The organism is Aestuariispira insulae (assembly GCF_003385955.1).
Lineage (GTDB): Bacteria > Pseudomonadota > Alphaproteobacteria > UBA8366 > Aestuariispiraceae > Aestuariispira > Aestuariispira insulae.
Genome location: NZ_QRDW01000007.1, coordinates 1 through 57,671, shown reverse-complemented (window position 1 = coordinate 57,671; position 57,671 = coordinate 1). Strand labels below are relative to the sequence as shown.

The window sequence follows — 57,671 nt, the reverse complement described above, 5'->3', positions numbered from 1 at the left end:
TCCTGACGGCCTGTGCATTGTCGCAATGGGTCAGAATGCACCGATTTGGTGGCAGCGTCCGTAACGCGTTCAAAAAATGGGTTTTTTGCGCCGGGTTGGCAAGATACTGCTTTTGCCAGCGAATCTTAAAGAGATCAGCCTCCAGCAGGCTGAGGTCGAGCATCTCCAACAAGGCCGGCTGGAGATTTTCCACCAGGATTTTCAATCCCCGGCGGCGCAGGAAGGGGATGATTGTTTGAAAATCCGGTAAATGGTCCAACACATCCATGAAATCCAGCTCAACCACCAGGCTTTTATCCGTGTTGGGCAGAACCTGGTCGAGAAAGAGCAGGAAGTCATCGGACTGCAGGCTGGCCATGTTGAGATTAAAGCTGACCGGCCCTTTGATATACTGGGCATGTTCTTTCTTCAGCAGGGCGAGGAAACGTTTGTCCAGCGCCCGGGTCAGTTCCCTGAACAGACCGGGGTTGGAGGTTACGGATACGCCTGGCGCAATCGTGCGCGATAAAGAGGCCATGGACACAAAATACTCGACGAACAAGGTGCGGGCCTGCTGGCCATCCATGAGCGCGCAGATATTCTGACGGCGCACCATCGGTGATATGTCGCAGGAATTCAGCGAGACCAGCAGTTGATCCAACAGCCGTCCGGTCATCGGGACAACCTTGGTGGAGGTGTTGTGTCTCGACAGTTCCAAACGCTCTTCTTCAGCTTCTTTGGCATCGGCATATAACTCCTCGCAGCATCGCAGGAAGAGCTTTGGCGTGGTGGAGATGTCGTATGGCTCTATTGGCTGGTCCATCAGTCCGGCCCGGCCGCCCGGGAGGGTGTTTTCCAGTTCCAGGATGAATTTGTTGGCCGAAACCCGCTGTTCTGAGCCCGTTACCAGCATGATCCGATCATTTTGCAGGGTATAGATCTGGGCACCGTGGGAGCGGGCGAAGTTGGCGATCGTGAATCTCAGGATGCCTGTCAAAGCGGGCGAGCAGGCGCTTTCCGCCATTTTGCCAAGATCGAAAAGAACCGCGTAATAGGATGAGGCGTTGCGCGCCACGCGCTCCGCAAAATCCAGGAGATTTCTCTCCTGTGTTGAAAGATACATGCTCGGCCTGCCCCCGAAAGTGATGCCCGGCCAACCGGCTTAACTGAAGGAAGCCGGATCGCCGGAATAGGCCCAAAATTCAACGGGCCCATACCCCAAATACCACTAAAGAGGGAAGTGTAGCGGAGAATTTACTGAAGTGTGTGGTAATAAAGTACCGTTGAAATGCAACCTATTCTTCGTCATCGCCACCGCGCCGTTCGGCGCGCGGAGTACGGCCAAACATATCGCGATAGCATTTGGAAAAATGCGATGCAGAGGTGAAGCCACTGGCGAAGGCCACTTCCGTTACCGGCATGGTGGTCTGGGTGAGCAGGGTGCGTGCTCTGTTAAGACGCAACTTCAGATAGTATCTGGCCGGGCTGGTCGAGAGATACCGTCGGAACAGACGTTCCAGCTGCCGGCGGCTCAGCCCCACCCGCTGGGCGATTTCATCACGGCTGAGCGCTTCTTCCGTATGTTTTTCCATTTCCGCGATGGCGCGGATCAGTTTGGGATGGGAAACCCGGAGGCGTGCCTGTAGCGGCAGGCGCTGATCGTCGTGGCCTTCCCGGATGCGCTCATGCATGAATTGTTCGGAAACCGCGGCGGCCAGCTCGGGGCCGTGTTTCTTCGTCATCTCGCTGAGCATCATGTCCAATGCGGCAATGCCCCCGGCGCAGGTAAAGCGGTCGCGGTCGGTTTCATAGAGCTCTGCCCGGACATCGATATCGGGAAACTCTTCAACAAAACTGTCCAGATTGGCCCAGTGGATGGTGCAACGGTAACCATTCAACAGCCCGGCATGGGCCAGGATATGCGCGCCGGTGCAGATGGCTCCCACATGGCTGCCCTCACGGGCCCAACGGCGCAGCCAGCCAAAGGTCAGCGCATCCTGATAAATATGGGCGTCGATGCCAGAGCAGACCACGATATTGGATGGTCGCTCCAGTTCCGGCGCGGACAGTTCCGGGCTGACCTCGATGCCGGCGGATGATGGGACGGGCAGCCCGTCCCGGCTGATGATGCGCCATCGATAAAGTGTTTTGTTGGCGATCATATTGGCCAGCCGCATGGGTTCCACCAGGCTGGTAAAGGCGATCATGGAGAAATTCGGAACCAGGAACAGATTGACGATATCAACCGATTCGTCACCATCCTGCTTAAGCATGAAATCCGCCATTTATATTTTAATCCTTGTCCCTGAGCCTCCCCTGAGGCGTCAATTCAACCGGTCTTAATGCCCACCTTCCACAGCCATTGATCCCGCATGCGGGGTGGCTGTCTTTTTATTCCGACCGCCCCTTAAGGCTGACCGGGTATGCTTGTCAATTGCTATTAGTCTATCAACGACAATTCAGTCTAGCGACAGCTATCATTATGACGCAATTATTGTTTCTATTGCCGCAATTTTGCAAATGGATTGATGATTTCACTTTGTCTTGGCACGTTTGGCGGCGCAATCCTGCTTGGCATGAGCGACACCGAAATACTCGAGAATCCTGTAATAAACATCGTGGTTGATCATCTGTTGGGGCAGCCTGGGCAGAGAGGTATAGAGCGCGCCTTCGGGGATATGGGCGCCGGTCCGTTCGGCCAGCAGCTCGATTAGGCTGGCAAAAGGCAGGCGGGTCTTCCCGCATTCGATCTGGCAGTTTTCGGCAACTGGCTCACGCAGTTCGATCTGATAAAAGATTTGCAAAGGCCGGTCGGGTTGCTGCTCAACATGGAACAGAGGCTGGCCATCAACCGTTATGCAGCGAAGCGTATCGACCGCGGATCTTGCTTCCCCTGCATGATCAAAAAACACGTGGCAGTCGTTGGTCATGCAGGGCTCGACACGGGCAAAAGGGATAGAAAAAGCGCGCAACAATCCGGCGGGGTCCCGCTGCCGATAGATGCAATAATGCTCGCCATCCACATTTTGCTGGGTCAGTGCGTTCAGGATCATGATCTCTTCACCCGGACGGCGTGCCTGCCGGATCTGGCCCAACAGCCTGTCGGTGGTCTTAAGGGCCTGGCGCATGATCGGATGCCAGCCGTCCCGTTGCCAGAAATGATGCTGGCAATGGGCAAGAAGATTAAGGAAGATCACGGCCAACTGCGGTTGGTGACGTTTTTTATGGGCGAGAAACAGCCGGGTCGAAAGGATGTCATGAATAATCGCGAGGCTATGTGCGTTCACCCCGCCGCTCAGGATGACGGGCAGGCCTGCCAGGCCGCTTCTGACGGTGGCGGGCAGGTTTGACGGCCGGATGAGATATCCGAGTGTGGTCAGGCCGGATCGGATGGTCTCAGACCGGCTGGGCTGAAGATAGTTTTTGGCGAAATACCGCGGCAGCGCCAAAAATCGTGACAGGTCTTCCGGATAACCTTCTTCCTCATAAGTCCAGGGATCAGGAAGAAAAAACCGACACTGATCCGCCTGGCCTCGGGCCGCATTCATCAATCCCCACAGGCCGGAGCTGATGCCCTGTGCGGACAGGATTTCCCAATATTGCGGCAAGGTCAGGTTTGAAACGTCCCCATGACGCAAAATGCCATGATGCTCAGATGTGGTCCCGGTATGGATGGACACCCATTGCACCCAGGGATCCAGCCCATGATGCTCTTCCTGATCTGGGGAATATGTGGTGGAGCGGTTGAGTTTTGTCAGCCATTCCAGATGCGGCAGGGTCATGTCCTGTGTGGCGCGGTTGATCAAAGTTTCGCTGAATTCGTTCAGTTCAACGATGGTCAGGCTTCTTGCCACCATGGGACTCTCTCACGCTGTCGTAAAATGATGTAACGGCAACCATCATGTCGTGCCATGATCAAGGCTGCAATCCCTCCGGAGGATTCATCCCCAGTCTTTGGGATGGTTTTCTGGAAGGTTGATCCGCGTTATCATTCAATCGGTTGGGGGGATTGCACTGGCGCGCAAGGCTGGGGCCGGGGGATCTTCTTAACATTTTGTCGCGCGTTTGCAGTTTGCTGTCGCTAGTTTGAGTCTCAATTTGCACCTTTTGCCGTAAACAAGACGCTAGGGAAAAATGGGAGCGATCAGCGTAAGACAGAGAGGCCTGGAAAGTGCCTTTCTATGCAAGACTGCCCATTGATCCGAAATCCACAAGGCGCCTTTGCCGACCCAACGGGGAAGCAAAAGCGTAATCTGAGTTTCTTGGACCGGATATCATAATTGAACGGCCGGACGGGGATGATCATGAAGAAATACTCGATTTTCAGTCTCTTGCGTAACTCCATGAGCTACCATGAGAACTGGCAGAAAAACTGGCGCAGCCCGGACCCGAAGTCCGAATATGACGTGATTATCGTCGGCGGCGGCGGCCATGGCCTGGCAACGGCCTATTATCTCGCTAAAGAATGCGGCATCACCAATGTGGCCGTGATCGAAAAAGGCTGGATCGGCGGCGGTAACACCGGCCGAAACACCACCATCGTTCGTTCCAACTATCTGTGGGATGAATCGGCGGCGATCTATGAACATGCGATGAAGCTCTGGGAAGGCCTTTCCCAGGAGCTGAACTATAACGTCATGTTCTCGCAGCGCGGTCTGCTGCATCTGGCGCATAACGTTCATGATCTGCAGGAAATCGGCCGTCGCGGCAACGCGATCCATTTCAATGGCATTGATAGCGAGTTTCTGACCCCGGCCCAGGTCAAGGAAATGGTCCCGCTGATCAATCTCAACTGCCGTTACCCGGTTCTGGGCGCCCTCTTGCAGCGCCGCGGCGGCAATGCCCGCCATGATGCGGTGGCTTGGGGTTATGCCCGTGCAGCTGACGCCATGGGTGTTGATATCATCCAGAATTGCGAAGTCACCGGCTTCAACATCGAAAACGGTGTTGTCAAAGGGGTTGAAACCACACGTGGTTCGATCAAAGGCAAGAAGGTCGGTGTCGTCACCGCCGGTCACTCCGGTGTGATGGCTGAAATGGCGGGCTTCCGTCTGCCGATCGAAAGCTTCCCGCTGCAGGCGATGGTGTCCGAGCCGCTGAAGCCCTGCATCAACACGGTCATCATGTCCGGTGCGGTCCATGTTTACATCAGTCAGTCCGACAAGGGCGAGCTGGTGGTGGGGGCCGGCTCTGATAACTTTGTCAGCTATTCCCAGCGCGGCAGCTTCGATATGATCGATCATATCATCAGCCCGATGGTGGAACTGTTCCCCTTCACTTCGCGACTGCGCATGATGCGCCAGTGGGGCGGCATTGTTGATGTGACCATCGACCGTTCGCCGATCGTCTCCAAGACCCCGGTTGAAAATCTCTATTTCAACTGCGGCTGGGGCACAGGCGGCTTCAAATGCACACCGGGCTCGGGCCATGTGTTCGCCCATAGCCTGGCCAATGGCGAGATGCACCCGATTGCACAGCCCTTCTCCATGAACCGGTTCAACACCGGTGCGTTGATTGACGAGGGCGCGGCTGCGGCCGTTGCCCACTAAGGATAAGAGGGAGACAAACCGATGCTTCTTATCGAATGCCCATGGTGCGGCGAGCGTGACCAGACGGAATTCACCTGTCATGGTGAAGCGCATATCGTACGCCCGAAAAACCCGGACGAGCTGACCGACGAACAGTGGGGGGATTATGTATTCTTCCGCTCCAACCCGAAAGGCCTGCACAAGGAACGCTGGGTTCATGATCATGGTTGTCGCCGGTGGTTCAATGTGGTTCGCCATACCCACACCGATATCGTCTATGGAAGTTACAAGCCGGGTGAGCCGGCTCCCGAAGTGTCCGAAGAGGCGCTGAAAGGGGGTAAAAAATGACCCAGACCAACCGTCTGTCTTCCGGTGGCCGCGTCAATCGCGCCAAGACCGTGAAATTCACCTTCGATGGCAAGACCTATGAAGGCTTTGAAGGGGATACCCTTTCCTCTGCGCTGTTGGCCAATAACGTTCATCTGGTCGGCCGCAGCTTCAAATATCATCGACCGCGTGGTGTTCTGACCGCCGGTTCCGAAGAGCCCAATGCCATTGTGCAGCTGGGTGAAGGCAACCGGACCGAGCCCAACTGCCGGACCCCGATGGTCGAGCTGTATGACGGCCTGAAGGCGACCGCGCAAAACTGCTGGCCGTCGGTCAATTTCGACATTGGTGGCATCAATAACAAGCTGTCCCGATTCTTCCCGGCTGGTTTTTACTATAAAACCTTCATGTGGCCGAAAGGCATGTGGGAAAAGTACGAGCATGTCATCCGTGCCAGCGCCGGCATGGGGAACGCGCCCAGCGAAAACGACCCCGATACTTATGCCACCAAACATGTCCATTGTGACGTGCTGGTTGCGGGCGGCGGTGTTTCCGGCCTGGCGGCGGCCCTGACGGCAGGTCGCACCGGTGCGCGTGTTATCCTGGCGGAAGAACATGCCGAATTTGGTGGACAGTTGCTCAGCGATGCTGATGCGACCATCGATGGCAAGCCGGCCATGGAATGGGTGGAAGCCACACTGGCTGAGCTGCGCTCCATGGAAGAAGTGACCATCCTGCCGCGCACGACGGTCACTGCCTATTACGACCATAACTTCCTGAGCGCGTTGGAGCGTGTCACCGATCATCTCGGCCATGGCAATGGCGGTGATCTGCCGCGCCAGCGTTTTTGGCAGATCCGTGCTAAACAGGTGGTCCTGGCCCAGGGCGCGATTGAGCGCCCGATGCTGTTTGGCGACAATGACCGTCCCGGTGTGATGCTGGCCAGCGCTGTGCGCACCTACATCAACCGTTTCGGCGTGCTGCCGGGCAAGAATGTCGTGGTCTTCACCAACAATGACAGTGCCTATGCCACGGCGATTGACGCCCATAAGGCGGGCGCCAAGGTCACGATCGTTGATATCCGTGAAAATCCGGCTGGTGCCTGGGTTGAGAAGGCAAAGGCGCTTTCGATCCAGATCCATACCAACATGGCGGTCATCGGCACCACCGGCTATCGCAAGGTCACGGGTGTGGACATCATGCCTTTGACAGCGGATGGCAAAGGGGTGACCGGCCAGTCCCAGCGGATTGACGCGGATATTGTTGCCATGTCTTCCGGCTGGAACCCGATGATCAGCCTCTTCTCCCAGGGGCGCGGCAAGCTGCGCTATGATGAGAAGCTGACATCTTTCGTGCCCGACCACTGCCAGTGGGCTAACATTTCTGTTGGTGCCGGCAATGGCGAATTCACCTTGGAAGGCTGCCTGTCTCAGGGCTTGGCCGCTGGTTCGAAGGCGGCGCAGGATGCCGGTTTCGGCGACGGTGTGGTGCCGCCAACACCGGCTGCACCAGAAGATGCCCAGGGCGACATGCGCATCCTTTGGTATATCCCGTCGGATCGTCCATTGGGCCGTGGCCGCAAGCATTTCCACGAGTTCCAAAATGATTCCACCGTGGCCGATATTCATCTGGCCGAACGGGAAGGCTTTGTTTCCGTTGAACATCTGAAACGCTACACCACCACGGGCATGGGCACCGACCAGGGCAAGACATCCAACGTCAATGCCATTGCGATCATGTCCCAGATCCGGGATGTGAAGATTCCGATGGTCGGCACCACCACCTTCCGCCCGCCCTACACCCCGCTGACCTTTGGTGCGGCGGCCGGTCATGCGGTGGGTGAATTGTTCCTGCAAAAGCGTAAAACCGCGATGCACCCGACTCATGAGGAAATGGGTGCGGTCTATGAGGATGTTGGCGACTGGAAACGGCCGCGTTACTTCCCCAAAGACGGCGAGGATATGCATGCCGCTGTTCAGCGCGAATGCAAGCAGGTGCGCGAGACGGTCGGCATGATGGATGCCTCCACGCTTGGCAAGATCGACATTCAGGGGCCGGATGCGGCTGAATTCCTGAATATGATCTATACCAACGCCTGGCTGAAACTGGGTGTCGGCAAGGCACGCTATGGCCTGATGTGTAACGAGCATGGCATGGTGTTCGATGATGGCGTGACCACCCGTCTGGGTGAAAACCATTTCCACATGACCACCACCACCGGCGGTGCGGGGCGTGTCGCCAACTGGCTGGAGGAATGGCTTCAGACCGAATGGCCGGAAATGAAGGTCTATTGCACCTCCGTTACCGAACAATGGGCGGTTTCCTCGCTCAACGGGCCGAAATCCCGTGAGCTTCTGGCAGAACTGACCGACATCGATCTGGATCCGGAAAACTTCAAGTTTATGGAAATGCGCGAAGGCCATGTGGCTGGTGTCCCAGCCCGCGTTTACCGTATTTCCTTCACCGGTGAGATTGCCTATGAGATCAACGTGCCCCATCGTTACGGCAAGCATGTCTGGGATGCGCTGATTGAGGCCGGCAAGAAATATGATCTGGTCTTGTATGGAACCGAATCCATGCACGTTCTTCGTGCGGAGAAAGGCTTCATCATCGCCGGACAGGATACGGATGGTTCCGTGACACCCATGGATCTGGACATGTCCTGGATCGTCGGCAAGAACAAGCCTGACTTCCTGGGCCGCCGTTCCTTTGCCCGTTCCGACACGTCCCGTCCGGGCCGCAAACAACTGGTCGGCATCCTGACGGAAGATCCCAATGTGGTTCTGCCCGAAGGGGCCCATGTTGTGGAAACCGTCAAGGACAGGCCGCCGATGGATATGCTGGGCCATATCTCATCCAGTTACATGAGCCCGAATGTGGGCAGGTCCATTGCCATGGGCCTGATCAAGGACGGCTTCAACCGCAAGGGTCAGACCCTGTCCGTTCCGCTGATGGACGGCTCGGTCCACAAGGTGACCATCACCGACCCGATTTTCTTCGACAAAGAAGGGGAACGGACCCGTGGCTAACCATATTGTCAAAGTAAGCCCGCTCGACGGGCTGGCCAAGCCGGCCGGCAGCAATGTTTCCCTGGAGGAACGCCGTTTCCTGGGCAAGGTAACCCTGCGCGGCAACCCGGAGAATAAGGATTTCCTGAGCAAGGTTAAGGATGTCCTTGGTGTTGATCTGCCGCTTACCCCGCTGACCTATGTGGCGGGCGGTGCTTACACCGTTCACTGGGTCGGCCCCGATGAATGGATGATCCATACCCAGGAAGATGGCGAGCATGCGCTTGTGCTGGCGCTTCGCGAGGCTCTGGAAGGCATCCATTCGCAGGTGGTGGATGTGTCCGACTATTATGTTGTGATGCGCCTCTCCGGTCCGGCGGCCCGCGAGGTTCTGGCCAAGGGCTCACCGCTGGATTTCCACCCGCGCGCCTTCAGGGCGGGCATGGTTTCCGGTACCCGATATGCCAATGCCACTATTCAGATCAGCCAGTTGGATGATCAGCCCAGCTACGATGTGCAAGTGCGCTGGTCCTTCGCGGAATATCTGTGGAACTATTTCGTCGAAGCGGCCCGGGAATTCGGTTAATTCCGCATCCTGATCGGGCTCAAAAAACAGGGGAGTGCAGTAAAAAATGCTGCACTCCCTTCTCTTTTAATATAAGCATGCTAATTAAATTGCCTTTTTTTAGTAACCTCTTATTAACGAATTCGAGGGCAGAATCGAATTGAGTCAATTGCTTAGCCGTAGTAACGGTGATTGGGTAACTTGGTGTTGTCACCGGAGGGTTCTGGACATGGCTGCGACAATGCGGCGCAAAATGCGCGCAGCTTCAATCATAGCGCTGGTTTCCGGTTCGCTAACCAGCGGATGCATGGGCATCGATCCGGTAACCTATACGGCGGTTAAACTGTCAATTGACGGCCTTTCCTACATCGGCACGGGCAAGAGCAGCACCGATCACGCGCTTTCAGCTGTGACCGGCTATGATTGCAATATGCTCAATATCTTCAGCCGGGAGCGGGCAATCTGTGAAGGCTGGGAAGAGGGCGAACCGGATTCTGCAAAATCCTATGGCCCGCTGCGCCAGCCCGAATTGGCCGCGGCGCCCTACATGATGATGGATGCTTCGCTGGAAGGCAGCGGCACCGGCAACGACGGTGTGCCCTATTATTCCCTCTGGGCACCGCAACATTAATTTTCTGATGTTAAACCGGACTTGCCTGAATTTGGGAATCCTGTTCCCCTGTCCTCATGACTCGTTTTACCGCCATTGATTTTGAAACCGCCGATTATGGCCGCGACAGTGCCTGTGCCGTTGCATTGGTGGTGGTGGTTGACGGTGAGATCCTCTACAGCATCGATCAGCTGATCCGGCCGCCCCGGCCGGATTTCCGTTTCACCCATATCCATGGCCTGACTTGGGATCATGTGGCGCAAAGCCCGACCTTTGCTGAAATCTGGCCGAGCCTGGCCCGGATGATTGAAGGGTCGGAATTCCTGGTCGCCCATAACGCGGCCTTTGATAAGGGCGTTTTGAGCAAATGTTGCGCGGCGGCCGGCCTTGAGCTGCCGGAACAGCGTTTCGCCTGCACGGTCAAGGCGGCCAGGCGCACCTGGAAACTGCCATCCTACAAGCTGAATATTTTAGCGGACCATCTGGGCATTCCACTCAAGCATCATGATGCGCGCTCTGATGCAGAGGCCTGCGCCAAGATAGCGGTGGAGGCGATGCGGTTGGGGACAGCGCTTTAGAAACAGCGCCTTGGCTCGGGCAGCCTTTTAGTAATTTCTTATGATTTGGTGACGTATAACGGTTTTAATGACTTCCCGAGGCATAGTCGGAGGCAGTTGACCGGTTCATGAGTGATAAGAAATTCAGGTTGATCACCCGTACGGATTTCGATGGCATAATCTGCGGCACCTTGTTTCAGGAACGCGATATGGTGGATGAGGTGATATTTGCCGAACCCAATGACATGCAGCGCGGTTTGGTCGCGGTGACTTCCGATGATATCACGGCGAACCTGCCTTACCGGGAAGAAGTGCATCTCTGTTTTGACCATCATCGCAGTGAGCTGGAGCGGGTCGGCAGCCGGGACAATCTGATCAACGACCCGGATGCCCCTTCGGCCGCGCGGGTGATCTATAACCATTATGGCGGAAAATCAGGTTTCCCGGACATTTCGGAAGAAATGATGGCGGCGGTCGATCAGGCGGATTCCGCCCAATATGAAATGGAAGACATATTGGCCCCGGCCGGGTGGACCATGTTGAATTTCATCCTGGATCCGCGCACGGGGCTGGAGGATTTTGGGAAATTTGCCCTGGATCATGACAGCTTCATGACCGACATGATGACCTATTGCCGCCACAGCCCGATTGATGTGATCCTGGAACTGCCGGATGTGGCGGAACGGGTACAGTCTCTCACCTATCATGCCGAGCTGGCGGAGATGCAGATCAAACGCTGCACGGCTGAACATGGCAGCCTGGTGGTGACGGATCTGCGCAAGGAATTGGATATTTTCCCGGTCAATCGGTTCATGATCTATGCTCTCTATCCTGAGAGCAGCATTTCCATGACGGTGCAGAAAAGCCGCCGTGAGGGGATTACCGCCATCGGCATGGGTAAATCGATCCTCAATCGCACCGCTAAAACTGATATCGGCAAGCTGTTGCTCACTCATGGCGGCGGTGGCCATGCCCAGGCGGGCGGCGTCAAGCTGCCGGATGGCGAGGCGGATCAGGCGATTGAAGCCATCATAGCGTCGGTGGCATCCCAGGAAAGCTAGGTCGGACCTTCGACTGCAGTTTCTATATGCCGGTCCTTTTCCATCAAATGATCAATGACAACGCAGGCGGTCATATCGCCAAAGACATTCACCATGGTCCGGCACATGTCTAGAATGCGGTCCACGCCTAAAATGATGGCAACGCCGGCGGGCGGTATGCCGACGCTGGTCAGGATGGTTGCCAGGATCACGATACCGACCCCCGGTGTCCCGGGGGACCCGATGGAGGCGCCGGTTGCCATCACCACTACCAACAACAAGCTTGCGAAACCGAGTTCAACTCCGAAAACCTGGGCGAGGAAGAGAGTGGCGACCCCCTGGTAGAGGGCGGTGCCGCCCATATTGATTGTGGTGCCAAGCGGGATGATGAAGCGGGCGTTGGCCGGGCTTACTAATAATCCCTGTTCAACCGTATTCAGGGTGACCGGCATGACGGACGCGGAACTGGAGGTGGAGAAGGCTAGCAGCATCACCTCACGTCCTTCGCGCAGAAATCGGCCCATTGGCTTGCCCGCGATCAGTTTGGCCAACAACAGATAGGCCATTAACAACAGGCACAGCCCGGCTATGACGGTGAGCGCATATACCCCGGTACCGACCAGTGCACTCAGGCCCGAACGGGCGGTCAGGTTTGCCAATAGGCCGAAGACTGCCAGCGGCGCGAAGCGCATGACCCAACCGACAATGACCATGCAGGCGGCCTGAACCGAGCCGAGCAAATCGACCAGGGGTTTGCGTTGTTCGCCCGGTGTCATCAACAGCGCAATTCCAAAAATTGCGGCCGCAATAACGATCTGGAGCATGTTGCCACTGACAAAAGTGCTGAGCGGATCCTTTGGAAAGATATTCAGGATCAAGCCGGGAATATCGGAAGCGCTGGGTTTGGACAATGTTTCGACAGCGACTGTGGTTGAACCAACAGAGGCGGGTGACTGAGCCAGGCCATCCGCGTAATGGCCCGGTTGGATCACAGCAGCGGCGGCGAGGCCGATCACCACGGCCAGTAGGGTGGTGGTCAGGAAAAACAACACCGTGCGGCTGCCGAGGCGGCCAAGGTCCTTGTTGCCCTCACCGGCGGTGATACCACGAATGACCGAGGCCACCACCAGGGGCACAACGACAAACTGGATTGCGACCAGGAATAACTGCCCGGGAAGGGAGATCCAGTTTCCAAGCAGGGAGGCGGTCTCCTTATCAAGCCAGCCACCCGCAGGACCGATCAGCATCCCGAAACCGACGCCGGCAAACAGGGCGATCAGAACCTGGAGCCAGAGGCGCTGCCGGACCAGCCCCGCCAGATGGTGAGTGAGCCGGGTAAGCGATCGGGATTGCGGGTTTGCGGGCGCTATTGTCATGGAACGGATCTGCGGGGCTGATTGAGAGGGAGGTCCAGCATAATCCTGTCGCTTCCCCGATCACAAGGGGGGAAAGGCGATGGTTGTCAGGTCGCCAGGAATTTCTCAAACATCTCCTGCACAGGCTCCCGGCTGATGCCCCGGGTGATCATCACGATCCGGGAGCGGTGATCATCATCGGGCCAGGCTTCCAGGGCGGTCGGCGGGTGAAAGACATGCTGGACACCGTGGATTACGACCGGGCCGGGGGCTTCTTTCACATCCAGGATCCCCTTAATCCGTAGTAAATCATTGCCGTGAACGGCGATCAGGCTCTCGATCCAGTCGGCGAATTTATCCCATTCAATCTCGCCTTCATGAATTAGGCAGAATGCCTTGATATTGTCGCCATGGCGGTTAACGTCATGATGATGTTGGCCGTGATGGTCATGGGCGTGGTCGTGATCATGGGGATGATCTTCAGCAAATGCCTCTTCACGTAGCCAGCGGGCCACATCCGGCACTTTCTTCTCCGGATCGAACAGGCCGAGGCCGAAAAGATCCGCCGGATCGGCTTCACCATTGAGAACGGTCAGGACCGGCGCGGCCGGGTTATTCTCCCGCAGCCGTGTGGTCAGGGCGGACACTGAGGCTTGATCGGCGAGATCGGTTTTGGTGAGCAGGATCCGGTCGGCAACCGCCACCTGCTTGACCGATTCCGGCTGGCCATCCAACTGGCCCATTCCGTTGACTGCATCCACACAGACCAGGACGCCATCCAGCCGGTATCGGTTGGACAAGACCGGGTCGGTCATCAGAGTATGCAGGATCGGGGCCGGGTCGGCGAGGCCGGTGGTTTCGATCATCAGCCGGTCAAAAGCGGGGATCTCGCCCTTGTAGCGTTGCTTGATCAGGCGGCGCAGGGTTTCGATCATGTCGCCCCGGATGGTGCAGCAAAGACAGCCGCTATCCATGACAATCATATCCTCATCCGCACTTTCCACCAGCATATGATCCAGGCCGACTTCGCCAAATTCATTGATCACCACGGCGGTATTGGCCATTTCGGGCTTGTCCAGCAAGCCACGCAACAGCGTCGTTTTTCCAGCCCCCAAAAAGCCGGTCAGGATGGTGACAGGGAATTGTGGCGGTATTTCTTGCGCGGTGGTGTCAGACATGGGGATACCTCAATTGGCCTTGGTGTTTCCAAGCCGGTTTAGCGCAGTTGGCCGCCCGGTGCCACCGGGGAATTTTGTAATTCGCTTGCGTACGAAATTTATTAACCCTAGGCTGCCATAATTGTGCAACGCAGCGTGGTTATGCTGCATTGCTTCAAAACACTAACCGGGAAAAAGCCATGAACAAAGAGACCGGCGCGGGCATTGCCCATCTGGATCATCGGGAAGACATTAACGGCTATTATTTGGAAGAATTAACGGTCGGCATGTCGGCGGTTTTTGCTAAAACCATCACGGAATCCGATATCGTGCTTTTTTCCGGCGTCACCGGGGATATGAACCCGGTCCATGTGAATGAGGAATATGCCAGGGGCACCATGTTCAAGGGCCGCATTGCCCACGGTATGCTGACCGGCAGCCTGATATCCACCGTCTTGGGTATGAAGATGCCGGGGCCGGGCTGTATTTATGTCAGCCAGGAATTGAAATTCCTGGCACCGGTCAGGATTGGCGATACCGCAACGGCCCGCGCGACCATTGTTGAGATCATCCCGGAAAAGAAACGGGTGGTCATGGAAACCACAGTTCATGTAGGCGACAAAATGGTTCTGACCGGCGTGGGCAAGATGATGGTGCGTTCCAAGGCCGACCAGATGGCTGCCGAATAACGACGGACCGAGGGTCAGCCTGCGGCGCGGCGCAGTTCGCGATGGGTATGGACACTGTTGATTTTGAGCGGTTTGGGTTTCTTGGCGTTCCGATATACGGAATCAACAAAAAAGCCCTGGAACAGGCCGAAACCCAGTTTCCGGCCAAGCGCGATATGATTTTGCTTCTCGCAGCGCGCCAAGATGAATTCGCAGCCATCCATCTGCGCCATCAGCGTTTGTATGATCGGAGCGTTTTGCTCGATATCCGCCGTGGATGTGCAGTTGATCTTGAGATAGCTTGCCTGCAGCTGCATATGAAACAGCATGGGGATGAATTCCGGTGATACGCCATCAATGACGATGCGAAAGCCGCTTTCTTCCAACAGGTTGATGGCTTGCTGGGCGGCCTGGAGATTGACCATGATATCGGTCAGCTGCAATTCAATCAGGTAGCGCGCGGCCAGGCCGGAACGCAGGGTATCCCTGAAATGCTGGAATTCCGGTGTCAGAATGGTGGCGACATTCAGGTTGATCGATCGGGTGAAATCAAACTGCTGCTCTTCCAGGCTGCCATAGAGCTTCAGCATTTTTTGGTCCAGGATCTGGGTGAAATGCATGAAGAGATACCGGCTTTGCAGGAAATCCGCATCTGGCGAGACCGTGGTGACCAGATCGCGCACGGAGACAAATGATTCCGTGAAAACCGGTCTTGGCGCGTTTCCGGAGAGGGCTGCATAAACAGACTGATTGCGCACCAGCCCGCTGGGAGAGGATTTGTCGAGCATCTCCACCAAAGCGGCGCATTCCTTCACCGTAATGGGGCGTTTCGATGGGGTTTCATCCTCTATCCGCCGCTCGATCCGCCGTTCCAGCTTCCTGGTCAATTGCTGCAGGTAGGCCAGAATCTCGCGGCGATCGTCACGGAAGCTGTAGGATGAGAGTAACGTGCTGCTGATCTGATCCGGGGATAGTTCGAAAAATGAGGTCAGTTTATCGAGGATCATCGAAGCGAAGCTATCGCATTCGGTATCGTGGATCAGGATGATCGTTTTTTGATCGATCGGATAAACCTTGGCGTTCAGAACGCTCTTGAATTCCTGAAGGGTGTAATGCGCCATCCGCAGATAACGGTCCCGACGGCAATGATGCGGCAGCTTGGTCAAATCCACCCGGACAAAGGCCATATTGACCGAACCGCTCAAAAGCTGGCCGATGTCCCGCAGGAACAGTTTGAGATTTGTTTCACCCATTCATCTGGCTACCTGTACGGCTCAGGAGGCCCGCTATAAATGCAAACCACTCTTTCGGTGCCCGACTCATCTGCGCAGGCTCCTTACATCACCGGAAAAGTTCCGTCAGTTTGTCTGAAAACAACTGCGCGAAAACACCCGAACCCAGTTATTCTGCCTCACCCGATTGGCAGGATAGTATGTTTTCTGTAAAAACCCAAGTGTCACATCTGCCATATTAATGATTTTTTAACATTTTCACCTGTCACGGTGCTGTGGTGGCGTCGGAATAAGCGCTGACATTCCCCATCGGCTTGGTTATACAGGGGGGAGATAACAAAAAGCAGTGGGGACCGGATGAAAATCGTCCGTGCGAATGAAACATTGCCCGAGCATATGCGCGGTGGTGTTGTGGTGATCGGGAATTTCGACGGTGTGCATCGTGGCCATCAGGCGGTGATTGGCCAGGCCTGGGATCTTGCCCGGGAGATGGATGTCCCTCTGGTGGTTTTGACCTTCGAGCCCCATCCCCGTAGCTATTTCCGCCCCGATGATGCGCCCTTCCGCCTGACCCCGTTTGAAAATAAGGCCCATCATATCGAGGCCCTGGGCGTGGATTGCCTGCTGGCGCTGGATTTCGGCCCGACATTGGCGGAAATGTCGGCAGAGGATTTTGTCCAGGTGATCTTGGTGGAACAGTTGAATGCCGCCCATGTCGTGGTCGGCTATGATTTTTGTTTCGGCAAGGGGCGGACCGGCAACCCGGACATGATGCGCGAATGGGGCGGGTTCCCGGTCACCGCGATCGAGCCGGTCGCCAGTGTCGATGAAGAGATTTTTTCCTCCACGAGGATCCGTGATTACCTAAGAAACGGCATGCCGGGTCAGGCGGCAGCACTGCTGGGCCGACCGTTTGAGTTTGAAGGTAGCGTGCAAAAAGGCGATCAGGTCGGCCGGACCATCGGTTTCCCGACCGCCAATGTGAAACTGTCCGATTATCTGCGCCCGCTTTATGGGGTTTATGCGGTGCGGCTGGGCCTGGAATGGAACCATAAGGTCAGCTGGTATGATGCGATCGCTAATTTCGGCAAGCGGCCAACCGTTGACGGGCTGCGCGAACTGCTGGAGGTTCATATCTTTGATTTTGACGAGGATCTCTATGACCGGGTGGTCCGGGTGGCGCTTATTGAATTCATCCGGCCGGAAATGAAATTTGAAGGCCTGGATGCCTTGAAAGCCCAGATCGAAGAAGACTGCCATGTGGCCAGACGGATATTGCAAACCCGTGCCGCCGGTGCTTGATGATGCAAATCGCGTCAGCATGAAGGCTGCTGCGTTACATTTTGATCAAATATTCGCCGGGGATGATGTTGCGTCCATCTGTGAGGCGATCCTGCAGGCTGCCGGTTTGATGAAAGATTGGGAATGGGTCTTCGTCAGGGTGCAGAGCATGTTGGAACGGCCTGATCCCGGAATTCGTATCGGTGCCATGAAAGGGTTGGGCCATTTGGTGCGGGAAAACGAGAAACTAGATCTTGATGCCGCAGAAGAGATGGTGGGAATGTGGCTGGAGAGTGAAGACCTGGCCCTCCGGGAGCAGTGCGAACAAGTGAAGGGCTATATCTTGGAAGCCCGCTTGCATCATCGGAAACTCGGATTTTAATTCTCCTGTTTACAGGATGGCTGTAATTTGCTTTTGCGCCTGCGAGAAGCCCTTGCTTTTGAGCGTCTGCCCGCATAAATTCGCGCTGTTATGCAAAAGATGCTGATCATAATTCCCTTCATCGGTCGAATTATCGGCCCGGCCTCACGCGTTTAATTGCGCGGTGGGCGTCGGGATATGGGCTTGCATGTGATCAAAGCCCCAGCGGCAGACACAGTCGCCGCGTCAGATCCAAACCAGACAATTTGTAAGATTTTTCCTGCCCAAGGACTAATGGCATGACCATCGATTATAAAGACACCATCGCGCTGCCCAAGACCGACTTCCCGATGAAGGCCGGTTTGCCGAAGAAAGAGCCGGAGCTGCTGGCGCGCTGGGATGAACAGGACCTCTATGGCCGCATGCGCGCGCAAGCCAAAGGCAAGCCCACTTTCATGCTGCATGATGGCCCGCCCTATGCCAACGGGCATCTGCATATCGGCCATGCGCTCAATAAAATCCTCAAGGATATCATCAACCGGTCCCAGACCATGATGGGTAAGGATGCGGCTTATGTGCCGGGCTGGGATTGCCACGGTCTGCCGATCGAATGGAAGATTGAGGAACAATATCGCGCCGCCGGCAAAGATAAGGACGAGGTGCCGATTGATGAATTCCGCAAGGAATGCCGCGAGTTTGCCGACAAATGGATCGATATCCAGCGCGAGGAATTCAAGCGTTTGGGCGTCCTGGGCGACTGGGAAAACCCTTATCTGACCATGAATTATGGCGCGGAAGCCCAAATCGCGCGCGAGATTGGCAAATTCCTGATGAATGGTGGCCTGTTCAAGGGCGCGAAACCGGTTCTCTGGTCTGTGGTGGAAAAAACCGCCCTGGCCGAGGCCGAGGTGGAATATCAGGAAAAGAAATCCCCGACCATCTGGGTCCGCTTCCCAGTTGTGACTGCCAAAGACCCGGTGATTGAGGGCGCATCTGTTGTGATCTGGACCACCACGCCCTGGACTATGCCGGGCAACCGGGCGGTCTGCGGTCATGACGATTTCAACTATGCCCTGGTGGAAGTGACCGAGCTGGCGGAAGGATCGCTTGCCAAGGTGGGTGAAAAGCTGGTGATTGCCGAGGCGCTCATTGGTGAGGTTCTGGAAGCGGCCAAGGTTTCCGGTCATACCGTTGTGGCCAGCTTCCCCGGTTCCAAAATCATGGGTTCGATCCTGGCCCATCCCTGGCGTGGCCAGGGCTATGATCATGATGTGCCGCTGTTGCATGCGGATTATGTGACCGATGACGCGGGCACGGGCTTTGTCCACACTGCGCCGGGCCATGGGGCGGATGACTATGTGACCGGCCAGAAATATGGCCTCGAGATGCCGCGCACAGTGGCCGAGGATGGCACCTTCTACCCGGGTGTGCCGATGTTTGAAGAGGCCTGCGTGCTGACGCCCGAAGGCAAGGATGGCAATGCCAACGGTATCTCCATCAAGGCGCTGATCGAGGCGGGTGCGTTGCTGGCCAAAGGCTCGCTGCGCCACTCCTATCCGCATAGCTGGCGCTCGAAAGCCCCGCTCATCTTCCGCAACACAGCGCAGTGGTTCATATCCATGGAGACCAATGATCTGCGCAAGGTGGCCTTGAATGCGATCGATGAGACCAAATTCTATCCGGCTGCGGGACGCAACCGCCTCTATTCCATGATCGAAAACCGCCCGGATTGGTGTATCTCACGCCAGCGCGCCTGGGGCGTGCCGATCCCGGTTTTCGTCAATAAGGAAACCGGTGAGCCGCTGCGCGACCAGAATGTGGTCGACCGCGTTGCCGCCGCTTTCGAACAGGAGGGCGCGGACGCCTGGTTCACCCGTAACCCGCAGGAATTCCTTGGCAAGGACTATAAGGCCGAGGATTTCGAACAGGTCAAAGACGTGGTCGATGTCTGGTTTGATTCCGGTTCCACCCACACATTTGTGCTGGAAGGTCGCGAGGACCTGACCTGGCCGGCGGATCTTTATCTGGAAGGCTCTGACCAGCATCGCGGCTGGTTCCATTCTTCGCTGCTGGAAAGCTGCGGTACCCGTGGTCGTGCCCCTTATAAAGGTGTTTTGACCCATGGGTTCGTGATGGCGGAAGACGGCCGCAAAATGTCGAAATCCTTGGGCAATGTGGTGGTGCCGCAGGAAGTCAACGATCAGTTCGGCGCCGAAGCGCTGCGCATCTGGGTGGTGGCATCCAACTATTCGGAAGATCTGCGCATCGGGCCGGAAATCATCAAGAAACAGGTGGACAGCTATCGCCGTCTGCGCAACACCCTGCGCTGGCTGCTGGGCAATCTAGCCTCTTATGACGCATCCAAGCGGGTGGCGATTTTCGATATGCCGGAACTGGACCGCTGGGTGCTGCATCGTCTGGCACAGCTGGACAAAGTGGTGCGCGAGGCTTGCGACGCCTATGATTTCCATCGCCTGTTCCGCGAGCTGCATGATTTCTGCGCGTTGGACCTGTCGGCCTTCTATTTCGATATCCGTAAAGACGCGCTTTATTGCGACGCGCCCAGCGACATCAAGCGCCTGTCGGCGCTGACCGTCCTGGATGAGCTGTTCAACTGCTTGACCGCGTGGCTGGCGCCGATCCTGTGTTTCACCGCGGAGGAAGCCTGGCTGACCCGTACCGGTGATGCGTTGGATAACAGCGTGCATCTGCGCGAGTTCCCGGAGATTGATCCGGCCTGGTTGAATGACAGTCTGGCGAAGAAATGGGCCTCGATCCGCAATGTGCGTCGTGTGGTCACGGGCGCTCTGGAGGTTGAACGTGCGGAAAAACGCATCGGTTCTTCCCTGCAGGCAGCACCGAAGGTCTATGTGCCGGAAGAAATCCAGGCCCTGCTCGAAGATGTCGACATGGCGGAAGTCTCCATCACCTCGGCCATCACCTTGAGCACCGATAGCCCTGTTGACGGGGCGTTCACCCTGCCAGATGTGCCGGGTGTCGCAGTTGAGCCGATGGCATCGAGCGGTGAAAAATGCGAACGCTGCTGGAAGGTTCTGCCGGATGTGGGCGCGAAGGCCGACTATCCGGGTGTTTGCGTGCGCTGTGCCGATGCGGTTTCCGAAAGCCAGGCGACCGCTGAATGAGTGACACGAAGGCTGAGGGGCAACAAGGCCGTTTCGGGCGGGTCTTCTGGATCGGGATTGGGGTGGCATTTGTTGCCCTGATCCTGGACCAGGCGTCCAAATGGGCGGTGATGGAGATCCTGTTCGGATACGATTTCTGGACTCCGGCAGACAGCTATCCGGCCGCCTTCGGGCGCGAAGTGACATCCTTCTTCAATCTGGTGGCGGTCTGGAACCGGGGGGTGAGCTTTGGCCTGTTTGCCAATGGCAGCCCTTGGGGCATTCTGTTCCTGTGTGCCATGGCGTTGGGGATTGTTGCGGTTCTGCTCTTCATGCTGACCCGGGAAAACCGGGCCTATATGGCCATCACCATCGGCCTGATCATCGGCGGCGCGATCGGCAATGTTCTGGACCGGGTGCGCTTTGGCGCGGTCTTTGATTTCCTGGATTTCCATGGCTGGATTTTCAATATCGGTTTCCTGAACGGCCATTGGCCCTCCTTCAACATATCCGACAGCCTGATATTCATCGGGGTGGGATTATGGCTGCTGGAAGGCCTGTTCCAAAAAGGTGATAAAAAGCCGGAGGCATAACCTCCGGCTTTTTTTGTTAATGATGATCCACTTCGCAGGCGGTCTGAACCGCTTGGACGGTTGCCGGCGCATCCAGGTCGAAATAGGGCGAGAGACCACGATCGATCCTGGAGGTCCGGATCGCCCTTTTCAGCGCAAAGAAAACCGTGTTGGCCAGCACCAGTGGCGGTTCGCCCACTTCTTTTGACGAAAACAGCGTGTTGGGGTTTTCCGGCACATGGGCCGCCAGTTCGCGCGGGAAAAGATGCACATTCATCTCCAGCGGGATGGTGGTGATGGCGGGCGGTTTGTAACGCCAGGTATTGACCGTATTCAGCCTACCCGCATTCTCGCCCTCCGGCTGGAAGACCAGATCTTCGGTCAGCACATAGCCGATGCCCTGGACAAAGGCCCCTTCAATCTGGCCGACATCAATGGCGGGATTGAGGCTTTTGCCCATGTCATAATAGATGTCCGAGCGTAATATCTTGGTCTCCCCGGTCAGGATATCCACCTCAACCTCCGAACAGGCGGCATTATAGGTGAAGCCGACATATTGATTGACCGTTTCCGAAAAAGCCCCGTTCGGATCAATGGTAATCCCTGTGCCGGTTGGCTGGTCCTGTTTCGGCTTGAAGGCAATATTGGGAACCGGGCCGATACCGCCCGGCATCTGCGCATTCACCTGAGCCTGCAGATTGACCCGCATCTGATAGGCAAGGGAGACCAGTTTCTGCCAGATGGTCACCGGTCGGTTGCCGTCGCCCACAGGGGTCTTCCAGCCCTCAATGCCATAGTCCCAGAAATTGATCTGTTTTTCTTTGCACCAGTCCGGGCCGTTTTCTTTGAGCATCTGATAACCAAAGGCCTGCAGCCTCGCCTGCAAAACGCGGCAGGCCTGGCGCACGGCCTCACCATTATATTGTGTGCCGGTGGAGGCCCCGGTGCTTTGCGGATTGGGGATGACATCGGTATCGGAACTGTCGATCCGGATGATCTCAAGCGGCACATTCAGCTCATAAGCCGCAATCTGGACAACCTTGGTCATCATGCCCTGGCCCATATCCACCCCGCCCTGACGGATCAGGACCGTGCCGTCGCCGGAAAAGACATTCACCATGGCGCTGGTCTGTTCCAGCATCACCAGGTTATAGCCGGAACCGTATTTCAATGGCATCAGGCAGATACCGCGCTTGCGCCATTTATTTTCCGCATTGAAATCATCCACGATCGCCTTGCGTTCGGCAAAATCGGATTTCTGTTTGGCATAGTCCCAGACCTCGCGCTGGTAACAATAGAGCAAGCCCTGGCCACCGGGCGTGGTCTGGCCGATCTGGTAGAGGTTTTTCTCGCGAATGTCCTCCGGCTCCATCTCCAGGGCGACCGCCGCATCCTCAATGGCGTTTTCCAAAATCAACGTGCCCTGGATATCGCCAAAAGCGCGATAGGCTGTATTGGGCGCCTTGTTGGTGCGGCAGACATCAATCTGGGTTTCGTAATTGGGCACATAATAGGCGTTGTCGACACGCAGCTGGATGCAGTCCGATACCACGAAGGAGCAGTCATACATGGCCCCGCCGTCCCCCCAGAGCTTGGCATGGGTTCCCCGGATCAGCCCTTTGTCGGCGGGATCCTTATGCCCGGTATCCAGGGCGAATTGATATTGCCCGTAATAGGGATGGCGTCGCCCGATAAAGGCGCTGTCGCTTTCCCGGCTGAGTGCCAGTTTGACCGGCCGCCCGGTTTTCAATGCGCCGACAGCTGCCTGGGCCGGGACAAAACGGGATTGATCGGTTTTGCCGCCATAGCCGCCGCCCAGCTGGCGAACCTTGATGCCGACCATATTCCGGCTGTAATCGATGGCGCTGCAGACGGTGTCATGGACCGTGGTTGGGCTTTGTGTTGAGGAGGTGATTTCGATGGTGCCGTCATCACGCGGGCGGGCGATTGCGCTCTGGGTTTCCATATAAAAGTGCAACTGTGCCCCGGTTTTCTGTGTGCCTTCAACCACGAGGCAGTCGGCACCGTCCAGCGAGGCCTCCCGGACTTCGATCTCCTTATCCAGCGGGGATTTCTCCCGGACCCAGGAAAAATCACTGTTGGGTCGGGTTACTTTCCAGATATGAGCCAGGAAGGGGGCGGATTGCGGGCAATCCGGGAAGATGGATTCACGGCTGATGGCCTCCTCAATTGTCAGGATGGGAAGCTGCTCTTCCTCGTAGCGTAGGCAGCATTCCTCGATAAAGGCGGCAATCGCCTGTGCCTGGATTTCCTCTGTGGCCAGAACCATAGCAAGCGGCTGGCCTTCAAAGGTTACGTGCTCCGTTGCAAACAGGGCTTCATCCGCACCGGAACCCTGCATATTGGCGCCGCCTGGCGGAATATCGGTTGCCGTGATCAGCGCGTTGAACCCTTCAAACCGGCGGGCGAGCTCCTGTTCCAAATCGTGCAGGTTTGGGCAGGGGGTGCCGTTTGGCAGGGTGTATTCAAAGCTGGAAAGCGCCCGGGCGCTCTGGACCAGCGCGCCAAACAGGGCCGTTGGCGGCAGGGCCATTTCATGGGTGTATTTCACTTCCCCCTGTGCCTGGTACATCGCCATCAGCTTGATATAGGGTTCCGACAAGGGGGCCGGATAAAGGTCGGTTTGATAGCTCTGTCGACCATCGCTGACCGGCCAGCGCCCCCAGAGATTAATCCCACTGGACGCGATATCGGCCGGCACTTGGTCCGGGTCGGTGATCAGCAGGGCATTTACCAGGGATTTATAGAGATAACTGCATGCGAGCCGGGTTCGATAGCTGTTGGAAAATCCCTCATCGGGCAGGCCCTGCATCCGGTCGGCCCAATGATCCAGGCATTCTCGCACTTCGCCGTCGAGGATCCTGCAGGCCTCGCCAATGATATCCATGCTCAGGGGCTGGCCGTTGAGCCAGTCTTCGGTGCGATTTGCCCGCCAGGCATAAGGTGCAATACCGCCCAGGACCAATCGGCAATCGGTTATGGCGGGTGTTCCGGCTTCCGTCAGGGGAAACGAGGTCATGGCGTTGACGATGGAATGTGAATTCACTTCGCGGAGCGCCACTTTATGCGCCATGCCCAATTCCCGGTCGCCGGGGGTGGGGACATGATACCGGATCAGGAGGATCTTCCCGGCCAGATCCGGATTTTCCCGGCAATTGATCATCAGATCGGACAGGGGGAGGCGCTCCCTTTCTCCGGTCTCAAGCTGGAGAATTTCTATGTCGGCGCCGGCGCCACAAAGGGCGGTTGCCATATCGGAAGGAAAGGGCTCGCCTTCGTGGATATGTTTCAGGACCAGCATGCTGTTCCCGGCAATGGTTGCGGCGTTACGTACCAGATGTCCGGCGGTCCGTTTGGCCATATAGGATAGTCCGGCCCAGATACTGTTGCCGGGCTGGATGCTGGTACCGTTTTCCCCGGCCAATTCGGTGAGCGTGGGGATCAGATCGGAATAGAGCGTGGCCGCGCCAAAGGACAGACCATCCGGGCCATGGTCAATGCCGTGCAGTTCCTGCAATGGGCGGATGTCGGCCAGGATATCGGCTGCGAGCATCTCCTGCTTGTAGATCCCGAAAGAAGTGTTGCCATGGACAAGGCGGATAACGGCGCCGGGATTTTCAAGATACAGGGCTTGCAGATCATCGATGCTGGTTACGCTGATCCATTGTTTTGATCCTTTGTCCACCCGGGCCGGTTCTACCGGCGACTTGGCCTCCTCGGGGAAAGGGATAGATACGGTCTTTCCAACGGATTTCGGGTCAAACGCCTGATCAATCTTGCATTTCATTGCAGCTTTTTCATCTTCTTCGCTCCAATCGGTGGCGAAGCTTTTCATCCCGGTCAGAATGGCCCGGTAGCCGGTACAGCGGCAGAGATTGCCGTCGAACAATCCTTCAATTTCCTTCTTTGTGCCGCTTTCCGGATGACTGGCCAGGAAAGCCGTCATATTCATCACCCAGCCATTGGTGCAATAGCCGCATTGGGTGCCGTTATTCACAGCCAGGCGATAGGCGACCGGGTTCATAACGCCCCCTACAGACCCGGTGCCTTCGATGGTGGTAATGCTGAGCCCGTTGAGGGCGCAAACCGGCCGCAGGCAGGCATTGATGGCCTCATGCCGGGGTTTGGCGAGATCCTCATCCCAATGGGACAGGATCACGGTGCAGGAACCGCACCCGCCCTGGCCGCAGGGTTTCTTTGGTCCCGTCAGGTTGACATCCGGCTGTCTGAGATAATCAATCAGCATCAGATCCGGTGAGGGATCCTTGATGGTGACTTCCTTCATGTTCAGATAAAAACGGATGCTGTTGTCCTGTTGGGCCATGATCCAATCCTTCCCCATTATGATCATTGGTAGAAATTGAGAAAAGAATACACCCTATAGAGGCAACGCAACAACCAAAAGTAATTTAATATGTAAATTTATCCCGTTTTCGGGTGTTTTGTTGCGGGTGAGAATTCTGTTTGCCGGTGCAGCAGGTGTTTGCATGGCCGGATAAGAACGGATAAACTGCGCGCGGAATTGAATAGAAAGTGACATGGCAGTTATGCGCAAACGCATCATTTTGAGCCTCCTTGCCGCGGCAGGGCTATTGTCCGCTTGTGGCGGTGATGCCGGCTCGATCCTTGGCCTTGAGAAAAAGGCGCCTGATGAATTCACTGTGGTCAGCCGCGCGCCGCTGTCGCTGCCGCCTGATTTTGGCCTCCGGCCGCCTGACCCGAATGCCAAACGCGCCAATGAGACATCGGTGCGGGAAGAGGCGCGTGCCCTGTTGATCGACCAAAAACAGATCAAGCGGCGCGAGGAGCAAGCCCGTAAAGAGTTCGGCGGTGGTGAGTTGGCGTTGCTGACCCGGGCGGATGCTCTGGCGGCGGATGGTGCCATTCGTCGGATTGTGGATGACGAAAATACCCGGTTGGCGATTGAAAGTGATACTTTCGTCAACGATCTGCTGTTCTGGAAAGACAAGGGCGAGCCGGGCACGATCATTGATGCCAGTGCAGAATCCCAGCGCATTCAGGAAAATTCGGGGTTGGGTAAGCCGGTAACCGAAGGCGATACCCCGATGATCCGGCGCGAGCGGGATGACACGATTTTTAACGGCTTTGAATGGCCGTTTTAACGGGTTTTTGTTGGCAAAATCTAACAACAGCAGGTTGTTGCCGGATAATTGCCACATATATGGATTAAGAGAAGAATGTCGGCGGAGATGCTTCGCCGGCATTTTTTTCTCTCCAAAACATCGGAAACGGAGTTTGGCCTGTTGAGATTTCTGCTTTTCACAATGATGGTTTTGTTGGCGCCCGGCCTTGCGCTGGCGGATCTGTTTAATCCCAAAACACATGTGCTGGACAATGGCCTGCAGATTGTCGTGGTGGAAAACAATCGCGCGCCAGTGGTTACCCATATGGTCTGGTATAAGGTGGGGGCGATGGATGAACCGCCGGGTAAATCGGGCCTGGCCCATTTCCTGGAACATCTGATGTTCAAGAAGACCAAGAATCTGGCGGCAGGTGAATTCTCCGATATCGTGGCGCGCAATGGCGGACGGGAAAATGCCTTCACCGCCCAGGACTATACCGGCTATTTTCAGACTGTGGCCGCCAGCCGACTGCCGCTGATGATGGAGTTGGAGGCGGAACGGATGGTCAATCTTCAACTGCTTCCGGAAGATGTTGAGCCGGAGCGTGAAGTCATTCTCGAAGAGCGCCGCAGCAGGGTTGATAATAATCCCGGGGCAAGGCTGGAGGAAGCTGCCAGTGCCGCCCTCTTTGCCAATCATCCTTATCGGATCCCGATCATTGGATGGGAGCATGAGATCCGCGCGTTGAACATTGAGGATCTGACCCAATTTTACCAAAGTTATTATGCGCCCAATAATGCCATTGTCGTGGTTTCCGGCGATGTGAAGGCCGAGGCGGTTTTTGCGATGGCGGAGAAATATTACGGTGATCTAGAACCGCGTAAAATACCGGAGCCTGTGGCATGGCAGGAGCCACCGGTCGAAGCGGAATATACCGTGATGCTGCGCGATGGGCGTGTAACCCAGCCAAGCTGGTCGCGCCGAAAGGTCGCCCCAAGTCGCAATAGCCAGGACGCCTCGGAGATTTACGCGCTGGAGGTCCTGGCCGATATTCTTGGTGGCGGCGCAACTGGTCGACTCTATCGCGCGCTGGTGATCGATCAGGGAATTGCGACTTCCGCGGGAGCCTGGTTTGATCCGGATAGTCGGGGGCCGGCACATTTTGCAGTCTACGGCGCTCCGCGGGAAGGCCATAGTCTTGAGGATGTAAGAACCGCAGTGGATGCAGAGATCGCAAAGCTGCTGGATGAAGGTGTCACGCAAGATGAAGTGGAGCGGGCTATTCGACGGGTGCAGGATTCATCCATCCTGGCGCTTGATTCTTCGTCACGGCCGGCGCGGGTGCTGGGGGCGGCCCTGGTCATTGGTATGGATATTTCCGATGTGGAGGAATGGCCTGACCGGATTGCGAAGGTCACCGCGGATGAGGTGACCCTCGCCGCCCGTCGGGTTCTGGCGGGTCCCGGTGGGGTGGAACTGCGTTTGCTGCCCGAGGAGGATGCGGAATGATACAGCGATTGATCCTGGTGATGGCCTCTTTCGCAGGCCTCTCGGCCTGCGTGGCAACACCGAAATTCCAAGCACCAATCAGTGAACCCGCGATTGGGCTGGAGATAGAAGAAGTCGTAAGCCCTTCCGGCATTAGGGCCTGGCTTGTCCGGGATAAAAGCCTGCCGATCACGGCCATGCAATTCCAATTCAGGGATGCCGGTGCCATCTCCGATCCCGATGGGCTGGAAGGGCTGGCGGATATGGCATCAAGCCTGATTGATGAAGGGGCGGGTTCGCTCGACAGCCGGGCATTCCAGGGGCGTCTGAACGATCTGTCCATCACCCTGCGTTTTTCGGCGGGCCGGGAAGGCTTTGGCGGCACTTTTTATAGTCTGAACCGCTATCGGGGCGAGGCGGTGGAGATGTTGCGCCTGGCGCTTAACGAACCGCGCTTTGATGCGGAACCAGTCGAGAGGATCCGCAGCCAGATCATCACGGGCCTGCGGGCAGAAGCGCAAAACCCCCGTACGATTGCCGGTCGTCGCCTGATGCAGGATCTTTTTCCGGATCATCGCTACAGCCGTCCGGTGGGCGGCACGGAACAGAGTATATCCACGATCCGGACCGAGGATTTGTCTGGCTTTGTCTCCAAGGAGTTGACGCGTGACCGTCTGACGGTCGGGGTGGTCGGTGATATCACCGCTGATGAATTGTCGGATCTGTTGGAAACGGCCTTCGGCGGTTTGCCGGAAAGAGGCCCGGTACCGGAGGTGCAGGACGTGACGCCACATTCGGCCGGTGGCCTGGATGTGATTGAGATGGATGTGCCGCAAAGCGCGATCGTGTTTATGCAACCGGGATTGAAACGGGATGATCCTGATTTCTATTCAGCGACTGTGTTGAACCATATTCTTGGCGGGGGCAGTTTTTCTTCCCGCCTGACGGATGAGATCCGTGAAAATCGCGGACTGGCTTATTCCGTTTACAGTTATCTTTACCCCATGGACCGCGCCGGGCTTTGGGGCGGTGCGGCGGCCACGCAAAATAGCCGGGTTTCCGAAACGATCGAGATTTTGCGCCACGAATGGCGGCGCATTGCTGAAAAAGGAGTAACGGAGCAGGAATTGCGCGATGCGATCACTTACCTGACCGGTGCTTATCCCCTTCGTTTCACCAGCAGCTTGCGCGTTGCCGGTATCCTGGTGGGGGTCCAGCGTGAAGGATTGGGCATGGACTATATTGCCCGTCGAAATGATCTGATCCATGCGGTCACACTTGAAAATGTGAACCGGTTGGCTGCCCGCATTCTTGATCCTGAGCAACTGGCCATTGTTGTGGTTGGCAAACCCAAGGGACTTGCCGCAGAATGATCCCAAAACCGGGCCGTTTTTATCGGCCCAGCCCCCCTATCGTTTCAAAGAGGTTAAAATGATTGCTTCAACCGTCGCTAGACCTTGCTTCGGCAGGGGCTAAGTCGTTAATATCGCCGCCATGAAAAATCAGGATACTTATTATCACCAGTCGATCGACAACTGCCTTAAAGGGACCATTGGCGATGGCGGGCTGGACGAGAATGCGCTGGCGGGCCTTTTGGCAGGTCTGCGGCTTGGTTTGGAAGGGATTGCCGAAGCCTATGAGGCTGGCAGTCTTCCCATGTTGCAGCTGCCGGAGCGGCGTCAGGACCTTAAGCTTCTGGAGCCTGTTGCCGAGCATTACCGGGAAAATTTCACCGATGTCCTGATTCTAGGGACCGGCGGGTCCAGCCTTGGGTCCAAAGCGCTGCATGACATGGCGCGTCCCAAAGGCGGTGCCAACCGAAAAGGGCCGAACCTGCATATTGTAACCAATGTGGATCCATTCAGTTTTGATGCCCTGATCCATCGCCTGGATTGCAAGAATACCGGTGTGGTGGTGATCTCGAAATCCGGCAGCACCACCGAAACCATGATGCAGTTCATCGCCATCCTGCCGCATTTCCGCGAGGCCTTGGGCGAGGCGGCATTGGCCAAACATTTCACCCTGATCACGGAACCGACAGATAATCCGCTGCGCCGCTTGGGCGCGCGGTTTGGCTTGCCGGTTCTGGATCATGATCCAAAAGTGGGCGGGCGGTATTCCGTGCTCAGCCTGGTTGGCATGCTGCCCACTATGATTGCGGGGCTTAATCCGGAAGGCGTGCGTGAAGGGGCGGAAGCCGTGCTGCGCCGGACCTTGTCCGCGGTCAATCCGGAAGACAGCGCGCCGGCACTGGGAGCTGCGGTCAATGTGGGTTTGAATCGGCATAACGATGTTTCGGCCTCAGTAATGCTGGCCTATTCGGACCGTTTGGGCTCGCTCGCCCGCTGGTATCGCCAGCTTTGGGCGGAAAGCCTGGGCAAAGAGGGCCATGGCACCACCCCGGTTTATGCGATGGGGCCGGTTGATCAGCACAGTCAGCTGCAGCTCTGGCTCGATGGGCCGAAAGATAAGATCTTTACCGTTCTGGGCGGGCCGGTGGCCAAAGGCTCTGACCCGATCGACGTGGATCTGGCCAGCGATCCCAAGCTTGATTTCATGGTTGGGCGGACCATGGGGGACCTGATGGATGCCTCAAGGCGCGCGACCGCTGAAACCCTGGCCAAGAACGGACGTCCGGTCCGTCTGATCACCCTGGATGAAATTTCCGAAGTGAGCATGGGGGCCTTGATGATGCATTTCATGCTGGAAACCATCTTGGCGGCGAATCTCTTGAATGTGGATCCGTTTGATCAGCCGGCGGTGGAACAGGGCAAAGTCCTGATCCGGCAATATATGCGCGAGATGGGCTGAGGCCGCCTGGCATGAAAGGTCGGTCATGAGTGTGATCCGCAGGCTTCCCGATCAGGTCATCAACCGCATTGCGGCGGGTGAAGTGGTCGAACGCCCCGCATCCGCGGTCAAAGAATTGGTGGAAAATGCCATTGATGCCGGGTCCGACCGGATCGATATCTCTGTGCGCGACGGTGGTAAATCCCTGATCCGGATTACGGATAATGGCTGTGGCATGTCGCCGGAGGATCTGACCATCGCGGTGGAGCGGCATGCGACCTCCAAGCTGCCCGACGATGATCTGTTTTTCATCTCGACCCTGGGCTTCCGGGGCGAAGCACTGCCCTCTATCGGATCGGTCAGCCGCATGCGCATCACCAGCCGGGTTCCCGGCGCTGACAGTGCCTGGATGACTTTCATCGAAGGTGGCAGAATCGCGCCGCCGGAACCGGCAGCGGCAGCCCCCGGCACCACGGTGGAAGTGAAGGATCTGTTCTATGCCACCCCGGCCAGGCTAAAATTCATGCGCTCCGACCGGGCGGAGACCAGCGCCATCGTGGATGTGATCCAGCGCCTTTCCATGGCCCATCCGGGCATCTCCTTCACGCTTAATGATGGCAATCGTGACCGGGTCCGGGTGATTGGCGCCCAGGGTGAGCTGTTGGACCAGCGGTTGAAGCGCCTGGGTGAAATCATGGGCCGGGAATTTGCTGAAAACGCGCTGGCGATTGAGGCGGAGCGTGATGGGGTGCGCCTGACCGGCTATGCGGGCCTGCCGACCTTGAACCGCGGCAATGCCATGATGCAGTTCCTGTTTGTGAATGGCCGCCCGGTCAAGGACAAGCAGCTGACCGGGGCGGTCCGTGCTGCCTATCAGGATTTCCTGGCCAGGGACCGCCATCCCATGCTGGCTTTATTTCTGGATGTGGAACCGCGCGCGGTGGATGTGAATGTGCATCCCGCCAAGACCGAGGTCCGTTTCCGCGATCCGGCGACTGTGCGCGGCCTCATCGTCGGGGCCTTGAAACATGCGCTGGCCGAAGCCGGGCATCGGGCCTCGACCACGGTCAGCCAGTCGGCACTGGGCGCGGTCAAACCATCGACCCTGCCGCTGGGCGGTTTCACCCGGAACCCCAGCTATGGCGGCGGTTCTGCTTACCGCCCGCAAAATTACAGTTATCAGCCAAACCATCCGAGCCCGGAACTGGCGGAGCAAGCCGCCGCCTATCAAAGCCCGACCATGGAAGCGCCGGCCTTCGCGCCAGCGGCCTCTGCCAGTGGCAGCGGGGCGGAGCTGGATTATGCGCCGGAAAATTATGCTGAGGCCCTTGTTGAGGGGCAGCCGCAGCCGGTTCCCGAGGAAAGTGACGGCTTCCCGCTGGGGGCGGCGCGCGCGCAACTGCATGAAACCTATGTGGTGGCCCAGACCAGGGACGGCATTGTCATCGTTGACCAGCATGCGGCCCACGAACGCCTGGTCTATGAACGCATGAAGCAGGCGATTGCCGAAGAAGGGCTGGCCCGCCAGGGATTGTTGATCCCCGAAGTGGTCGAGCTGGACGAGGATATCGTTGAGGCGCTGACCAAACGGGGGGAGGATCTCGAAAAGCTGGGCCTGGTGATTGAGGCCTTCGGCCCCGGTGCCGTGGCGGTGCGCGAGACACCCGCGCTTCTGGGCGAGGTGGATGTCCAGGCTCTGGTCAAGGATCTGGGCGACGAAATGATGGAGCTGGGCGACACTTTCAGCCTGAAGGAAAAACTGGAAGATGTCTGCGGCACCATGGCCTGCCACGGCTCTGTCCGTTCCGGACGCCGATTGCGTCTGGACGAGATGAATGCCCTTTTGCGCCAGATGGAGGAAACGCCCCATTCCGGCCAATGCAACCATGGCCGCCCTACCTATGTGGAGCTGAAGCTTGCCGATATCGAGCGGCTGTTCGGGCGGCGTTGATATCATTCCGTTGACTGCCGTCGTGCCGGCTACAAGATGTGGTTACGAAGAATTGAGGGGTGATCGGCACCCTGCGACCCCATGACCATTGGACATTCCCATGCTGGGCCTTTATACGGTTCGGATTGTGCCGAATGATTGAGACCGGGCTGGAAGTGATATGAGTGAAGTCAAACGTCTGCTGCCGCTGGCCGGAGCGACCTGTGTTGCGATGATCGGCCTGGGCGTGATCATTCCTTTCCTGCCGTTTAATGCCAAGGATTACGGTGCGGATGATTTCTGGGCGCCGGTGATCTTTTCCACCTTCTCGCTGGCGGCCTTCATCTCCACGCCGATTTGGGGCGCGCTGTCGGACCGGTTCGGGCGGAAACCGATCATGATGGTTTCCATGTTCTTTTCCATCCTGTCCTATCTATGGCTGGCCAATGCGGATGCGCTTTGGGAGCTTTATGCGAGCCGTGCCATGGCTGGTTTCACCGCCGGATGGATGGCGACCAGCCAGGCCTATATCGCTGATATCACGGGCCCGGAAAACCGGGCTAAGGGCATGGGGCTGCTGGGGGCCAGCTTCGGCATCGGCTTCCTGGTCGGGCCGTTGATTGCGGTGATGATCGGTTTTGACGGGGTGGATTATTCGCTGCCCTATTTCATTGCTGCCGGCTTTGCCGCCGCCTCCCTGATTGTCACCATTGCCTTCGTGCCGGAACCGGAACGCCATCGCCAGGTCAGCGGGCGCAAACGCCTGGAATTGCTGCGCGATCCGGTCTTGGCGCGCATGGTCGGTTTTTACTTCCTGATTTCCCTGATGTTCACCGCGGTGGAAGGGGTCTTTGCCATCTGGGCCATGGCGAAGTTTAATCTCGGGCCGCAGGATGTGGGTGTCTTCCTGGTTTATTCCGGGGTGATCATGGTGCTGGTTCAGGGCGGGATTGGCCGGATTGTGCGCAAAAGGGGCGAGAGCAAGGTTTCGATCCTGGCGGTGGCGATCCTGTTGGCAGCTTTTGTTTCGGTGCCTTTCATCAGCGGGCCTAATGGCATTTATATACCCATGGGCCTGTTTGCGCTGGCCATGGGCCTGTTCAACCCGGCCATGCAGGGGCTTTTATCCCGTTGTGCGCCGGAAGGCCGACAGGGCGGTGTCATGGGGATCGCGCAAAGCGGTGCCTCGCTGGCGCGTGTTGGCGGTCCGGCCTGGGCCGGCTTTGCCTTCCGGGAGATGGGCGCCGACTGGCCGTTTCTGATCGGGGCCGTGCTTCTGGTGCCGATCATCCTTTTTGGTGTTTTTGCCACAAGACGCGCCCAGGGCCATGCGGAAAGCCTGAAGGCGGCCGAGGGGGAAGTCTCAGCCTGATCGGAGCGTTGCTGTTGCTTCCATGGCCAGTCCGCCTTCGGGTGTGATCGCCCATAACTGCGCCTGATCCCCATCCAATTTGCCTGCAACCTGAAAAGGGGCGTTATCGAAAAGCGGTGCGGTCGCCCGGAAGGTGAATGCCTCGACGTTCCGGTCCGGGTGGGCTTTGTGCAATGCCTCCAGCAGGCAGGTCGCCGTCAGCGGCCCGTGGAAGACCAGACCGGAATAACCTTCCTCATCCCGGCAGAAATCCCGGTCGTAATGGATCCGGTGCCCGTTGAAGGTGAGCGCGGAATAGCGGAACAGCATCACCGGATCCGGTGTGATTTCCTCTGACCATTCGGCACCATCCGGCAGGGCGATTGGGGCCGGGGTCGGTTCGCCCTGTCGGGGGGCTTCGCGATAGACAATGTCATGCTCATCGGTGATATGACCACCTTGGTCGCCGGTGATCTCATGGGCCAGTGTGATGAAGGCCATTCGACCGCTGCGTCCTTGCTTATGCCGGACATCCTTGACCACGGTTTTCCGGGCGGCCTGTTCGCCGAAGCGGAGCGGTTGGTGAAAGCGCATCCGGCTGCCGGCCCACATACGCCGGGGCAGGTCGGTTTCCGGGATGAAGCCACCCAGCTTTTCATGGCCATCGACGCTCAAGGCACGGGCGGGCGTTTGGTCCAAAAAATAAAGCCAATGCCAGCAGGGCGGCAGATCCGATCCAGGTTTCAGGTCACGGTGGTCGAGATCCAGTGTCGCCGCCAGGCCTTTTGCAGGTTCAATCCGGATGTGATCTTGCTGTGATTGTTCCATAAATTTTTGCCTCGCCTGTTCATTCAGGAAAATTCTTTTCGGATGGCACTGCCCTGTTGATCCAGGCGCGGCACAGTGCCCAGATCCTCGCCATGCCAGTCGGTGTGCGCGGGCGGTGCCGGCAGGTCGGCTGTTTTATTGCCGGGCAGGGTGACCTGTGCCCGTCGCAGGGCCGGATGGTCAAGCACGGCTTCCACCGGGTTGACCGCGCCATAGGCGATTTTGGCCTCCTTCAGGCGTTGGGTGAGCGGGCCATAGTCAATGCCGGTGGTGAACTCGGTAATGACGCCTTCGATGAATTCCCGGTTGGTGGTGCGGGATTTATTATCCCGGCTTCTGGGATCGGTCACCAGGTCGGACCGCTCCAGGATTTCTTCGCAAAGGCGCTGCCATTCCCGCTCATTCTGGATCGCGATCACCACATCCGGGCCGGATCGGGTCGGATAGCTGCCATAGGGAACGATGGAGGGATGGCGCATGCCGCCATATTGCGGTGCCAGGCCGGAATATTCCGTTTGCAGCAGGGGGATCGCCATCAGATCCGCCATGGAATCGAACAGCGAGACTGCAATATGACTGCCCCTTTCGGTTTTTGCCCGCTGATGCAAGGCTTCCAATATCGCGCCATTGGCATTGATGCCGGTCAGGATATCGGCAATGGATACGCCGATCCGCCCGCCGCCGCTGATGGATGAGAGGCCGCTCTCGGCCTGGACCAGCATGTCATAGGCGCGCATTTCCGCATAATCCCCGTGGTCGCCATAGCCGGAGATGGAAACCGTGATCAGGCGCGGGTTGATTGCCTGCAGACTTTCCGGTCCCAGCCCCAGCCGTTCTGCGGCCCCCTGGGCCAGGTTCTCAACAAAAACATCGGCCCGGGCCAGCATGGCCAACATCACGGCCCGGTCATCGTCTTCCTTTAAATCCAAACAGATGGATTCTTTGCCCCGGTTGGCCCAGACGAAATAGGTGCATTCCCCTTTCACATGGGAATCATAATAGCGGGCAAAATCACCGCCCTTGCGCTCAACCTTGATCACACGCGCGCCCGCCGCTGCCAGCCTGGCGGTGCAGACCGGGGCGGCGACCGCCTGTTCCAGGGAGACGACCAGGATGTCGTCGAGAGGTTTAGTCTCTTCACTCATAGATGCAGCCTTTAAACCAAAGGAGGCAGGGTAAGGCAAAAGCCCACGCCGCCAAAAAACCGCCGTCAGATTGCCGGATGGAAATAATCAAGTAAAATGATATAAACAGTGCAAACGAATGAGAAAAAATACATAAAATGCGTCGACTGCCTCCCCTGAACGCTCTGACCGCCTTTGAGGCGACCGCTCAGCTTGGTACTGTGCGGGCCGCCGCGGACCAGCTTTGCGTGACCGCCTCGGCCGTTTCCCATCAAATCGCCCATCTGGAAGAACGCTTGGGGGTGAAGCTGTTCTTGCGACAGCACCGGCGTTTGGTCCTGACCGAGGCGGGGCGCAATTACCTGGCCCAGGTGGAACAGGCTTTTGACCGGTTGGAGGAGGCGACCGCCGATGTGATTGAGGATCGCAGCCGAGACAGTTTGAAAATCGCCCTGCCGCCCAGCTTCACCGCCCTTTGGATGATGCCCCGGCTGTCGGGGCTCCGGGCGGCGCTGCCGGATCTGGATTTGCAGTTTCATGATCATCTGACCATGGATGCTTGCGAGGATCAGGTGGATTGCGGGGTGGAATACCGGCTGGCCCCGCCCAAAGACCGGTTTTCGGAAATCCTGTTTGCTGATGAGCTGGTGCCGCTGGCCAGTCCGGACCTGCTGTCCGGCAACCGGCTGGTGGGTCTCTCGGATCTGGCGGGTCAGACATTGATCGTGACGGAACAGCGGCTGACCTCATGGGCGGCGTTGGCGGGCGGGGCGGATTGGTATCGCGCCTGTCCTACCATTAGCGTTCGCTATTCATTCCAGGCTTTCAATGCCGCCATGTTCGGCCAGGGGATTGCCTTGGGTAACCGCCAAAATGCGGCGCATTTCATCGAAAGCGGGAAACTGGTGGTGCCGTTCGAGATCGACCGGGCCGGCCTGCCCTCCAGCCCGCGTTATTATTTGAGCTGCCGAAACCGCCATCGCGACCTGCCCAAGGTGCAGGGTTTTTTTGATTGGATGCGGGCCGTTCGGGGAGAGGTTTGATCTGGAGATTACCGTTCCAGGATCTGTGGTGCCTGGCGATGTTCCCAGCCGCGCCGTTCCAACTCCGGCACACTGTCCCAATATTCCGGATAGCCGAGGCAGAGATAGCCAATAAACTGCCAGTCTTTCGGCACATCCAGGGCGGTTGTGATGAAATCGGGTTTCAGGATCGAGACCCAGCCCAGGCCATAGCCTTTGGCCCGGGCATAAAGCCAGAGCGTGTGGATCGCCATGGTACAGCTGTAGGCCAATGTTTCGGGCATGGTCTTGCGGCCAAGGCCGCCGCCCTGTTCCGGGTCCGGGTCGCAGAAAACCGCCAGATGTTCCGGCGCGTCACGCAGGCCGGACAGTTTCAGGCTGGCATATAGCTTGGCCTGTTCGCCTTTATAATCGCCCAGGGCCGCGCTGTTCTCTTCCTCAAAATTGCGGATAATCTCCTGTCGGCGCTTTGGGTCCGAGACCCGGACAAAGCGCCAGGGCTGGCTCAGGCCCACACTGGGAGCCAGGTTGGCGACAGACAAGAGGTCCTCAACCGCGCCATCGGGCAGGGGATCTGTTCGGAAATGCCGGATATCGCGGCGCCATTGCAGCAGATGCAGGAAGTCTTCCTGGAAATCGGAGCTGAAATTCTCGGTCGGCTGTTGGTCGTTCATGATCTATTTATCCGCCGGTTCGCGGAGGAAATAAAGACGGGCCGCGCCATATTTGCGCTCATCCACGACCTCAAGACTGGCCGGGCATTCAAACGGTTCTTCCGGATGGGTCTGCACGATCACCAGCCCGTCCCTGGCCATCCAGCCGCTGTTCAGCACCGATTCCAGGCATTGCTCGGCCAGGCCTTTGTGATAGGGCGGGTCGATGAAGATCAGGTCGCAGGGCTGTTTTGGCTTACCGGCCTTCCGGGCATCGATCGGTAATACGGTTGTTTCTTTTTCTGCCCGGCATTTGGTGATATTGGCCTTCAACGCGGCCAACGCATGGCGGTCCATCTCAAAGAAGGTAGCATGGGCGGCACCGCGGCTGAGCGCCTCCAGGCCGACGGAACCGCTGCCCGCGCAGATATCGGCCACATGGCCATCCTTCACCAGGGCACGGTAATCGCCATGGCCGAGCATGCTGAACAAGGCTTCACGGGTGCGGTCGGCGGTTGGTCGGGTGGTATTGCCATCAGGCGTCATCAGTTTGGTGCCGCGGAAGCGGCCGGTGATGATGCGCATGGATCAGTTTCCGTCCCGGCCGCGGCCATCCGGCTTCCGGGCGTCAGGCCGCTTGGCACCGGGGCGTTTCGAGGCGGCCTTGCGGCCATCCGGGCGCTTGACCGCCGGTTTCTTGCCATAGGTTTTTTTACCGGATTTACGCAGCCCCTTTTTGGGCTTGGCTTTGGCGCCTTTATGTTGACGGCCCTCCGCTATGCGGATGGCACCGGGTGGGATTTCCTCTACGTCCCCTTTTTCCAGGCGGCCCAGATCAAACTTGCCGTAGGAAACCCGGATCAAGCGGTTCACCGCATAGCCCAGATGTTCCATCACCCGGCGGATCTCCCGGTTTTTGCCTTCCTGCAAAGTGATCTTGACCCAGGCATTGGATCCCTGCTGGTTTTCCAAAACGGCTTCGATCGCGCCATAACGGACGCCGTCTACGGTCACGCCATTGGCCAGGGATTGAAGCTTGGCTTCATCGACCCGGCCGCGCACGCGCACACGGTATATCCGTCGCCAGCCGGTGGCCGGCAGTTCCAGTTTGCGGGCCAGCTCACCGTCATTGGTCAACAGCAACAGGCCCTCGGAATTAAGATCCAACCGACCGATGGAAATCACCCGCGGCATGTCTTTTGGCAGATTGTCAAATACCGTGGGGCGGCCCTTCTCATCCCGCGCCGTTGTCACAAGGCCGGCCGGTTTGTGATACATCCACATGCGGGTCGGTTGTTTCACTGGCAGGGGTTTGCCATCGACCACGATCTGGTCTGCATCCGTAACGGCCAGGGCAGGCGAGGTGATCTTGTTGCCATTGACCGTGACACGGCCCTCTTCGATCCAGCGTTCGGCTTCCCGCCGGGAGCACAGGCCCGCCCGTGCCATCACTTTGGCAATGCGCTGGCCGGTTTCGGCATTGGCGGTCTCGGTCGCGGGGGCATCGCTGTCGTTCGGGCGTTGTTCGGCCATGATCTACTTCGTATAGTCCGTTTGTGAATAGGGGAGGCGATTGGTGCCCCGCCGACTTGTTACGATTTTATAGCATTAAAGGCCACCGTCTTTTTCAAGGTTAAACAGGCGGGGTCACCGGTTCCGGCCAGCCCTTGGGAGACCGGATAGCCAGTATGGACGATTCTTCATGCCAGACCAAATCCCCGTTTATAGTCGAGAGAAAACCCTTCTGATCCCGGAGTGTCTCCATGACATGGTGGATGCGCATTGTGTGATGGGCCATGGCGAGGCGTCGATATTCTACAAAAATATCCCGCAGAACATGACTGATGTGGAGTTTTTCACCAATGCGCCCTGTCTGGCCTTCGTTTTATCCGGGGAAGAAACATTTGCTTCTTATGAGCGGGATGAGATTGTCCTGCGCAAGGGGCAGATGCTGTTCATGCCGAAAAACTCTTATATGATATCTGATTTTGTCCGGACGGACGGCCCGCTGGAGGCCTTCCTGTTTTTCTTTGACGATGGGACAATCAAGGAATTTTTGAAAAGCAGGCCGCTGGCAGGCGGGGGAGCTGTGGAACCGGTTGCCCCATATGAAATGAATGCTGACCCGGTTGTGGAAGCCTATATGGCCGCCTTGTACGCGGTCTATCGCGATTTCAGGACCAGTCCCGAAATTGTCCGAGTCAAGCTGTTGGAGCTGTTGAATATTCTGGAACTGACCGACAACGGAGGAAACCTATGCGGGTTTTTGAGCGCGGTTGGGTCGGATAATCCGAAGCGTAACATTAAAAGGCTGCTGGCTGACCCCATTCATTGGAAACTCAGCATTGCCGATCTGGCGCGTTTATCGGGACGTCCGGCAACCAGCTTTAACCGGGATTTCCGCCGGCAGTTCGGGACCACGCCACAGAAATGGCTTATAGCTGCCCGACTGGAACGCGCCCATGATTTGCTGCGCGCCAGTTCACTTTCAGTGAGTGAGATCGCGCTTGAAGTCGGGTATGAAAATATCTCCCACTTCATTACGGTCTTTAAGAAAAAATTTGGCGTTTCTCCGAAAAAACTGCGGCTGGAAAATAACTGGTAGAAGAACCGTATTTTTGGGAAGGTCCGAATATTTCGCCAGGCTAGGTTCCGTTATGACATCTCCGACATCAACGAAGGAGTTAAGTCATGCGAGTAACCGTAACCATTCAAGCCAAAGTCAATCAGGGGGGCTATCGCGCGCTCGAGCCCTTTTTGCGCGAAAACCTGCCGAATGTGCGGTCCTTTCCCGGGGCTTTGAATGTTTCGATCCTGTTTAATAGCCAAACGAATGACTTTCTGATCCATGAAGAGTGGCTGTCGGAAGAGCATCATCAGGCCTACCTCCAGGCGATCACGGAAAATGGCGTCCTGGCGCGACTGGCTGGCTTTTTTGAAGCGCAGCCGGTGATCCATTATTATCGAAAAGAAGAGATTTGATAGCAGAGAAAGGGCTGTGTTAGGTATCCTGCCAGATACTTGGCACGGCCCGTTTCGCTGAAAGGCGGCAGACCGTTAAGCGTGAGGTATTCTGAGCCGGAGACAGGCAGGAAAGTGATGACGGTCGAACCGAACGAATATATGCAACAGGCAATAAAGGCGGCAGAGGCCGCGGCAGCCCGAGGTGAAGTGCCGGTGGGGGCGGTCGTTGTCGAATCGGCAACCGGAAGGGTCTTGGCGGCGGCGGGAAACCGGGTGGAGGAATTGAATGATCCCTCCGCCCATGCGGAATTGCTGGCGATCCGGGCTGCGGGTCAATTGCTGGGCGAACCGCGGCTACCAGGCTGTGATCTATATGTGACGCTGGAACCCTGTCCGATGTGTGCGACCGTCATTTCCTTTGCCCGGGTCCGGCGGCTCTTTTTCGGGGCCTATGATCCCAAGGGCGGCGGGGTGGATCATGGGCCGCGCATCTATGAGCAATCCACCTGCCATCACCGACCGGAGATTGTCGGCGGCCTGTCGGAAAGTGAATGCGCTGATTTGCTGAAATCCTTTTTCCGGGATCGGCGGTAAGGGGCGCTTTTATCCCGGCGGAAACATGAATATATATTCATGGATGATTCTGACGATTTGAGGTGCTGAGCCATGCGTCCCCTGCCGCCTATTGCTGCCTTGCGTGCGCTTGAAGCAGCCGCCCGCCATCTGAGCTTTACCCGTGCTTCGGAAGAGCTAAATGTCACCCAAAGCGCGATCAGTCACCAGATCCGCCATATGGAGGAATTTTGGGGTTTCAAGCTGTTCATCCGGCAAAAGCGAGGGCTGGTGCTCTCCGAGCAGGCAAAGGTATTGGTTCCTGTGATTCGGGATTTCCTGGAACGGATGGAAGTTTCCCTGACCCAACTGGCGGAGGAAGAGGTGCGAGGGGCTTTGAAAGTGAGCCTTTTGCAATCCTTTGCAGTGAAATGGCTGGTGCCGCGCCTGCCGGATTTTCAGGCCCGGCATCCGGACATTGATGTCTGGATTTCCACCAATGATAATTGCATCGACTTTGCTGATGGCGAAGCCGATATGGCGATCCGGCTGGGCGGAGGCAATTATCCGGGGCTGTTTTGTGAGCTGATGCTGACGGAGAAGGTCTTTCCCGCCTGCAGCCCGGGCCTGATTGAACAATATGGCATGCCTGAAACACCGTCGGATCTTCTGCAGATGCCCTTGCTTTTGCGCAATAATGAAGAGCGCACATCGACCTGGCAGGAATGGTTCCGGCGTGCGGGGCTGATGAACCCGTTGCTTGGCGACGGCCCACGCTTTCCGGATACCAACATGGCGCTTCAGGCGGCCTACAGTGACCAGGGGGTGGCGCTGGTGCGCAGCGCCCATGTAGGCGAGGATTTAAAGTTGGGGCGGTTGGTGAAGTTATTTGATGTGGATTACGAGAGTGCGTCCGCCTATTACATCGTCTGCCCCAAACATCAGGAAGATCGTCCGAAAATCAAAGCTTTTCGGGCCTGGTTGGCCGATCAGGCCATTGAGGCCCGGATGGAGTATGATGTCTTGGGGATTTGAGGGACGCCTCCGGAATGTGCGAAAGCGCAGAGCTTCAACCGGCTCGAATGCGGGCCGGCTCATATGAGTGAATTTGAGGATTTTAATGGTTTAGAAAGACGTGTGGCCCTAACCTGGGGGGAAGGGGCGGTTAGGGCCACAGTCCTTATCAAAGGCTTTGCCTTTGCACATCGGGCAAGAAAGTGGATTGGCTGCAAGTGCCCGATGTAACAAGATAGTAGCAAAGGGTGTGCCAGTTTTCTCTGAGGGTTTGAAAAAAAATTAAGCTGTTGAAAATAAACAATATAAAAAACGAAATCTAAAAAAACTCCCTTATTCGCAAATTGCAAATATCCAGAAAAATCGCAAAATGCAAATGAATAAATTCGCAATATGCGAATAGTTATTTGCAATATGCGAAAATGGCGCTCCCTACATGTGTGGGTGCCACAAGAAATTGTGACAGGAGCTTACTGGAAGTGAGCCCCGGGATTGACCATATTGGGAGGGCCTTGCAATGGCAGGGGCATGGAGCCGGTTTTCGAAGGCTGCCATCAATAGATTTTTTGCGATAGGGAGAATGCCGGTGGAAAAAGCGATGTTTGGCGCAGGTTGTTTCTGGGGCGTGGAAGCGGCCTTCCGGTCGGTGCCCGGTGTCATGGAAACGGCGGTCGGATATAGCGGGGGATCAAAAACCGATCCGAGCTACAAAGAGGTCTGCAGTGACAGTACCGGTCATGCGGAGGTTGTGCTGGTGACCTTCGACCCGGAAAGGGTGTCTTATCAGGATCTACTGTCGGTTTTTTGGCAAAAGCATGACCCGACGCAATTGAATCGGCAGGGGCCGGATACAGGCAGCCAATATCGTTCGGCGATTTACTTTTATGATGAAGCGCAAGAACAAACGGCCAAGGCCTCCATGGCGGAAGAGCAAGCCTCAGGCCGTCACAGCCGACCTATTGTGACGGAAATTGCACCAGCGGGCGATTTTTGGGTCGCTGAAGATTATCATCAGCAATATCTGGAAAAGCGCGGCCTGGCGACCTGTTCGATCTGAGCCGAGGTCAAAGAAACAAAAATGCAAAGGGCCGCCCGATATTCGAGCGGCCCCGCAATTTTGAATTCGTTTTAAGTTAGTGAGAGAAGATTACCGGAATGGTCATATGTTCCAGCATATGCCGGGTCACGCCACCCAGGATCATTTCCCGCAGACGTAAATGGCCATACCCGCCCATGATGGCCAGGTCATAGCCGCCTTCCGATATTTCGTTAAGCAGCAGGTCTCCGACGGAAACACCGTCAGAGACGGTTTTCTGGATCGTTGATCCGATGTCATGTTCCGAGAGATAACGGGCCAGGTCCGCCCCCGGTGCATCCTCGCCCCGTTTCGGATTGGCGCTCAATATGGTGATGGAGGATGCCTGTTCCAGGATCGGCCTTGCATCATACACGGCACGTGCGGCTTCCCGGCTGCCGTCCCAGGCAATCATCACCGATTGGCCGATTTGTGCCTGTGTCCCAATATAGGGCACGACCAGAACGGGGCGCCCAGCGGACAAAATGACATTGTCCGGCACGCTTTGATAGGTTTCCATATCCTTGTCTTCATCTTCCTGCCCAAGGATGACCAGGTCACTGAAGCGGCTGTGATCGGTAATGGCCGTGGCGATATCCCCCTCGGCCTGTACCCATTGGCTGCGGTCCTGGCGGTTGTTGGCGCGTACCACGTCATCAAAGACCTCCTTGGCTTTGGCAATCCGGAGGTCCTGCTCCTCATTCATCGCGGTATAGATGTCGGGCGGGACCTGGGCGGCGGCGAAGCTTGGGATATAGAAAGGGGACTTGACAGCAAGGCCTGTCAGGTGGGCATCAAACCGGCCTGCCAGGTTGATGGCGGTTTCAAGGCAAAGTCTGCCCCGCTCGCTTGCTTCCAAATGCACTAGAATTGACTTGATACGCATCTCTCTCACCTTTCCGTTAATGGTGTCTGGAGAGGATAGCCCCTCACCCTGCTTGCATTATGTCATAAGCAAAGATCCCGGCCTTGATTCATCTCAATTTGTCTTGCAAGCGGGGATGACGGCTGAATAAATAGAATATATGCAGGATATTATGGGACTGGAACCGGGGGCGGGGCTGCCGGATCCGAGACATCAGGATCTCTTTGATTATTGGCACGCGAAATGTGCGGGGCGGATTGCGCCGCCACGCCAGGCTATTGATCCGGTGGATCTCACGGCTTTACTGCCGAACCTGTTTATTTTCAAAGTATATGAAGAACCAGAGCGGGATTATGAACCAACCCTGTTGGGAACAGCTCTCGTATCGGTTCTTGGCCGGGATTTCACCGGCAGCCGGTTTTATGAGATGTATCATGGAGAAAGCGCCAAAATACTGCGCCGGCAATATGATCATGTGGTTGATAGCCATCAGCCTTTTTATGCCCAGTTGGACGCGGAATGGATGAATAAGGATTTCATTTCCTATGACCGGCTGCTGTTGCCGCTTTCGGAAGGCGGAGAGACCGTCAGCCGCCTGCTGGGCTGTTCTTTCTTTACTCGGAAAGACCGGTAGCGCCCGCCTTTATAGAAGATATCCAGATAGAGATAGATCAAAGAAAGAAACTAGAAATAGTAATAAACTATTTATTCATAGAGTTGCCAGAAAATGGCAATGAGCCTCGATCAGGGAGGGAAAGATGAAGAAACTCAAGTTGCGGTGGCGTATTTTGTTGGTGACGCTGGTCGGTGTGATCGGTGTTGCGGTCTTGAGCGGGTATGTGTTGGTGGAACAGCATCGAATGCTGGTGGAAAGCCGTCAGATTAAAACCCAGCATATCGTTGAATCCATTCACAGCATTGTTGATTACTTTGGGAAAGAAGCCAGTGCCGGCAATATGAGCGTTGAAGAGGCACAAAAAGCCGCCATGGAAGCGATCCACAATGTCCGCTATGACGGCGGCCAGGAATATTTTTGGATCAATAACTATGATTCCGTTGTGCTGATGCATCCCATCAGTCCGAAACTGAACGGCAAAGACCTCAGTGATCTGAAGGATGTGAATGGTGTTTATATCTTCCGCGAATTCGTGAAGGTGGTTAAGCAGTCCGGAGGCGGTTTTGTAAACTACCATTGGCCAAAACCCGGCTTTGAAGAACCGGTTCCAAAAGTGTCTTACGTGAAAGGTTACGGCCCCTGGAAATGGATCATGGGGTCGGGCATATATATTGATGATGTGAATGCGATTTTCATGAAAAACGTGCTGTTGCTGGCCATCGTCGCGCTAGTGATTGTTGCGGTGATGATTGCTCTTTCTCTTGTCATTGGACGCTCTATTTCCCGGCCGATCAATTCGATTGCCCGGAACATGATCCGGCTCTCTGAAGGCGATCACAATATCAATATCCGCTTTTCCGACGAACGCAGCGAGATCGGTGATCTATCGCGTTCCATGGATGTGTTTCTGGAAAAAAGCATTGAAATGGAACAGATGCGCCAACATCAGGTCGAGCAGGAGAAACGCTCGGAGTCTGAGAAAAAGGCCGCCATGCTGCAGATGGCCGACCATTTTGAGGAAAGCGTTGGCGGGGTTGTCCGTTTTGTCAGCAGCGCAACTGGCGAGATGCGCCAATCTGCCAGCCGAATGACCGAAACAGCCGATCAGGCGGGACAGCAATCCTCGGTCGTGGCCACGGCATCGGAAGAAACCTCAATGAATGTGGAAACCGTTGCCTCGGCGGCGGACCAGCTATCTTCGTCGATCAGTGAAATCAGCCGCCAGGTGGGGCAATCCGCTGAAATCGCCCGTCAGGCGGTGGCGGCATCGGATGAAACGCACAAAAAAATTGAGAATCTTGCCCAGTCGGCCAATAAAATCGGTGAAGTTGTTTCCCTGATCACGGACATTGCGGAACAAACCAACCTGCTGGCTTTGAACGCAACCATCGAGGCGGCCAGGGCCGGTGATGCCGGCAAAGGATTTGCGGTGGTGGCCAATGAAGTGAAGTCATTGGCCAATCAAACAGCCAAGGCAACTGATGAAATCTCCAGCCAGATCGGGGATATTCAGCAGTCGACCAATCAGGCGGTGACCGCCATTGAGAGTATTGCCAAAACCATCCAGCAGTTGGATCAGGCAGCGACGACAATTGCCGCCGCGGTCGAACAGCAGGGCGCGGCTACGACAGAGATCGCCCGCAATGTCGATCAGGCGGCCAAGGGGACCAAAGAGGTTTCCACCAATATTTCCGGTGTGTCAAAGGCCGTGGATGAAACCGGTCAGGTTTCGAAAAACGTGCTGACCTCCGCCGGGGAGTTGGAGGAACAGGCAACGGTCTTGCGTGAGGCGGTGGACACCTTTTTGTCCAAAGTCCGGGCGGTTTAACAGGGCATGGCGGGCCAGCAGGGAAATCGTGACCAAGGGCGGCTGTTTTCCGCTTTGGATAAGCTGGATGACGGGATCACCATGCATGATTCCGAGTTTCGTCTGGTTTATACCAATCTCAGCGCGATTACCCTGCTGGATTTGCCGGTTTCCCTGATGCGGCCGGGTACTCCTCTGGAGGATGTCTTCCGGTTTAATGCGGAACGCGGTGACTATGGTCCGGGGGATGTGGATGCCATGGTTTCCGAGCGGGTCGCCCTTCTGAAACTGCGTCAGGCCCATTGTTTTGAGCGCAGGCGCCCCGATGGGACCGTTCTTGAAATCAAAGGAGCGCCGCTGGAGGATGGCGGCTTCATCAGTATCTATAAGGATGTCACGGAGCGTCGGCAGTTTGCCGAAAAGCTGCGGGAGGCAAATGCCAGCCTTGAAGAAAAGGTGAAAGAGCGCACCCGGGAACTTGCCTATCAATCGGCGCTGCTCGAAGCGACTGTCGAGCATATATCCCAGGGAATTTCGGTTTTTGACAAGGACCTTAGGCTGGCTTTGTGTAATGACCGGTTCATGAAGCTGTTGAACCTGCCGGACGGTTTTTCTGAAGTGGGAACGGAGCTATCCCGCTTTTTCACCTTCAATGCCGAGCGCGGGGAATATGGTGACGGCGACATCAATGAATTGGTCGAAGAGCGCCTGGAAAAAGCCCGAGACCCACAGCCGCACAGTTTCCGGCGGGTGCTGAATGACGGCACCGTGATAGAAATCGAAGGCAATCCCATGCCGGTCATCACCGGCGGTTTTGTCACCACTTATGCCGATGTCACTGAAACCGTGCGTGCCCAGGAAGAGGCGCTGGCGGCGAAGGAGGATGCGGAAAAAGCCCTGACCGAACTGCGGGAAACGCAGGAGACATTGATCCAGGCCGAAAAGATCGCGGCCCTGGGGCATCTGGTCGCCGGGATAGCGCATGAAATAAATACCCCGGTCGGCGTGGGGCTGACGGTTGTCACCCACATGACCGACCGGCTGGATGGGTTGAAGGGCAGTCTGGAAAGCGGGCAAATTAAGAAGTCAGACCTGACCGCGTTTTGCGAAAAAGCGGATGAGGCCTTTGAATTAATTCGGGGCAACCTGGAAAGAGCCGCGGACCTGATTTCTAGTTTCAAGAAAATCGCGGTGGATCAAACCAGTGAGGAACGGCGGGAGTTCAATGTTGCGGAATATACGCGCAATGTGTTTCACAGCCTGTTGCCGCAATTTAAGGAAAGCAACATCAAGATCGAACTGGTCTGTGATGAGGCGATCGAAATGGATTCATTTCCTGGCGCTTTTGCCCAGGTGGTTTCAAACCTGATGATCAACAGTCTGGAACATGCCTATAAGCCAGGCGAAAGTGGAACGATACGCCTCTTGATCGAAGAGAAGGACGGTATGGTCCGGGTTGAACATTGCGATGATGGCTGCGGCATTGCGGAGGAGAATGTGGCCCGTGTTTTTGACCCGTTCTTCCGCAAATCCATGGGCGGAGCGGGAACCGGGCTTGGCCTCAGCGTGGTCTATAATATCGTCCAGGCCAAGCTTTGTGGCGATATCACCTGTCAGAGCCGGGAAGGGGAAGGGGCCGTCTTTATCGTGGAGTTGCCGAAGATCGTGCCCGACCGGGGCAACCATCCCTGTGGCGTGGCCCCTGCCCCGGATCGTTAGGCGAAAAGAGCGACAGCGCGCTCTTAGCCGTTTGCACTGTACAGGAAGCCATCGCGTCGGACATCCAACGCTTCCAGATAGGCCTCCACAGTCCGGCCAAAGCCCATCCAAAGCGCATCAGCAATAAAGGCATGGCCGATGGAAACCTCAGCGAGATCCGGCACGGCTGCCTTAAAGGAAGGCAGATTGTCCGTGGTCAGATCATGGCCGGCATTGATGCCGAGCCCGGCCTCGACAGCGGCACTGGCAGCAGCAGCGTACAGCGCGAGCTGGCCATCGGCGTTCCCGGCTTCAAAAGCATCGGCGTAGGGACCGGTATAAAGCTCGATCCGGTCGGCGCCCAGTTCCGCAACCCGAGCCATGGCGGCGGCGTCCGGGTTCATGAAGAGGGAGACCCTGCAGCCAAAGGACTTCAGTTCTGAAATCAAGGGGCGCAGCCGCTCACGCACTGCGTCATCCATGACGTCCCAGCCATTGTCGGAGGTGGCTGCGTCCGGGGCATCGGGCACCAATGTGGCCTGATCCGGGCGGGTTTCGCGGCAAAGGGTTAGGAAATCGTCGAATGGATTGCCTTCCAGATTATATTCGATCCCGCGCGCCTTATGACCGTCTTTATCCAGCATGGTGGCAAGATCATAAACATCCTGGCGGCGAATGTGGCGTTCGTCAGGGCGCGGATGCACGGTCAGGCCATGAGCACCTGCCTCCAGAATAGTGCGCCCGGCGGCAACGGGATCAGGATAGCCGACATGCCGCTGGTTCCGCAGCAGGGCAACTTTGTTCAAATTCACGCTCAATTTCGTAGTCATGGCCAGCCATATCTTGCTTAGAGTTCCAAATTGGCTCTAATCGTATCGGTTTCGACAGGTAAATGACAGGTCCATTTGGTAGGGAATGTGTTTTGAAAAATGGCCTTAAAAAGCCGCAAAACACGCTGTCCGGCGTGATTGCCCTTGAACCCGGACAGGGGGGGTGTTACGCGGAAGGCAGTAAGAAAAAGCAAAAAGACAGATTTTGAGCAAGGACTGAAGCATGATCAGAAAGAACCCTAACGGTGATATCCCGGTGATTTCCCCGTCGGCCTACGTGGACAAAACCGCCATTATCTGTGGCAAGGTTTTCATCGAGGGCGATGTGTTTGTCGGTCCTTATGCAGTTATCCGCGCGGATGAGGTGAATGAGGATGGCGATATGGATCCGATTATCATCGGGGCCAATTCCAACATTCAAGATGGTGTTGTCATTCATTCCAAGGCCGGGGCATTGGTTAAGATTGGCGAGCGCAGTTCCATCGCGCATCGTTCCATCGTCCACGGCCCCTGTGTGATCGGGGATGATGTTTTTGTCGGTTTTAATTCAGTCCTGTTCAATTGCACGGTCGGCAACGGGTCGGTCATCCGCCACAATTCTGTGATCGAAGGCTGTGAAGTGCCGGAAAATTATCATATTCCCTCCACAACCACGATCCACTCCAATGCGGATTTGAAATCGATTGAGCAGGTAACGCCTGTGCAGGCGACTTTCTCGGAAAGTGTGGTTCAGGCCAATACCGAGTTGGTGAAAGGCTATAAGCGTCTCAATAACGAATTTTAATTCGGTTGCCTGGATGTGGTTGCGCGCTTTTCAAGCACGATAAAAAGCTTGGAGGCGCTCCACCGGCCGATGAATGGCATCAGCTTGTTTTCCAGCGCCAGCAAAGGATGTAATGCCGGTTCCGGTAGCAGGCTGGCATTGCCGATACCGCGTGCCAGCGGGCCGGTCAGGATGCTCATCCATTCCTGGTGAATACAATGAAGTGTTGGAAAGCGCTCCATCAGTTCAATTCTGTGTTCCAGGAAATTAAACAGATGGCTGGCTGTTGCCAGATTGCCATGCTGGCCATGGCGGGCGGCATGGTTGTCGAGCGGACTATGAGAAAAATCCACGCGTCGATCGCCGAAAAAATAGTAAAAAGGCCAGGATAGCAAGCTCACGCCAGGCTCAATCATCACCAGCCGCCCCCCAGGTTTTAAACTGGATTGCGCCTGCTCAAAAAGAGTCGCCGGTTCCGGCAATCGGCCCAGCAGGTCAATGGCCAGGATCCCATCCAGGCTGTTTTTGCCAAATTCCCGGATAGTCTCATTCAGGCGGTCCGCCGGCCACGGGGCGCTGCCCGGCGCGGGATCGTGATCCAGATCCTCTGCTTGCAGAATCTGAATGATCTCGCCGCCATCCGTTGAGGTCAGTCCTGAGAGCAGTTTCTGGGCCAGATGCTGGCTGTAGGCGGTGCGGCCACGCGCGGTCCCGTTGGCTTCATTCATGATGCGGTTTCCTCTTTCCTTGCAGCCAGCCAGAGAAGGCCGCCTGGAATATTGATGACGATATTGAGCAGCCCGAAAAGGATGGAGAGAGTCAGCGCTGACTCATTGGCGACATTAAAGATCGCCAATCCCTGAATCATAGTACCTTCGCGCAACCCCCAGCCACCGACCGAAACCGGTAAGACGATGATCAGCAGGGCAACGGGGGCCACCATGAAGAGGGCGTGAGGTGGGATATCCGTTCCTAATGCCTGACCGATCTGATACATGGCCAGGATGGTGCAGGCATGACTGAGCAGCGAGAGGCAAAGGGTTGGTAGGGCAGCCTTCGGCTTTATCAGGAATAGTGCAGCGCGCTCCCCCAGTGCACCCAGTGCATCCATTGCCCGCGGTCGGCGGAGCTTTTCCGGCATGAAAGGGAATGCCAGCAAAAATGCAAGCCCGGCAAAGCCGATCAGGATCGCCATGAAAGCGCCATTGGCCGTAAGCCCCATTGGGTCCGCCGCCCATATGGCCGGCATGGCTGCCAGTGCCATCATAAGCAGGGCCGCCAGGCCGACGATCCGGTCCATCAGGATTGAACTGACCGCGATCCCAGTCCCGATGCCATATTGCCGGCATCGCAGGATTCGGATCGCGTCACCGCCGATCCCGGAAGGCAAGGCCTGATTGAAAAAAGACCCCTCGATGGAAAGCCGTATGGCAGTTCTCAGGGAAAAGGCAGTCTTATAAAAGCGCAGCATCCAGACCCATCTTCCACTGACCAGCAGTATCTGGAGATAGAGCAATAATGCAGCCAAAAGGATATGGACTGGATCCAAGCTGATGATCTGCGCCTCAATCTGTGCCGGATCGATATTGTGTGCAATCAGGTAAAAGAGAGCCACCGTCACGGCCAGCTTGGCGATGAATATGGCCACAGACTTAAGGGATGATTTCACTAAGGGCATTTGGCGCTAAAATCTGCTTTAGGCGGAAGGGATCAACGAAAGAATTAGTGGGAGATCTCAGAATACACAAGGGATACCTGCTGGCGAGGCTTCTTCATGGTCGTGATCGTTATTTGGTCGCAATCGTTTATCGGGCATGGCGCATAAGATTTTCGCCAAAAGACACAGTGATGCCGCGAATAGGAAATCAGACCCAGCCTCCAGGCTGTAAAATCTCCCGGGAGACCATGTTGCGGTTTTTCGATTCATGAGGGCGGCTTTGGTGTGTGCGAGTCCTGATCCGCCTAACCATGTCGTTACCGGCATCGTATCAATCAGAATAAAAATATCGTTTGATCATTCTATAGGTGAGGTTGGATTAAATGGCGAAGTTTGCACTCGATGCTGCGGACATCCGCATTCTTTGCGCCTTGCAACAGCATGGACAATTGAGCAAGGGCCGGCTTTCAGAGCTGGTCAATCTCTCGCCAACACCCTGCTGGGCGCGCTTCAACCGCCTGAAGAAGGCGGGGCTTGTTCGTGGATATCGGGCGGATATCGATTTTGGCCGGATTGGCAATGCCATGACGGTCGTTGTCACGGTCTCACTCAAGCATCATCGAAAAGCCGATTTTGATAGTTTTGAGAGACGGGTCAGGCAGGAACCCGCGATCACTGAATGTCTCGCGACCGGCGGCGGGATGGACTATGTCTTGAAAATTGTCACCTCCAGTCTTTCCTCATTCCAGCAGGTGATGGACGGCCTCTTTGAAGAGGATGACGGAATTGATCGCTATATGACCTATATTGCCACCAGAGAGGTGAAGTCGGCGGTTCCGGATATTGCCGGATTGGCCGCCCCGAAGGACTGAAGGGCGGAATTTGCCCGGCGAAGACTGATTGTTCTCAATTCCGGTAAATTTTTAGTCCATTCAGACTGAAAATCTGAAAAAGAAGGACCACTTTATATCGTTTCTTTCAACTATGTTCTGGCCGTTCAATGAATTGTTCGGCAGCCCTTGATGGGCATCGTTTTGAAAGGCGATCAGAATGGTACAAAAAGAAGATTTTGGCTTCGGCACACAGATCAGGAAGTCACCCTTCTTTGATGCGACGGTCCGCTGGGGCGCGACGGCATTTTCGGTCTACAACCACATGTATATTCCGCGCGATTTCGGAGATCCGGAACAGAATTTCTGGAATCTTGTGAATGACGCAATCCTGTGTGATGTCGCGGCGGAGCGGCAGGTGGAAATCACCGGGCCGGATGCTGCCAGATTTGTACAGATGCTCACCCCCAGGGATCTGTCCCAGATGGCTGTCGGGCAGTGCAAATACATCCTGGTCACCAATGCGGACGGCGGCATCCTGAATGATCCGATCCTGCTGCGCCTGGCCGAAGACCGTTTCTGGCTCTCTCTGGCGGACAGCGACATTCTGCTTTGGGCACAGGGCGTTGCCGTGCATGCGGGCATGGACGTGACGATCGGCGAGCCTGATGTTTCCCCGCTGCAATTGCAGGGCCCGAAATCCGGCTGGGTCATGAGGGCGCTGTTCGGTGAGGATGTCATGGACCTGCGCTATTACTGGCTGCGCGAAGTCGAGCTGGACGGCATTCCGCTGATCATTTCCCGGACCGGCTGGTCCAGTGAGCTGGGCTATGAGCTTTATCTGCAAGACAGCTCCCGTGGTGATGAGCTCTGGGAAAAAATCATGGCCGTTGGTGCGCCTCTTGGCTTGAAACCCGGTCACACTTCTTCGATCCGGCGGATCGAAGGGGGCATGCTTTCCTATCATGCCGATGCGGATATCCATACCAACCCCTTTGAGTTGGGATTGGACCGCCTTGTAGCGCTCGACATGGATGCCGACTTTATTGGTAAGGACGCGCTGAAACGCATTAAAGCGGAAGGTGCCAGCCGCAAGCAGGTTGGGTTGCATATTGGCGGCAGCCCGCTCAAGGGGCCGAATAACTCATACTGGCCGTTGAAGGTTGCAGGGAAAACGGTCGGCAAGGTGACGTCGGCCGTCTATTCCCCCCGCCTGGGGGAAAATATCGCCCTGGCCATGGTTGAGGCGGATCATGCGGTGCTTGGTTCTGAGTTTGAAATTGAGACGTCGAACGGAACGGCCTTCGCAGTGATTGTTGAAAAGCCGTTCTTCGATCCGAAGAAGGCAATCGCTATTTCTGCGTAAATTGTCACTCAATCGTCAAGGATACTACGATGTCTGAATTGATGGTCGAACTTGAATGGGAACGTTCGGAACCGGAACTGAGCCCCGGCACCTATTCAAATGCCCATATTCTGCGTTTCACCGATGATCTCATGCTGGAGGGGGATGCCGCTCCGGACTGGGGCGGGGATGCCATGAATGCCAACCCGGAACAGTCATTGGGGGCGGCGCTGTCCAGCTGCCATATGATGACGTTTCTGGCGCTGGCCGCAAAGGCGGGATGGCCGGTGGCCAGCTACCGGGATCATGCGATTGCCCATCTGGGCAAGAACCCGAAGGGGCAGACGACGGTGACTCGGATCGATCTGCATCCGGTCGTCCGGTTTGACAAAGGGTTCACTGTTGCGGCTTCCGAGCTGGAAGTCATGCAGGATCGCGCCCATCGCTATTGCTTCATCGCCAATGCCCTGGCCGATGAAGTCGAAGTCAATATCCTCTGAGAGCAGGAAAGGGACAGGAAATGGTTGAGACCGGTGTGGATATCCTGCTGCGTGAGATGGATGCCAATGGTGTTTTGCGCCTTACCATGAATGATGCCGGGCGGCGCAATGCGCTCTCTGAGGCGATGCTGGTGCGGCTGGGAGATGCCTTTGCCGGTGCCGCCGAAGACCGGTCCGTGCGGGCGGTGGTTTTGGCCGGGAATGGACCGGCATTTTGTGCCGGCCATGACCTGAAGGAAATGACGGCGGGTCGCAAGGGGTCGGATGGCGGCCGGGCCTACTTCCAGAAGGTGATGGCGCTCTGCTCGGGCGTGATGCAGTCAATTGTCTCTTGCCCGAAACCGGTTATCGCGGAAGTGGACGGGGTGGCAACCGCAGCCGGCTGCCAGCTGGTGGCCAGCTGTGATCTTGCCGTTGCATCAGACCGGGCGCAGTTCTCGACACCCGGTGTTCACATCGGTCTCTTCTGTTCCACCCCAATGGTGGCCCTGTCCCGTAATCTTTCGAATAAACATGCCATGGAAATGCTGTTGACCGGTGACATGGTTTCAGCGGCCCGCGCGGCCGAAATGGGGTTGGTGAACCAGGTGGTGCCGCCGGACGATGTTGCGGGGGCGGTCATGGCGCTTGCCAACAAGATTGCCGCCAAATCCAGCCTGACCCTGGCTATTGGAAAACGTGCCTTTTATGAGCAGCGGGAAATGGGCCTTAGGCAGGCTTATGACCATGCGTCAAACGTGATGGTGGAAAACCTGTTGGCGCAAGATGCCGAGGAGGGCATTGCAGCCTTCATCGAAAAGCGTGCTCCCCAATGGCGGGATCAGTGAGGTGGCAATGGTTAATCCCTACAACACGGACCTGGACCGCAACCCCGCGAATTACCAGCCTTTGACACCGCTGACATTCCTGGAACGCGCGGCCAGTGTCTATCCTGATTATACAGCAATCATCCATGGGGCCTTGCGGCGCAGTTATCGGGAGTTCTATGCCCGTTCAAGGCGCCTGGCCTCTGCTTTGGCCGGGCGCGGCATTGGCCGTGGCGATACGGTGTCCGCGCTGCTGGCCAACACGCCCGCCATGCTGGAAAGTCACTATGGCGTGCCGATGTGCGGCGCTGTCCTGCATTCGATCAATACACGGTTGGATGCGGAGACGGTTGCCTTTCAGCTGGATCATGCGGCGGCAAGGCTGATCATCGTCGATTCTGAGTTCATGCCGCTGCTTCATGAAGCCCTGGGCCTAACCCGGGTGAAGCCATTTGTCGTGCAATATGATGATCCTGAATTTCATGGCGGGCAGCGGGATCATGAAGCCCTCGATTATGAAGACTTCCTGGCTCACGGAGACCCGGATTTCGATTGGTTGATGCCGGAAGATGAATGGGATGCCATTTCGATCAACTATACCTCCGGCACCACCGGTAATCCGAAGGGGGTCGTTTCTCATCATCGGGGGGCCTATCTGTTGGCGCAGGGCAATGCGCTGACAACCTCTATGGCAAAACATGCGGTCTATCTCTGGACCCTGCCGATGTTTCACTGCAATGGCTGGTGTTTTCCCTGGACGCTGTCGGCAATCGCGGGCACCCATGTCTGTCTGCGCCAGGTGCGGGCCGAACCGATCTGGTCGGCGCTTGCCGAGCATGCCGTGACCCATATGTGCGGCGCCCCGGTGGTCATGTCCTTGATGATCGGCGCGCCGGATCATGAAAAGCGCAGCCTCGGTCACAAGGTCCAGTTCTTCACCGCTGCCGCACCGCCCCCGGAAAAGCTGTTGGCGGATATGCAGCAGGCCGGGTTTGAGGTCACCCATCTCTACGGCCTCACCGAAACCTATGGCCCGGCCGTGGTGAATGACTGGCACCAGGGATGGTCGGATCTGCCGCCGGAGCAGCAGGCGGCGTTGAAGGCGCGCCAGGGGGTCCGATACCTGCCCCTGGAAGGTCTGGATGTGCTGGACCCGGAAACCATGACCCCGGTGCCGCGGGACGGCAAAACCATGGGCGAGGTAATGTTCCGCGGCAATGTGGTGATGAAGGGCTATTTCAAAAACCCCGAAGCCACCCGGGAGAGCTTTCAAGGCGGCTGGTTCCATTCCGGGGATCTGGGCGTCATTCACCCCGACGGTTATATCCAGCTGAAAGACCGGTCCAAGGATGTGATCATCTCAGGCGGGGAGAATATCTCCTCGATGGAGGTGGAGGAGGTATTGTACCGGCATCCATCCGTTGCCGTGGCGGCTGTTGTGGCCATGCCGCATCCCAAATGGGGTGAAACCCCCTGCGCCTTTATCGAAAAGGCAGCGGGGCATGAGGTGGATGCGGCCGGAATGCGTGACTGGTGCAAGGAAAACCTGGCGTCCTATAAGGTGCCGGGCCGGTTCGTCTTTGCGGAAATACCCCGGACCTCCACCGGCAAGATTCAGAAATTTCACCTCCGGGAACAGGCAAGAATTCTGTCTGGTGATGGCGGAGGCTGAGTTGGCGCTCAGATAGCCCAAGGGGCGTAACAATCTTCAGCGGAATAGTATAGCCGACGGTCCAAAAGGGCCGTCGGCTATCTGTTGGAGGAGAGGCATGTAAACTGCCATCAACCGCCCCAAAAGACCGATAAAGAGTTATCCTGCCCCATTTTTCAAAAACTTCTATGTCGGCTCGTTTGAAGCCTCAGGTATCTGTAAAAATATTCCCTGTCGGATGTCGCTTACCGTACTGGATCGTCTGAGAGCCGATTGTTCGGCGTGAGGTGTCGAACCCCTGAAGTCGTATGGAAAGGCATGTATTGAATACCAACGACTATATCGAAAACTATCCTTGGGTTTTAGAATCCAGCGCGCTGATAGAGGACTGGGAACAGAAACAGGCTGGCAGGTTGCTGTGTACGGTTGCTTGAGAAACAAGAGGGAGTATCCCGGATATGCAGGGAGGTCAGGCGAGTGCCTTCCTGTAGGAAATATTCCGAGTTTTTTTGGGGGGGTAACAGGCAAGCGATCCTTGGGGCCCCTCATGACCCCTTCCGGACAAGGGCGGGATGCTGTAGGTAAGATCATCAAGGTGTTCCCGAGAGCCCTTGATTCAATAGCGTTGGACCGTGTGTAATTTCTATATTTTTTAGGGGCTGTGAGTGATCAATATTCCATTCATACTGGCATTTATCTCTTGGTATTTTGGCTCTGTTGCCTACTTTTTTAGTCACTTGATATTTTTTATGTTTGTTCTTTTTGGCGTGAGGGATCTGATTATTGTTGGTCGGTTTGGTGGGTGGAATGATAGGTTTTATTCAGTCCTAATGATTTTCTTTGTTTTGTTTACTGTAATATTTTTTGTATTTCACAATGGTATGTATGATGATTATTTAAGTTTTGTTTCTTTTGCGGATGGTTTTTATTATTGTGTCTCTGGCGAATATTGAAGTGGTCCTAGAAAATCGGACCATCTGCTAAGGTGTATCCTTCTCGATAAGAAGGACGACAAGAATGGCGAAACGCCGAAACTTTACCGATC

General features: G+C 56.4%; 50 protein-coding genes (1 of these 50 running past the window's edge). 34 read left to right on the top strand and 16 right to left on the bottom strand.

Annotated elements, in window-relative coordinates; all coding sequences use genetic code 11:
* From DFP90_RS15840 to DFP90_RS15830, 3 genes are all read right to left on the bottom strand, one after another.
* Positions 1-1,102, bottom strand: the 5' portion of a protein-coding gene (locus DFP90_RS15840; protein WP_115937493.1) for an EAL domain-containing protein. It extends 107 nt beyond the left edge of the window; 1,102 of the gene's 1,209 nt are visible here — the first part of the coding sequence; it begins with the start codon at positions 1,100-1,102; its stop codon lies off the left edge, out of view.
* Positions 1,103-1,274: 172 nt separating this feature from the next.
* Positions 1,275-2,264: a GlxA family transcriptional regulator gene (locus tag DFP90_RS15835; protein WP_245957093.1), complete on the bottom strand. Its 990-nt coding sequence runs from the start codon at positions 2,262-2,264 to the stop codon at positions 1,275-1,277.
* A 249-nt stretch (positions 2,265-2,513) separates the two neighbouring features.
* On the bottom strand, positions 2,514-3,836 hold the full coding sequence (locus DFP90_RS15830; RefSeq protein ID WP_115937492.1) for a hypothetical protein: 1,323 nt from the start codon (positions 3,834-3,836) through the stop codon (positions 2,514-2,516).
* A 447-nt stretch (positions 3,837-4,283) separates the two neighbouring features.
* Here DFP90_RS15830 and DFP90_RS15825 point away from each other — a divergent pair, with 447 nt between their 5' ends.
* The 7 genes from DFP90_RS15825 to DFP90_RS15795 all read left to right on the top strand — a co-directional run bounded on the left by DFP90_RS15825 (position 4,284) and on the right by DFP90_RS15795 (position 11,635).
* Positions 4,284-5,528: a sarcosine oxidase subunit beta family protein gene (locus tag DFP90_RS15825; RefSeq protein WP_115937612.1), complete on the top strand. Its 1,245-nt coding sequence runs from the start codon at positions 4,284-4,286 to the stop codon at positions 5,526-5,528.
* A 21-nt stretch (positions 5,529-5,549) separates the two neighbouring features.
* Complete coding sequence (locus DFP90_RS15820) at positions 5,550-5,855, top strand: sarcosine oxidase subunit delta (protein WP_115937491.1); 306 nt, start codon at positions 5,550-5,552, stop codon at positions 5,853-5,855.
* Positions 5,852-8,863, top strand: a complete 3,012-nt coding sequence (locus DFP90_RS15815; RefSeq protein WP_115937490.1) for a sarcosine oxidase subunit alpha — start codon at positions 5,852-5,854, stop codon at positions 8,861-8,863. The genes DFP90_RS15820 and DFP90_RS15815 overlap by 4 nt, the downstream gene beginning before the upstream one ends.
* Positions 8,856-9,428 (top strand): sarcosine oxidase subunit gamma, encoded by a 573-nt coding sequence (locus tag DFP90_RS15810; protein WP_115937489.1) that lies wholly within the window; start codon positions 8,856-8,858, stop codon positions 9,426-9,428. Before DFP90_RS15815 ends, DFP90_RS15810 begins: the two co-directional genes overlap by 8 nt.
* A gap of 208 nt (positions 9,429-9,636) precedes the next feature.
* Positions 9,637-10,038: a hypothetical protein gene (locus DFP90_RS15805; RefSeq protein WP_147301032.1), complete on the top strand. Its 402-nt coding sequence runs from the start codon at positions 9,637-9,639 to the stop codon at positions 10,036-10,038.
* A 56-nt stretch (positions 10,039-10,094) separates the two neighbouring features.
* Positions 10,095-10,595 (top strand): 3'-5' exonuclease, encoded by a 501-nt coding sequence (locus DFP90_RS15800; RefSeq protein WP_115937487.1) that lies wholly within the window; start codon positions 10,095-10,097, stop codon positions 10,593-10,595.
* Positions 10,596-10,702: 107 nt separating this feature from the next.
* The gene (locus tag DFP90_RS15795; RefSeq protein WP_115937486.1) at positions 10,703-11,635 is read left to right on the top strand and encodes an exopolyphosphatase; all 933 of its coding nucleotides are present in this window, start codon (positions 10,703-10,705) and stop codon (positions 11,633-11,635) included.
* On the opposite strand, the gene DFP90_RS15790 is transcribed toward DFP90_RS15795, so the two are convergent.
* Complete coding sequence (locus DFP90_RS15790; RefSeq protein WP_115937485.1) at positions 11,632-12,990, bottom strand: dicarboxylate/amino acid:cation symporter; 1,359 nt, start codon at positions 12,988-12,990, stop codon at positions 11,632-11,634. The two genes, DFP90_RS15795 and DFP90_RS15790, sit on opposite strands and share 4 nt — an antisense overlap.
* Positions 12,991-13,076: 86 nt before the next feature.
* Positions 13,077-14,147, bottom strand: coding sequence for a CobW family GTP-binding protein (locus tag DFP90_RS15785; RefSeq protein ID WP_115937484.1), 1,071 nt, complete (start codon positions 14,145-14,147; stop codon positions 13,077-13,079).
* A 179-nt stretch (positions 14,148-14,326) separates the two neighbouring features.
* On the opposite strand from DFP90_RS15785, the gene DFP90_RS15780 reads away from it, so the two are divergent.
* Positions 14,327-14,815, top strand: a complete 489-nt coding sequence (locus DFP90_RS15780; RefSeq protein WP_115937483.1) for a MaoC family dehydratase — start codon at positions 14,327-14,329, stop codon at positions 14,813-14,815.
* A 14-nt stretch (positions 14,816-14,829) separates the two neighbouring features.
* Here DFP90_RS15780 and DFP90_RS15775 read toward each other — a convergent pair whose 3' ends face one another.
* On the bottom strand, positions 14,830-16,047 hold the full coding sequence (locus DFP90_RS15775; protein WP_115937482.1) for an EAL domain-containing protein: 1,218 nt from the start codon (positions 16,045-16,047) through the stop codon (positions 14,830-14,832).
* A gap of 336 nt (positions 16,048-16,383) precedes the next feature.
* Here DFP90_RS15775 and DFP90_RS15770 point away from each other — a divergent pair, with 336 nt between their 5' ends.
* The 4 genes from DFP90_RS15770 (at position 16,384) to lspA (ending at position 21,383) form a co-directional block, all read left to right on the top strand.
* Positions 16,384-17,328: a bifunctional riboflavin kinase/FAD synthetase gene (locus tag DFP90_RS15770; protein WP_115937481.1), complete on the top strand. Its 945-nt coding sequence runs from the start codon at positions 16,384-16,386 to the stop codon at positions 17,326-17,328.
* Entirely contained in the window at positions 17,312-17,689 is a 378-nt protein-coding gene (locus tag DFP90_RS15765) for a hypothetical protein (RefSeq protein WP_115937480.1), read from the top strand. Before DFP90_RS15770 ends, DFP90_RS15765 begins: the two co-directional genes overlap by 17 nt.
* A gap of 278 nt (positions 17,690-17,967) precedes the next feature.
* Entirely contained in the window at positions 17,968-20,811 is a 2,844-nt protein-coding gene (gene ileS / locus DFP90_RS15760) for an isoleucine--tRNA ligase (protein ID WP_115937479.1), read from the top strand.
* A complete protein-coding gene (gene lspA, locus DFP90_RS15755; protein WP_115937478.1) occupies positions 20,808-21,383 on the top strand; it encodes a signal peptidase II in 576 nt (191 codons plus the stop codon). Before ileS ends, lspA begins: the two co-directional genes overlap by 4 nt.
* Positions 21,384-21,399: 16 nt before the next feature.
* On the opposite strand, the gene DFP90_RS15750 is transcribed toward lspA, so the two are convergent.
* A complete protein-coding gene (locus DFP90_RS15750; protein WP_115937611.1) occupies positions 21,400-25,707 on the bottom strand; it encodes a molybdopterin cofactor-binding domain-containing protein in 4,308 nt (1,435 codons plus the stop codon).
* 214 nt (positions 25,708-25,921) lie between these two features.
* Here DFP90_RS15750 and DFP90_RS15745 point away from each other — a divergent pair, with 214 nt between their 5' ends.
* The 6 genes from DFP90_RS15745 (at position 25,922) to DFP90_RS15720 (ending at position 34,047) form a co-directional block, all read left to right on the top strand.
* Entirely contained in the window at positions 25,922-26,506 is a 585-nt protein-coding gene (locus DFP90_RS15745) for a DUF3035 domain-containing protein (protein ID WP_245957092.1), read from the top strand.
* 141 nt (positions 26,507-26,647) lie between these two features.
* Positions 26,648-27,976 (top strand): M16 family metallopeptidase, encoded by a 1,329-nt coding sequence (locus tag DFP90_RS15740; protein WP_245957091.1) that lies wholly within the window; start codon positions 26,648-26,650, stop codon positions 27,974-27,976.
* On the top strand, positions 27,973-29,328 hold the full coding sequence (locus tag DFP90_RS15735) for a M16 family metallopeptidase (RefSeq protein ID WP_245957090.1): 1,356 nt from the start codon (positions 27,973-27,975) through the stop codon (positions 29,326-29,328). Before DFP90_RS15740 ends, DFP90_RS15735 begins: the two co-directional genes overlap by 4 nt.
* A gap of 121 nt (positions 29,329-29,449) precedes the next feature.
* Positions 29,450-30,766, top strand: coding sequence for a glucose-6-phosphate isomerase (locus tag DFP90_RS15730; RefSeq protein ID WP_115937476.1), 1,317 nt, complete (start codon positions 29,450-29,452; stop codon positions 30,764-30,766).
* Positions 30,767-30,791: 25 nt separating this feature from the next.
* Positions 30,792-32,696 (top strand): DNA mismatch repair endonuclease MutL, encoded by a 1,905-nt coding sequence (gene mutL / locus DFP90_RS15725; protein ID WP_115937475.1) that lies wholly within the window; start codon positions 30,792-30,794, stop codon positions 32,694-32,696.
* A 160-nt stretch (positions 32,697-32,856) separates the two neighbouring features.
* Entirely contained in the window at positions 32,857-34,047 is a 1,191-nt protein-coding gene (locus DFP90_RS15720) for an MFS transporter (RefSeq protein WP_115937474.1), read from the top strand.
* Here DFP90_RS15720 and DFP90_RS15715 read toward each other — a convergent pair.
* Positions 34,039-34,854 carry an HTD2 family dehydratase gene (locus tag DFP90_RS15715; protein ID WP_115937473.1) on the bottom strand — a complete coding sequence of 272 codons (816 nt, stop codon included), beginning with the start codon at positions 34,852-34,854 and terminating at the stop codon, positions 34,039-34,041. The genes DFP90_RS15720 and DFP90_RS15715 overlap by 9 nt on opposite strands.
* Before the next feature lie 23 nt (positions 34,855-34,877).
* Entirely contained in the window at positions 34,878-35,999 is a 1,122-nt protein-coding gene (locus DFP90_RS15710) for a CaiB/BaiF CoA transferase family protein (RefSeq protein WP_115937472.1), read from the bottom strand.
* Between the two features lie 137 nt (positions 36,000-36,136).
* Here DFP90_RS15710 and DFP90_RS15705 point away from each other — a divergent pair, with 137 nt between their 5' ends.
* A complete protein-coding gene (locus DFP90_RS15705) occupies positions 36,137-37,021 on the top strand; it encodes a LysR substrate-binding domain-containing protein (RefSeq protein WP_115937471.1) in 885 nt (294 codons plus the stop codon).
* A gap of 8 nt (positions 37,022-37,029) precedes the next feature.
* Here DFP90_RS15705 and bluB read toward each other — a convergent pair whose 3' ends face one another.
* The 3 genes from bluB to DFP90_RS15690 are packed head-to-tail and all read right to left on the bottom strand — an operon-like array spanning position 37,030 to position 39,186.
* Positions 37,030-37,674 (bottom strand): 5,6-dimethylbenzimidazole synthase, encoded by a 645-nt coding sequence (bluB, locus tag DFP90_RS15700; RefSeq protein ID WP_115937470.1) that lies wholly within the window; start codon positions 37,672-37,674, stop codon positions 37,030-37,032.
* Positions 37,675-37,677: 3 nt separating this feature from the next.
* Positions 37,678-38,238, bottom strand: a complete 561-nt coding sequence (rsmD, locus tag DFP90_RS15695; RefSeq protein ID WP_115937469.1) for a 16S rRNA (guanine(966)-N(2))-methyltransferase RsmD — start codon at positions 38,236-38,238, stop codon at positions 37,678-37,680.
* Between the two features lie 3 nt (positions 38,239-38,241).
* The gene (locus tag DFP90_RS15690) at positions 38,242-39,186 is read right to left on the bottom strand and encodes a pseudouridine synthase (protein ID WP_115937468.1); all 945 of its coding nucleotides are present in this window, start codon (positions 39,184-39,186) and stop codon (positions 38,242-38,244) included.
* A 169-nt stretch (positions 39,187-39,355) separates the two neighbouring features.
* Between DFP90_RS15690 and DFP90_RS15685 the strand changes: the two genes are divergently transcribed.
* From DFP90_RS15685 to msrA, 5 genes are all read left to right on the top strand, one after another.
* The gene (locus DFP90_RS15685; protein WP_115937467.1) at positions 39,356-40,258 is read left to right on the top strand and encodes a helix-turn-helix domain-containing protein; all 903 of its coding nucleotides are present in this window, start codon (positions 39,356-39,358) and stop codon (positions 40,256-40,258) included.
* Between the two features lie 86 nt (positions 40,259-40,344).
* Positions 40,345-40,635 carry a putative quinol monooxygenase gene (locus DFP90_RS15680; RefSeq protein WP_115937466.1) on the top strand — a complete coding sequence of 97 codons (291 nt, stop codon included), beginning with the start codon at positions 40,345-40,347 and terminating at the stop codon, positions 40,633-40,635.
* Between the two features lie 117 nt (positions 40,636-40,752).
* Complete coding sequence (locus DFP90_RS15675; RefSeq protein WP_115937465.1) at positions 40,753-41,211, top strand: nucleoside deaminase; 459 nt, start codon at positions 40,753-40,755, stop codon at positions 41,209-41,211.
* A gap of 72 nt (positions 41,212-41,283) precedes the next feature.
* A complete protein-coding gene (gcvA, locus tag DFP90_RS15670) occupies positions 41,284-42,204 on the top strand; it encodes a transcriptional regulator GcvA (RefSeq protein WP_115937464.1) in 921 nt (306 codons plus the stop codon).
* 565 nt (positions 42,205-42,769) lie between these two features.
* Positions 42,770-43,240 carry a peptide-methionine (S)-S-oxide reductase MsrA gene (msrA, locus tag DFP90_RS15665; RefSeq protein ID WP_218044700.1) on the top strand — a complete coding sequence of 157 codons (471 nt, stop codon included), beginning with the start codon at positions 42,770-42,772 and terminating at the stop codon, positions 43,238-43,240.
* Between the two features lie 76 nt (positions 43,241-43,316).
* Here msrA and DFP90_RS15660 read toward each other — a convergent pair whose 3' ends face one another.
* Positions 43,317-44,144 (bottom strand): universal stress protein, encoded by an 828-nt coding sequence (locus tag DFP90_RS15660; RefSeq protein WP_115937462.1) that lies wholly within the window; start codon positions 44,142-44,144, stop codon positions 43,317-43,319.
* 151 nt (positions 44,145-44,295) lie between these two features.
* On the opposite strand from DFP90_RS15660, the gene DFP90_RS15655 reads away from it, so the two are divergent.
* The 3 genes from DFP90_RS15655 to DFP90_RS15645 all read left to right on the top strand — a co-directional run bounded on the left by DFP90_RS15655 (position 44,296) and on the right by DFP90_RS15645 (position 48,265).
* Positions 44,296-44,757, top strand: a complete 462-nt coding sequence (locus DFP90_RS15655; protein WP_181905398.1) for a PAS domain-containing protein — start codon at positions 44,296-44,298, stop codon at positions 44,755-44,757.
* A 124-nt stretch (positions 44,758-44,881) separates the two neighbouring features.
* Positions 44,882-46,567 carry a methyl-accepting chemotaxis protein gene (locus DFP90_RS15650; protein ID WP_115937460.1) on the top strand — a complete coding sequence of 562 codons (1,686 nt, stop codon included), beginning with the start codon at positions 44,882-44,884 and terminating at the stop codon, positions 46,565-46,567.
* 6 nt (positions 46,568-46,573) lie between these two features.
* Entirely contained in the window at positions 46,574-48,265 is a 1,692-nt protein-coding gene (locus DFP90_RS15645; protein WP_115937459.1) for a sensor histidine kinase, read from the top strand.
* 23 nt (positions 48,266-48,288) lie between these two features.
* Here the strand turns inward: DFP90_RS15645 and DFP90_RS15640 are convergent, their stop codons facing one another.
* Positions 48,289-49,074, bottom strand: coding sequence for a pyridoxine 5'-phosphate synthase (locus tag DFP90_RS15640; protein WP_115937458.1), 786 nt, complete (start codon positions 49,072-49,074; stop codon positions 48,289-48,291).
* Positions 49,075-49,297: 223 nt separating this feature from the next.
* Between DFP90_RS15640 and DFP90_RS15635 the strand changes: the two genes are divergently transcribed.
* Positions 49,298-49,858 carry an LbetaH domain-containing protein gene (locus DFP90_RS15635; protein ID WP_115937457.1) on the top strand — a complete coding sequence of 187 codons (561 nt, stop codon included), beginning with the start codon at positions 49,298-49,300 and terminating at the stop codon, positions 49,856-49,858.
* Here DFP90_RS15635 and DFP90_RS15630 read toward each other — a convergent pair.
* Both DFP90_RS15630 and DFP90_RS15625 read right to left on the bottom strand, forming a co-directional pair.
* Positions 49,855-50,565: a methyltransferase domain-containing protein gene (locus DFP90_RS15630; RefSeq protein ID WP_115937456.1), complete on the bottom strand. Its 711-nt coding sequence runs from the start codon at positions 50,563-50,565 to the stop codon at positions 49,855-49,857. The two genes, DFP90_RS15635 and DFP90_RS15630, sit on opposite strands and share 4 nt — an antisense overlap.
* A complete protein-coding gene (locus DFP90_RS15625; protein WP_115937455.1) occupies positions 50,562-51,515 on the bottom strand; it encodes a lysylphosphatidylglycerol synthase transmembrane domain-containing protein in 954 nt (317 codons plus the stop codon). The genes DFP90_RS15630 and DFP90_RS15625 overlap by 4 nt, the downstream gene beginning before the upstream one ends.
* A 362-nt stretch (positions 51,516-51,877) precedes the next feature.
* On the opposite strand from DFP90_RS15625, the gene DFP90_RS15620 reads away from it, so the two are divergent.
* From DFP90_RS15620 to DFP90_RS23070, 6 genes are all read left to right on the top strand, one after another.
* Positions 51,878-52,366, top strand: coding sequence for an Lrp/AsnC family transcriptional regulator (locus DFP90_RS15620; RefSeq protein WP_115937454.1), 489 nt, complete (start codon positions 51,878-51,880; stop codon positions 52,364-52,366).
* 178 nt (positions 52,367-52,544) lie between these two features.
* Positions 52,545-53,690 carry a glycine cleavage T C-terminal barrel domain-containing protein gene (locus DFP90_RS15615; protein ID WP_115937453.1) on the top strand — a complete coding sequence of 382 codons (1,146 nt, stop codon included), beginning with the start codon at positions 52,545-52,547 and terminating at the stop codon, positions 53,688-53,690.
* Between the two features lie 29 nt (positions 53,691-53,719).
* Positions 53,720-54,169, top strand: coding sequence for an OsmC family protein (locus DFP90_RS15610; protein WP_115937452.1), 450 nt, complete (start codon positions 53,720-53,722; stop codon positions 54,167-54,169).
* 20 nt (positions 54,170-54,189) lie between these two features.
* Positions 54,190-54,996, top strand: coding sequence for an enoyl-CoA hydratase (locus tag DFP90_RS15605; RefSeq protein ID WP_115937451.1), 807 nt, complete (start codon positions 54,190-54,192; stop codon positions 54,994-54,996).
* Between the two features lie 7 nt (positions 54,997-55,003).
* Positions 55,004-56,647 (top strand): acyl-CoA synthetase, encoded by a 1,644-nt coding sequence (locus DFP90_RS15600; RefSeq protein WP_115937608.1) that lies wholly within the window; start codon positions 55,004-55,006, stop codon positions 56,645-56,647.
* A 644-nt stretch (positions 56,648-57,291) separates the two neighbouring features.
* Positions 57,292-57,579, top strand: coding sequence for a hypothetical protein (locus tag DFP90_RS23070; RefSeq protein WP_147301030.1), 288 nt, complete (start codon positions 57,292-57,294; stop codon positions 57,577-57,579).
* Positions 57,580-57,671 lie beyond the last annotated feature (92 nt).

Excerpts from the sequence above, each read along its gene's own strand:
- ileS (WP_115937479.1), top strand. The coding sequence starts at position 17,968 with ATGACCATCGATTATAAAGACACCATCGCGCTGCCCAAGACCGACTTC.
- DFP90_RS15820 (WP_115937491.1), top strand. The coding sequence starts at position 5,550 with ATGCTTCTTATCGAATGCCCATGGTGCGGCGAGCGTGACCAGACGGAA.
- gcvA (WP_115937464.1), top strand. The coding sequence starts at position 41,284 with ATGCGTCCCCTGCCGCCTATTGCTGCCTTGCGTGCGCTTGAAGCAGCC.
- DFP90_RS15710 (WP_115937472.1), bottom strand. The coding sequence starts at position 35,999 with ATGAGTGAAGAGACTAAACCTCTCGACGACATCCTGGTCGTCTCCCTG.
- DFP90_RS15825 (WP_115937612.1), top strand. The coding sequence starts at position 4,284 with ATGAAGAAATACTCGATTTTCAGTCTCTTGCGTAACTCCATGAGCTAC.
- DFP90_RS15640 (WP_115937458.1), bottom strand. The coding sequence starts at position 49,074 with ATGACTACGAAATTGAGCGTGAATTTGAACAAAGTTGCCCTGCTGCGG.
- bluB (WP_115937470.1), bottom strand. The coding sequence starts at position 37,674 with ATGAACGACCAACAGCCGACCGAGAATTTCAGCTCCGATTTCCAGGAA.
- DFP90_RS15780 (WP_115937483.1), top strand. The coding sequence starts at position 14,327 with ATGAACAAAGAGACCGGCGCGGGCATTGCCCATCTGGATCATCGGGAA.
- DFP90_RS15815 (WP_115937490.1), top strand. The coding sequence starts at position 5,852 with ATGACCCAGACCAACCGTCTGTCTTCCGGTGGCCGCGTCAATCGCGCC.
- DFP90_RS15795 (WP_115937486.1), top strand. The coding sequence starts at position 10,703 with ATGAGTGATAAGAAATTCAGGTTGATCACCCGTACGGATTTCGATGGC.
- DFP90_RS15715 (WP_115937473.1), bottom strand. The coding sequence starts at position 34,854 with ATGGAACAATCACAGCAAGATCACATCCGGATTGAACCTGCAAAAGGC.
- DFP90_RS15660 (WP_115937462.1), bottom strand. The coding sequence starts at position 44,144 with ATGCGTATCAAGTCAATTCTAGTGCATTTGGAAGCAAGCGAGCGGGGC.
- DFP90_RS15645 (WP_115937459.1), top strand. The coding sequence starts at position 46,574 with ATGGCGGGCCAGCAGGGAAATCGTGACCAAGGGCGGCTGTTTTCCGCT.
- DFP90_RS15785 (WP_115937484.1), bottom strand. The coding sequence starts at position 14,147 with ATGTCTGACACCACCGCGCAAGAAATACCGCCACAATTCCCTGTCACC.
- DFP90_RS15745 (WP_245957092.1), top strand. The coding sequence starts at position 25,922 with ATGGCAGTTATGCGCAAACGCATCATTTTGAGCCTCCTTGCCGCGGCA.
- lspA (WP_115937478.1), top strand. The coding sequence starts at position 20,808 with ATGAGTGACACGAAGGCTGAGGGGCAACAAGGCCGTTTCGGGCGGGTC.
- DFP90_RS15625 (WP_115937455.1), bottom strand. The coding sequence starts at position 51,515 with ATGCCCTTAGTGAAATCATCCCTTAAGTCTGTGGCCATATTCATCGCC.
- DFP90_RS15790 (WP_115937485.1), bottom strand. The coding sequence starts at position 12,990 with ATGACAATAGCGCCCGCAAACCCGCAATCCCGATCGCTTACCCGGCTC.
- DFP90_RS15805 (WP_147301032.1), top strand. The coding sequence starts at position 9,637 with ATGGCTGCGACAATGCGGCGCAAAATGCGCGCAGCTTCAATCATAGCG.
- rsmD (WP_115937469.1), bottom strand. The coding sequence starts at position 38,238 with ATGCGCATCATCACCGGCCGCTTCCGCGGCACCAAACTGATGACGCCT.
- DFP90_RS15720 (WP_115937474.1), top strand. The coding sequence starts at position 32,857 with ATGAGTGAAGTCAAACGTCTGCTGCCGCTGGCCGGAGCGACCTGTGTT.
- DFP90_RS15705 (WP_115937471.1), top strand. The coding sequence starts at position 36,137 with ATGCGTCGACTGCCTCCCCTGAACGCTCTGACCGCCTTTGAGGCGACC.
- DFP90_RS15750 (WP_115937611.1), bottom strand. The coding sequence starts at position 25,707 with ATGGCCCAACAGGACAACAGCATCCGTTTTTATCTGAACATGAAGGAA.
- DFP90_RS15770 (WP_115937481.1), top strand. The coding sequence starts at position 16,384 with ATGAAAATCGTCCGTGCGAATGAAACATTGCCCGAGCATATGCGCGGT.
- DFP90_RS15650 (WP_115937460.1), top strand. The coding sequence starts at position 44,882 with ATGAAGAAACTCAAGTTGCGGTGGCGTATTTTGTTGGTGACGCTGGTC.
- DFP90_RS15730 (WP_115937476.1), top strand. The coding sequence starts at position 29,450 with ATGAAAAATCAGGATACTTATTATCACCAGTCGATCGACAACTGCCTT.
- DFP90_RS15610 (WP_115937452.1), top strand. The coding sequence starts at position 53,720 with ATGTCTGAATTGATGGTCGAACTTGAATGGGAACGTTCGGAACCGGAA.
- DFP90_RS15680 (WP_115937466.1), top strand. The coding sequence starts at position 40,345 with ATGCGAGTAACCGTAACCATTCAAGCCAAAGTCAATCAGGGGGGCTAT.
- DFP90_RS15655 (WP_181905398.1), top strand. The coding sequence starts at position 44,296 with ATGGGACTGGAACCGGGGGCGGGGCTGCCGGATCCGAGACATCAGGAT.
- DFP90_RS15735 (WP_245957090.1), top strand. The coding sequence starts at position 27,973 with ATGATACAGCGATTGATCCTGGTGATGGCCTCTTTCGCAGGCCTCTCG.
- DFP90_RS15835 (WP_245957093.1), bottom strand. The coding sequence starts at position 2,264 with ATGGCGGATTTCATGCTTAAGCAGGATGGTGACGAATCGGTTGATATC.
- DFP90_RS15800 (WP_115937487.1), top strand. The coding sequence starts at position 10,095 with ATGACTCGTTTTACCGCCATTGATTTTGAAACCGCCGATTATGGCCGC.
- DFP90_RS15685 (WP_115937467.1), top strand. The coding sequence starts at position 39,356 with ATGCCAGACCAAATCCCCGTTTATAGTCGAGAGAAAACCCTTCTGATC.
- DFP90_RS15615 (WP_115937453.1), top strand. The coding sequence starts at position 52,545 with ATGGTACAAAAAGAAGATTTTGGCTTCGGCACACAGATCAGGAAGTCA.
- DFP90_RS15830 (WP_115937492.1), bottom strand. The coding sequence starts at position 3,836 with ATGGTGGCAAGAAGCCTGACCATCGTTGAACTGAACGAATTCAGCGAA.
- DFP90_RS15600 (WP_115937608.1), top strand. The coding sequence starts at position 55,004 with ATGGTTAATCCCTACAACACGGACCTGGACCGCAACCCCGCGAATTAC.
- mutL (WP_115937475.1), top strand. The coding sequence starts at position 30,792 with ATGAGTGTGATCCGCAGGCTTCCCGATCAGGTCATCAACCGCATTGCG.
- DFP90_RS15635 (WP_115937457.1), top strand. The coding sequence starts at position 49,298 with ATGATCAGAAAGAACCCTAACGGTGATATCCCGGTGATTTCCCCGTCG.
- DFP90_RS15775 (WP_115937482.1), bottom strand. The coding sequence starts at position 16,047 with ATGGGTGAAACAAATCTCAAACTGTTCCTGCGGGACATCGGCCAGCTT.
- DFP90_RS15690 (WP_115937468.1), bottom strand. The coding sequence starts at position 39,186 with ATGGCCGAACAACGCCCGAACGACAGCGATGCCCCCGCGACCGAGACC.
- DFP90_RS15620 (WP_115937454.1), top strand. The coding sequence starts at position 51,878 with ATGGCGAAGTTTGCACTCGATGCTGCGGACATCCGCATTCTTTGCGCC.
- DFP90_RS15630 (WP_115937456.1), bottom strand. The coding sequence starts at position 50,565 with ATGAATGAAGCCAACGGGACCGCGCGTGGCCGCACCGCCTACAGCCAG.
- DFP90_RS15675 (WP_115937465.1), top strand. The coding sequence starts at position 40,753 with ATGACGGTCGAACCGAACGAATATATGCAACAGGCAATAAAGGCGGCA.
- DFP90_RS15605 (WP_115937451.1), top strand. The coding sequence starts at position 54,190 with ATGGTTGAGACCGGTGTGGATATCCTGCTGCGTGAGATGGATGCCAAT.